Origin of the sequence: Novosphingobium mathurense, from assembly GCF_900168325.1 — a bacterium.
Taxonomy (GTDB): domain Bacteria; phylum Pseudomonadota; class Alphaproteobacteria; order Sphingomonadales; family Sphingomonadaceae; genus Novosphingobium; species Novosphingobium mathurense.
Genome location: NZ_FVZE01000002.1, coordinates 448404 through 504720, shown reverse-complemented (window position 1 = coordinate 504720; position 56317 = coordinate 448404). Strand labels below are relative to the sequence as shown.

Below are 56317 nucleotides of genomic sequence, written 5' to 3'. Positions count from 1 at the left end.
CATTTCGGCGACCATCGAGCGCGCCATCGCCCGGGCATCGTCCGGCTTGGGCCAGAAACGGTCGCGGCCGACCTTGTCCGCCAGATAATCGACGATGGCGAGGCTGTCCCACACGACGGCCTCGCCGTCCCACAGGATCGGCACCTTGCCGTGCGAAGGCGCAAGTTCGCCCTCGTTCTTGCGCTGGTCCCAGTCGTCCCCGTAGATCGGGACCGTCAGCTCCTCGAAATGAAGGCCGGATTGTTTGCAGGCCAGCCAGCCGCGCAGCGACCAGCTCGAATAGTTCTTGTTGCCGATGATCAGCTTCACAGGCGGCGGTCCCTCTCGCTTGAAGGCCGGACCTAGAAGTTAAGGCGTGCCGTGTCGAGGGCGAACCGGGACGCAAGGCCCCTTCCCGCCGCCGAAGCGCGCGATCAGAACAGCAGCGTCAGCCAGTAGAACAGGGCGCCGACGATCGCGCTGGCGGGAATGGTGATGAACCATGCCACGATCACCCGGCTCGCCACGCTCCAGCGCACCGCGCTGGCACGCCGCGCCGCGCCTGTGCCGACGACCGAACCGGTGATGGCATGGGTGGTGGAGACCGGAATGCCCAGCGCGCTGGCGCCGAAGACGACGATCGAGCCGGCCGAAGAGGCGCAAAAGCCGGAGTGGTGGTTGAGCTTGGTCAGCTTGGAGCCCATCGTCTTGATGATCTTCCAGCCGCCCGAAAGCGTGCCCAGCGCAATCGCGGTGTAGCACGAGAGGACGACCCATTCGGGAACGTGGAAGTCGCCCGAAAGGTGGCCCGTCGAGTAGAGCAGCACGGCGATGATGCCCATGGTCTTCTGGGCGTCGTTGCCGCCGTGGCTGATCGAGTAGGCCGCCGAGGACAGCAGGTGCAGCCCCTTGAACACGCTGTTCGATCCACGCGGGGATGCGCCCTTGAACAGCCAGCTCGTCACCAGCATCAGTGCCATGGCGATGACGAAGCCGATCATCGGCGACAGGAAGATGGCGACGACCGTCTTGGTCGTGCCCGCGCTTTCGACGACGCCCGGCCCCGCCGCGGCGATGCCGGCGCCCAGCAGGCCGCCGATCAGCGCGTGGCTGGAGCTGGAGGGAATGCCCTTGAGCCAGGTCACCACGTTCCAGAACATCGCCCCGACGAGCGCCCCGAAGACGACCGCAGGCGTCACCGCATCCTTGTCGATGATGCCCTTGCCCACCGTTTCGGCGACATGGAGGCCGACGAAGAAATAGGCCGCGAAGTTGCCCAATGCAGCGAACAGGACCGCGACGACCGGCGAAAGCAGGCGCGTTGCCACGACCGTGGCGATCGCGTTGGCGGCATCGTGCAGCCCGTTGAGGAAGTCGAAGGCCAGCGCCAGCGCGACGAGGCCGATCAGCAGCGGCAGGGCGAGACTATGATCCATGGGGGCAGGAAATCGGCGTCAGGCGTGATCGATGACGAGACCGTCGATCTCGTTTGCGAGGTCTTCGAAACGGTCGACCACGCGCTCGAGACGCTTGAACATCTCCTGGCGGACGAAGAAGTGCAGCGGATCCTTGCCCGTGCTCTGCTTGAACAGGCGCTTGAGACCGGCGGCGTGGATCTCGTCGGCATGGCCTTCCATGCGCACCAGTCGCTCGGTCAGCTCGTGCAGGCGATGGCCGTTGTCGGCAACCTTGCGTAGCAGCGGCATGGCCTCGGCGGTCAGACGCGCCGAATCGACGATGATCGCGGCCATGTCGCGCATTTCCGGCTCGAAGTCGGTAATATCGTAAAGGTCGCAGGCGCCGGCCACCTGCTGCATCTCGTCGATGGCATCGTCCATCGTCGTGATCAGGCTGGTGATCGAGGAACGGTCGAACGGGGTGAGGAAGGTACGACGCACCGTGTGGAGCACTTCGCGGGTGATCTCGTCGGCGTCGTGCTCGCGCTCCTCGATCTCGCGGATGTGCTGGTTGCGGCCGGCGCCGCCCTGGGCAAGGCGCGCAAGAGCGTCGGCGCCGGCCACCAGCGTGGCGGCCTGCTGCTCGAACAGCTCGAAGAAGTTCCCCTGCTGCGGAAGCAGCTTCTGGAACCAGGCAAACATGGCATTGACCCCTGTCTTGTCGGCAACCGCGTCGAACAGCCGGCTGCCTTGGGTAGCGGCCCGAAACTCCCGGGCGCCGAAACTGCGGATGAGTGCGGCGAGGTCTTCCTCGTCCACGGCATTGGCGGCATCGGTCAACGAGAACCAGCGCCGGTCACGCTGGTGCTGCTCGTCCCAGGTCGAGAGTTCTTCCGTCACCGCGAAAGGAAACACGTCGACGTCGGCCCATACCGAGGCGCCCGAATTGCGGCGCTTGCGATAGCGATAGGACCCCAGCGGCGTCGGACAGACCGCACCGATCACTCCAGCCTCTTCCTCTGCCTCGCGGGCAGCGGCGGCATGCGGCTGGAGGTTCTTCATGAGGTTGCCCTTGGGCATCACCCACCGACGCGTCTCGCGCGAGGTGATCAACAGGATCTCGATCGGTGCATCCACCGCGGGTCCCTGTGTACGATAAGGCAGAACGGCAATCTGGCGCAGTGGCAAGACTATCCTCCTTCCTCAACACGCACTGGCGGGCCCCCTAGGGGACTCTTGAGTGTCACGCAATCGTCATATTCCGGGATTTCCCCGGAGTCGCCCAGCGGCACGGCATACCGGGCCTGCGGGAATATCGCACAAGATCGCCCGCCGAACCCGATAATTCGATGAATGTCAGTAACGTAGTCTTCGCAAGGGCCCGATTCAGATTTCGGAATCGGCCAGCACCGCAGCGCGCAATTCGGCGATGCCCATGCCCTTTTCGGAAGAGGTAATGTGCACTTCCGGGAAGGCCGCAGGGTGCTTGCGCGCCTCGGCCACGGTCTCGGCGTGGACCTTTTCCAGCTCGGTGGCCTTGATCTTGTCGGCCTTGGTCAGGACGATTCGGTAACCGACCGCGGCCTCGTCGAGCATCTTCATCATCTCGGCGTCGACCGCCTTCACGCCATGGCGCGAATCGACGAGCAGCAGCGTGCGCTTGAGCACCACCCGGCCGCGCAGGAAGTCGCGCACGAGGCGTCGCCACTTCTCCACCACGGCCGGCGGGGCCTTGGCGAAGCCATAGCCCGGCATGTCGACGAGACGGAACTGCAGCGGCTCGCCGACCTCGAAGAAGTTCAGCTCCTGAGTACGCCCCGGCGTCACCGAGGTGCGCGCAATCGCCTTGCGCCCGGTCAGCGCGTTGAGCAGCGAGGACTTGCCGACATTGGAGCGGCCACAGAAAGCGATCTCCGGCACGTCCGGATCGGGCAGAAACTTGAGCGCGGGCGCGCTCTTCAGGAACGTTACCGGTCCTGCAAAGAGCTTGCGCGCGCGCTCGGTCAGTTCTTCGAATTCCTCGCTCACGGGGTCTGTCCGATCAGGCCTTCACGCGCTTCTTGTCGCCCGCGTCCTTCTCGGCCTGGGCCTTGAGCTGCGGATGACGGCTGTAGAGGAACTTCTGCTGCGCGATGGTCAGAAGGTTGGAGGTAATCCAGTAGACCAGAAGGCCCGAAGCGAAGGGTGCCATGACGAACATCATGAACCACGGCATGATCATGAAGATCTGCTGCTGGGTCGGGTCCATCTGCGCCGGGTTCAGCTTGAACTGCAGGAACATGGTGATGCCCAGCAGCAGCGCCAGCACGCCGATGGCCAGGAAGCCCGGCGGGTCGAACGGCAGCAGGCCGAACAGGTTGAGGATGTGCAGCGGATCGGGCGCGGAAAGGTCCTTGATCCACAGCACGAAGGGCTGGTGGCGCATCTCGATGGCCAGGATCAGGGTCTTGTAAAGCGCGAAGAACACCGGGATCTGAAGGAACATGGGGAGGCAGCCCGCAAGCGGGTTCACGCCTTCCTCCTTGTACAGCTTCATCACTTCCTGCTGCTGCTTCTGCTTGTCGTCCTTGTAGCGTTCCTGCAGCGCCTTCATCTTCGGCTGGATTGCGCGCATCGCGGCCATCGAGGCGAACTGGCGCTGGGCGATGGGGAACATGATGCCGCGCACGATCAGCGTGAGCAGGATGATGGCGACGCCGAAGTTGCCGACAAGGCTGAACAGCTTCACCAGCAGCCAGAAGATCGGCTTTTCGAACCACCGGAACCAGCCCCAGTCGATGGCGAGGCCGAAGTTGGTGATGCCCTGCTTCTCATAGGCGTCGAGCACGTTGTGCTCCTTGGCGCCGGCGAAAAGCTTGGTGGTGCGCGAGAGGCGCTGGCCGGGCTGCACGACGCTCTGGTCATAGATCAGGTCGGCGCGGAACAGGTTGTTTCCGAGCGAACGGAACGTGCCTTCTGCCTTGGAACCGACCGGGGCCAGGGTCGACATCCAGTAGACGTCGGTGAAGCCGATCCAGTCGGTGCTGCCCGCTTCCTTGACCGTGCCCTTGTCGGACACGTCGCTGTAGTTCGTCGAGAAGCTCACCGAACCATCGAACGCGCCGATCGGGCCGGAGTGGACGTTCCAGGTGTCGAGGCTGGCGGTCTGGTCGGTGCGGTTGACGAGGCCGAACGGCTGCACGGTGATGGGCGCGGAGCCGGTGTTGTCGACCGTCTGCTCGGCCGTGATCATGTAGTTCCTGTCGATCGCGAAGCGGATCGAATAGGTCTGGCCGCTGCCGTCGTTCCAGCTCAGCGTGACCGGACTGGACGGCGTGAGCTTCGCGCCCTGCTGCGCGGTCCACACGGTCTTGGCATTGGGCGTGGCGACGCCGCTGCCGACCCAGCCGAACTGGGCGAACTGCTGCGCGGGGGTGCCGGCGGGAGAGAAGATGCGGACCGGGCCCGAATCCTTCTTCACCGTCTCGCGGTGGCGATTGATGACGAGGTCGTCGACGATCGCACCGGTAAGGTTGATCGAGCCCGAAAGGCCCGGAGCCTCGATCGGCAGGCGACCACCTCCGGCCAGCGCGGACTTCAGGTCCTGCCTTTCGAGCGCGACGTCGGCCGCATCGCGCAGACCACCCTCGCGAGTCGGCTTGATCGAGCTCGACGGACTGGATGCCTTTTCGGCGCCACCGGCCTGCTCGACCTTCGTCGGCGTCTTGGCCTGCGGGTAGAAATAGCCGACCCCGGCTTCCCACCCGAAGAGGACAAGCGCGGTCAGCAGGACCGCGAGGATGATATTACGCTGATTTTCCACGAAGACGTTTTCCTGTCGAGTTCCCGCCAGTGGCGACGCGAGACGCGCCGCCTGTATTGCATCGTTCAGTCCGGGACGGGATCATAGCCGTGCCCACCCCACGGTTGGCAGCGCAATAGACGCTTGAACGCGAGCCAGCCACCCTTAATCGCACCATGTTTTTTCACCGCCTCGATCGCGTATTGCGAGCAGGACGGCGAGTAGCGGCAGGTGGGCGGCATGATCCGCGAAGGTCCCCACTGCCAGGCCCGGGCCACGGCAATGAGAATGAAGCCGGGAACCGCTGCGATAAAGGCCAGTGCCCTTTTCACGGCGTGCCTGCGCCCCCGGGCCTGGCGGCACTCCTGCTGCCGCCACGACCTTTGCCGCCACCCTTGCGCCCCCTCGCACTGCGAGGCGGATCGCCCTTGCCTTCCCGTGCGCGGCCGAGAGCCGCCACCAGTTCCTCACGCAAGCGCGCAAAATCGCGCTCCACGCCGTTATCGCGACCGATCAGGACATGGTCGGTATCGGCAAGGCCATGCTCGGGCAGCAACTCGCGCAACAGCGCCCGAAAGCGCCGCTTCATGCGGTTGCGCACCACCGCGTTGCCGATCTTCTTGGTAACGGTGATCCCGGCACGCTGCCCCTTGCCGCCATTGGCATTGGCAAGCAGGACGAAACCCGGCCGCGCTACCCGGATGCCGCGATTGGCGGCGAGGAAGTCCGCGCGGCGGGACATCGTGGTGTAGGCGGCGCTCATGCCAGGGCTCTATCGCAATCCGGGGCGCTGCGGAACCGCGTCTGTCGATTCGCGAATCCCTGCCAGCTGCAAACGGCATCGGCCCGCGCCTCCGTCCGGTTCCCCGTCTAGCGGGAAGCCGGATGGAGGCGCGGGCCGGTGCGTGTCCAGCCGTGAGGCTGGATCAGATCAGGCCGAGAGCTTCTTGCGGCCGCGGGCGCGGCGAGCGCGAAGCACCTTGCGGCCGCCGACGGTCGCCATGCGGGCGCGGAAGCCGTGACGGCGGGCGCGGACAAGGCGGCTGGGCTGGAAAGTGCGCTTCATGTCAGTCCTCGAAATTCAACAAGCGGCCCCGAAAGGCCCGAACAAAATCCGATCGCCCATGCAGACGACCGCAAAACAGAAGCGCGCCGTTACTGGAGCCCCGGAACAGAGTCAAGGCAAAGGCGCGTGGCGGGCACATCGATTTCATCGTCCGGACCTGCCCGATGCACCCGGCCCGCATGGCAGTCCGGGCTGTGCATGACAATAGAGGGTCAAGCATGGTAAGTTATTAACTAACAGTTAGTCGGCTCGGCGACCAACTGCTCCATTCGGTCCGGGGGGATACGAATTCGCAAGTATCTTGCCCTCGCTTCCCGCGGCCCCTGAACTGTGGGTGAAACAGTGCCGATGCAACGGAAAGAAGACATAGGCGTATTGGTGGGCTGGTCTTCTCAGGACCTGGGCACCAACTTGGTCGTCGACCTCCAGACGTTTGAGAAAACGAACTGGAAAGCGGGCGAAGAACCTGATCATACACGGATTTTCCTGACCAAGAGCCAGGCCGCGGTGCTGGCCAACTACCTGCTGAAAGCCTCCGGCTCGCTCACCCCCGCCAAGCGCAAGGGGTTCCTGCACTCGTTGTTCGACTAGCCACCGATCGGTCGAATGGGCGGCGCTTTCAGGGAGACCGAACGACTCAGGCTCCGGCCCGGTCCAGCGTAACCCACAGGCCCATTTCACTCGCGCCGAACCAGCGGGCCGATTCGAACGGGACCGAATTGGTCATGGCATAAAAGGCCCGGGCCTCGATCGGGCTCATGCCCATCTGCTCGTAATAGACGATGTAGCGCCGATTCTCCGGCGCATTGGCAGCATAGTCATCCGGTTCCAGACCGGTATCGTCCATCCAGGAATGGACTGCGAATTCGGCTCCGGCGTCGGCATATCGCCGCGCTCCCGCCAGAAACAGCTCGACACCGCCCGACCGGACGGAGCCGCCCGCCGGCACATGGGTGGCGATTCCCTTATCGCGGATCATCCGCCCCAATCGCAGGTTGGCAAGGTCGTCCTCGGTACCGGGGCATTCGATCATTTCGATCATGCCGATGCCCGGATAGTCCTTTAGCATGGCGGCGAACTGGGCGGGGCTGCGGGCATCGGTGACATCGACAAGCGCGGCATGGCCGTGGTCCAGAACGCGGAACGGGCCATAGGCGGCGATCCCCTGCGGGATCGCGGCAACCTCCCCCTGCAGTATGCGCTCGCCGCCGTCGCCGGCATGATCGGCATCCACATCGACGACCTCATAGGTGATCTCTTGTGCCGACAGGGGGGACAAGACAGTCAGAGCCACCAGGGCGAGGATCGCAGCGGTCGAGCGCATGCGCGCGAAGATGCGTCCCCGCCACTTACCCAAGCCCTGAGCAATTCAGTTAAAAGCGTGTAAGGGATAAATTCGGTAGCTGCGCCCGCCCCCGGCTTCTGCAAGGATCGCGTCGTCCAAAACACGGATTTGCAAGGAAAAAGGGCAAAGGGGTGGTCTCACTCGTCGCGACGGTCGCCTACCTCGGGCTGGAGGCGCGCGCTGTCGAAGTGCAGTGCCAGGTCGCACCGGGAATGCCCGGCTTCCATCTCGTCGGCCTGCCCGACAAGGCGGTGGGCGAAAGCCGCCAGCGGGTGAACGCCGCGCTCACCTCGATGGGCCTCGCGCTTCCGCCCAAGCGCATCACGATCAATCTCTCTCCTGCGGACCTGCCCAAGGAAGGCTCGCACTACGACCTGCCGATCGCACTTTCGCTGCTGTCGGCGATGGGCGTGGTCGATGCCGAACAACTGGCCGACTTCGTGGCCGTGGGCGAACTCGCGCTCGATGGCAGGGTGATTCCCTCGCCCGGGGTGCTGCTTGCCGCGCTCCACGCCAGCGAGACGGAAAAAGGACTGATCTGTCCGGCCGCGCAAGGCAGCGAGGCCAGTTGGGTGAGCGGCGGCAGCAACGGCGTGCCGGTGCTGGCAGCGCCGGATCTCGTCAGCCTGCTCAATCACCTCAAGGGCACGCAAGTCCTGCGCCCGCCCGAACCGGGCCGCGCCGACCCGGTACCCCGCGGGCCGGACCTCAGGCAGGTAAAGGGCCAGGAAACCGCCAAGCGCGCGCTCGAGATCGCAGCGGCCGGGTCGCATAACCTGCTGATGGCAGGCCCGCCGGGTGCGGGAAAGTCGCTGCTTGCCTCGTGCCTGCCCGGCATTCTGCCGGAGCTAACCGCCGCCGAAGCGCTGGAAGTCTCGATGGTCGCCTCGGTCGCCGGGACGCTGGAGGACGGCCGCATTTCCCGCGCCCGCCCCTATCGCGCCCCTCACCACTCCGCCTCCATCGCCGCGCTGACCGGCGGCGGGCTGAAAGTCAGGCCCGGAGAGATCTCGATGGCCCACCTTGGCGTGCTGTTCCTCGACGAACTTCCGGAGTTCCAGCGCGCCGTCCTCGATTCGCTGCGCCAGCCGCTGGAAACCGGCGAAGTCACCGTCGCGCGCGCGAATGCCCATGTCACATTTCCCGCGCGGGTCCAGCTTGTCGCCGCGATGAACCCGTGCCGCTGCGGCCACCTGGGCGATCCGGCGCTGGCCTGTTCGCGCGCACCGAAGTGCGCTGCGGATTACCAGAGCAAGGTTTCCGGCCCCCTGCTCGATCGTATCGACCTGCATGTCGATGTCGATCCGGTCCGCGCCGTCGACCTCGCCCTGCCCCCGCCGCAGGAAGGTTCGGCCGAAGTCGCCGGGCGCGTCGGCCGCGCCCGCGCCATCCAGTCGGCTCGCCTCGAAGGCACGCCCGCGCGCACCAATGCCGAACTCGACGGAGACCTGCTCGAACGGCACGCGACGCCGGACGATGACGGGCGACGGCTTCTGATGCAGGCCGCCGAGGCCATGCGCCTGTCGGCCCGCGGCTATACCCGCGTCCTGCGCGTTGCCCGGACGATCGCCGACCTTGCCGGATCGAAGCAGATCGGCAGGATCCACGTGGCGGAAGCCCTCAGCTATCGCCGGCAGCCGCCGCGCGCCTGAATTACCGGGCTACGATATTCCCTAAAGCCCCGCCGACATGACGGCGCAGCCTCATTCATGCGCAATCGGCGACGTCCAGCTGGCGCAGGACCTCGGCCACGACCCGAGGATCGCTTGCGAAGCCCAGGTGGGTACAGCGCACCGAGACCGCCCGGTCGCGCTCGTCGGCCCAACCGCAGGCCGAGCGGGGATGGATCACACCGTCGCGCGGGCTCCACAGGGCAATCGTCGGCACCGGCGGCTTGATCGCGAAATCGACTTCGATCGGAGGCTTGTCCACCGCGTGGCCGGTAACGACCTGATAGGCACGCCAGGCATTGTTGTTGCGCGGGTCGCCCGAGAAAGGCGTCCCCATCGTGATCACCTTGGCGACGTTTTCAGGCTGGCGCTGCGCGATTTCGCGCGCAAACAGGCCACCCAGGCTCCAGCCGACCAGCGCCACCGGGCTGCGGTGCTGCCGGGCGAGTGCACCGACCCGGCGCATGAGATAGGCGAAATTGTGCTGGTTGGGCCCGAAGTTGATACCCAGTCCCCATTCGTGAACCGAATGCCCGGCCTCCGCCAGCGCATCGGCCATCGGCCTCATCCGGTTCGGATGCGCTCCGAAACCGGGAAGCAGCATGACCGGTTGGGGATGCGCGGACTTCGCCACCGCGATAGGCTTCGGCCGCCCGCGCCTGAGCGAGGCCAGCTCTGCCAAAAACAGGCGAAGCGAGGGCGCGCGGGCGCCTTCCGGGCGCGGCTGGCGAGCGAGCGCGGCGCGGCGGACCAGCGCCTCGCGCAGCCCCTCAAGTCCATTCTCTGCCCGCCCGTCGTTCATGCCTTACCTGTTTTCCTTAGCACCTGTGCTGCTTGACCGATTGTTCAGGATACGCAGTCGCCCAGCCGCGTCGTCGTCATGTGCATCGCCATCTTGGCCATGCGATCGCCCATGCCCGGCAGCGACTGTTCCATATCGAGTTTCACGTCGGAGCCTTGGGGGCTGACAGTGCCGACCATCGTCGCCTTCGCGGTTGCGCCGGAATTGTCCTTGCACTCCATGCGGGCATTGAGCGTGCCGCCGCTGACCTCAAATTGCGAGTAGCTGCACTGGCTGTCGCCCGGCAGGGAATCGAGCATGTCCTTGTAGCCCTTGTCCGCCTCCGCCTGGGTCAGGCAATAAGTCCGGGGCGGGATGTTCGCCATCATCTGCTTCATCTGGCCCGCGTGCTCATCGCTCATGCCGGGCATCTCGAACTTGGTGAACTCTACCGTCTGGCGGTACTGGCCGGGCTGCGGCGGCTCCAGCTTCGCGGCTTGCGCCTGCGCCGCGGAAGCCTGCTCCTGCGGGTTCTTCGGCGCTTCCTCGTTCGAACCGCACCCCGCAAGCGCGAGGACCGCAAAGACCGCGCCGGCAATGGCAAACACTCGAGTCATTTCCCGTCCTCCCGTTGGACCGAACTGCCAAGGGGGTAACATCGCGCTGCCCGGGCTGCCAATGATTCACGCTCGGTCATTGCGACCTCACCATATATACCCCATATGTTCCGCCATGGCCGAACTCGTCATCCGCCGCGGGCTCGAGGAACCCGATACCTCGGGCAGCTTCGTTCCCCACAAGCCGCAGCGACCCGAAAAGTCTCTACCGGGCAAGAAGTTCCGGATCGTCTCCGATTACGAACCGGCAGGCGACCAGCCGACCGCCATCGCGGAACTGGTGCAATCGGCACAGGAAGGCGAGCGCACGCAAGTGCTGCTCGGCGTGACCGGTTCAGGCAAGACCTTCACGATGGCCAAGGTTATCGAGCACCTGCAGCGTCCGGCGCTCATCCTCGCGCCCAACAAGATCCTGGCCGCCCAGCTCTATTCCGAGTTCAAGGACTTCTTTCCGGATAACGCGGTCGAGTACTTCGTCTCCTACTACGACTACTACCAGCCCGAGGCCTACGTGCCCCGGTCGGACACCTACATCGAGAAGGAAAGCTCGGTGAACGAGGCAATCGACCGGATGCGCCACTCGGCCACCCGCGCGCTGCTCGAACGCGATGACGTCATCATCGTCGCTTCGGTCTCGTGCCTCTACGGCATCGGCTCGGTCGAGACCTACTCGGCGATGATCTTCGACCTCAAGGTCGGCGAAACGCAGGACCAGCGCGAAATCATCCGCAAGCTCGTTGCCCTGCAGTACAAGCGCAACGACGCCGCCTTTACCCGCGGCACCTTCCGTGTGCGCGGCGACAATCTGGAAATCTTCCCCTCGCACTACGAGGACATGGCCTGGCGCATCTCGTTCTTCGGGGACGAGATCGAGGAAATCTCCGAGTTCGATCCCCTGACCGGCAAAAAGGGCGCGGCGCTGGAGAAGGTGCGGGTCTACGCCAATTCGCACTACGTCACCCCGGGTCCGACGATGAAGCAGGCGAGCGAGGCGATCCGCTTCGAGCTGACCGAGCGGCTCAAGGAACTGGAAGCCGAAGGCAAGCTGCTCGAGGCCCAGCGGCTGGAGCAGCGCACCAACTTCGATCTGGAGATGATCGCCGCGACCGGGTCGTGCAACGGCATCGAGAACTACTCGCGCTTCCTCACCGGGCGCATGCCCGGCGAACCGCCGCCGACGCTGTTCGAGTATCTGCCCGACAATGCCCTGCTGTTCGTCGATGAAAGCCACCAGACGGTGCCGCAGATCGGCGCGATGGCGCGTGGCGACCACCGTCGCAAGCTGACCCTTGCCGAATACGGATTCCGCCTGCCCTCCTGCATCGACAACCGCCCGCTGCGGTTCAACGAATGGGACGCGATGCGCCCGCAGACCTTCGCGGTTTCGGCCACGCCCGGCGGCTGGGAAATGGAGCAGACCGGCGGCGTCTTTGCCGAACAGGTGATCCGCCCGACCGGCCTCATCGATCCGCCCGTGACGATCCGCCCGGTCGAGGACCAGGTGCAGGACTGCATCAACGAATGCAAGGAAACCGCCGCCAAGGGCTATCGCACCCTCGTCACCACACTGACCAAGCGCATGGCGGAGGACCTGACCGAGTTCATGCACGAGGCGGGCGTGCGGGTGCGTTACATGCACTCCGACGTGGAGACGCTGGAACGCATCGAACTGATCCGCGATCTTCGCATGGGCGTCTATGACGTGCTGGTGGGCATCAACCTGCTGCGCGAGGGCCTCGACATTCCCGAATGCGGCCTGGTGTGCATCCTCGATGCCGACAAGGAAGGCTTCCTGCGCAGCGAGACCTCGCTGATCCAGACCATCGGGCGCGCCGCGCGCAACGTCGATGGCCGCGTGATCCTCTATGCCGACCGCATGACCGGATCGATGGAGCGCGCGATCGCCGAAACCGACCGCCGCCGCGAGAAGCAACAGGAGTTCAACGAGGCCAACGGGATCACTCCGCAGACGATCAAGCGCCGTATCGCCGACATCGTCGCCGACACCGCCAGCCGCGACGGCGTGGTCGTCGATCTCGAGGATGGCGAGCGCAACGAACTCGTCGGGCACAACCTGCGCGCCTATATCGAGGAACTGGAACAGCGCATGCGCGCCGCCGCAGCGGACCTCGAGTTCGAAGAGGCCGGCCGTCTGCGCGACGAGATCCGCCGGCTCGAGGCCAGCGAACTCGGCCTGCCGGATGCCGAGAAGAAGGCCCCGCTGGTCGGCCGCTCAAACGAAGGCAAGCCCGGGACGCGCAAGATGCGCTACGGCAAGACGCAAAGGAAGTTCGGCCGCTAGGCGCAGCCAGAGCCGGAAAGTCAGCCGATCACGCCAACTTGCGGGGCCTTTCGCCAGGCCCGCGGATTATTTGCCGTCGACAGGAAACAAGTCGCGGGCGATAGTGTTCCTAGGTCACACGACGCCGCGCGCGACCACGAGTTAACTGACACCAGGCCCCGTCCGTCCGCGCGGTCGGGGTCTTTGGGTGGTGTACCGGCTGACCGGAGAGAGCGCGAAGACCTTGATGCACCGACTGGCCAGTTTCGACGTCACGGCGAACATACCCGACGAGAACCGGCGGATCGTCGCCCAGATCGGCTTCGGCGTCGTCTGCGCCCTGGCGATGATCGCCCTGCGCGCTGCCATCAGCATGTGGGCGCCGACGTCCGGGCCCTTCGCCCTCGTCTATCCCACGATCCTGATCGCCACGCTCTATGGCCACTGGCAGGCCGGCGGGGTCGCCTACCTGATCAGCTTCTTCTGGGCCTGGTGGATTGTGCTGCCCAAGGCCCATTCATTCCGGTTCGAAATCGCCACCGACCCTCCGCGCGTGGTCATCAACGCCCTCGCCGTCCTGATCGTGCTGGTGCTGGCGGAAATATTCCGCCGCGCGGTTCACCAGGTCACTCGCGCACGTGACGCCGAACTGGAACGGCGCCAGGTACTCATGCGCGAACTGGAACACCGCACCAAGAACAACTTCGCCCTCGTTGCCAGCCTGCTTTCGCTACAGCGTCGGCGGCACGACAACCCCGAAATCGTCGAAGCGCTCGATCAGGCGATCGGCCGCGTCGACACGTTCGCCCGCGCCTACGAGAACCTCAAGCTCACCGAAGCGGAGGGCTCCTACGTGCCGATGCGCCAATATGTCGGCGATGTCGTTTCCCGGGTATCGGCCGGGGCCTTTCACGACGAGGTCACTATCGAGGTCAGGGCCAGCGACTGCGAACTGCCGCAGCAGACCGCCGTCGCCATCTGCCTGTTCATCAACGAAGCGCTGACCAACAGCGCCAAGTACGCCTTTCCCGACGGCGCTGCCGGCAAGGTCAGCGTGATCTTCACCGGCAACGAGGACAACTGGGACCTCAAGGTCGTCGACGACGGGGTCGGTTCGGCCGAAGAGGCCCGCCAGCACAAGACTGCGGGAACAACCGGCATGGGGCTTGGCCTGATGGAAGCCTTCGCCCGCCAGGCCGAAGCGGAATATTCCGTAGGCGGAGCGACGCAAGGACGCACGGTTCACTTGCGGCGGCGCAGCGGGGAATAGCCTCAGCGCCCCCTTGCGAGCGACGACCCGGACGATAGAGTGCCCGCTCTTGGTGCCCAAGGCACTGCAATCGAGGTCCTATCCCCCCATGAGACTTCTCGCCCTGGCCGCTTCGGCCCTGGTCTTTACCGCCGCTTCCACGCTCTCCCCCGCCGTCGTCCAAGCCCAAGACAAGGCCGCCGACGCCAAAGCCGACGACAAGTCGACCGACGATCGCCTGGAGCCTTTCCCCGAGGCCAGATCGGTCAAGCAATCGGCCGTCATCGGCGGCAAGACCGTGAACTACACGGCCACGGTCGGCTCTCTTGCGGTCAAGGACGACAAGGGCAAGGTGATCGGCGAAGTCGTCTATACCGCCTATACCCTGCCCGGACGCGCAACCGACCGGCCAGTGACTTTCGCCTTCAACGGCGGCCCCGGCGCGGCATCGGTCTATCTCAACCTCGGCGCGATCGGCCCCAAGCGCGTGCCGTTCGGCGCACAGGGGGATGCCCCGTCGGACCCGGCAGTCCTGCGCGACAATCCCAACTCCTGGCTCGACTTCACCGATCTCGTCTTCATCGATCCCATCGGCACCGGCTTCTCGCGCTCGCGGTTAGACGAGGAACAGACGAAGAAGGCATTTTACTCTGCCGATGCCGACATCCATTACCTCAGCCGCATCGTCTATGACTGGCTCGTCGCCAACGACCGCCTGACCAGTCGCAAGTACCTGACCGGCGAAAGCTATGGCGGCTATCGCGTCCCGCGCCTTGCCTATTACCTGCAGACGCAGATGGGCGTGGGCATTTCGGGCATGACGCTGGTCTCGCCCTATCTGGACCCACCCGCGATCGGCGAGGACGACGCGCTTTCGCCCCTGCCCTGGATGATCGCCTACCCCTCCATGGCGGCAGGCCATTTCGAACGACAGGGCCTGCACCTCGACGATGCCACGATGGGTCCGGTCGAAACCTACATGCGCACGCAGTTCGTACAGGATTTCCTCGCCGGTCCGCGCGACAAGGCTGCAACCGACCGGCTTTCGGCCAAGGTCGCGGAACTGACCGGGCTCGATCCGGCGATGGTCCGGCGCATGAACGGGCGCGTCGACATTGCCACTTACTTGCGCGAAATCCGCCGCGATCAGGGCCTCATCGGATCGGTCTACGATTCCAACTACACCGCTTACGATCCCTTCCCGGCCAGCGCTTCGCCCGAGTACAACGACCCGTTGCTCACCACGCTGATCGCGCCGACGACTTCGGCCATGGTGGACTTCGTCACCCGGCAGGTCGGCTGGAAGGTCGACGCGCGCTACAACGCGCTGTCCTACGACGTGAACGAGAAATGGGACCGCGACGATACCGACAGCCCGGTTTCAGACTTGCGGCGTGCCATCTCCATCGACCCGAAGATGACGGTCGACATCGTCCACGGTTGGGACGACCTGTCCTGCCCCTACTTCGCCTCGCGCCTGATCGTTTCGCAAATGCCCGACTTCGGCGTCGAGAACCGGGTGCGCCTGCACATGTATCCCGGCGGGCACATGTTCTATTCGCGCTCGGACAGCGGGGCGATGATGCGTCAGGATGTCATGGCCAGCTACCGGGCAAGGAACTGAGCGCGCAGCGTCAGGTTCTCGAAGCCATCGATTCAGCGCGACGGGGCAGCGCACGAAGCGTATGATCGCCCGATCCAGTCGGGAGATAAACCGTGCGCCTGCCCCTGCTTGCAGCGGCGGCCCTTGTCGCCGCTTCGCTGACCGCCCCCGCCGCTGACGCCGCAGATGGTAATGTCGGCCCGCCAGCCGAACGTATCACCGTGACGCTGAGCAACTTCACCTTCGATCCATCGGTGATCGAACTGCACCACGGGCGCGCCTACGTCCTGCACATCGTCAATGGCGCCAGGGGAGGCCACAACTTCCAGGCCAATGCCTTCTTCGCCGACGCCGCTCTTGCCCCGGGCGACCGGGACAAGGTGACGGGCGGCAAGATCGAGCTGAAAGGCGGCGAGGCGGTCGATCTCAGGCTGACTGCCCCGCAGGCACCGGCGACTTATCCGCTCAAGTGCACGCATTTCCTCCATGCCGAGTTCGGCATGAAGGGCAAGATCGTCGTCGACTGACGCGATTCAGAGTTTGCCGAACTTGGCTTCGTAGGCAGCGCTGTCTCCGCTGGAGAGCAGCTTGGCCTGCTCCACCCAGTTGTCGCGACGCGGACGACCGGCAAAGGAGCCGAGCTTGGTGTCCAGCTCGTCGAGATCGGCATCGGTCCAGCCAGCGATCTGCTCGTAGCGGGTCACACCGAGCGAAGTCAGCAACGTCGCCATCTTCGGCCCCAAGCCCTTGATCTTGCGCAGGTCGTCCGCCTCTCCGGCTGCAGGTGCGGGGCTGGGCGCAGGCGTTTCGGCCGCGGCGGGAGCGGCTTCCGGGGCAGGCTGAGCTGCTGCCGGCTTCTTCACCGCATCCACTTCGTCCTGCGCTGCGACCGCGATCACTTCGCCGATCCCGGCCATCGTCCCTGCCATGGCGGGCGGATCGATGTGGGCGGCAGGCGGCGCGTCGATCAGCGCCTGGTTGCGCTTGGCGGGAGCCGCCCCTTCGTCAAGAACGTCGGGCCTGCGATCGCGCTGGCCCTGCTTCGAGCCATGCACGAAAAGCCAATAGGCAACGACAATGCCGATCAGCAGAGCGGCGATAAAGATCAGCCAATTGGCTTCGATCATCTGCACCAAGATCTATCCCTTCCGGTTCCACAATAGCCAGCCGATGCCGAAGCCGACGCAGTAGGTCAGCAGCACCGAGACGGCCATTTCAAGCCAAAGCGGCATCCGCGCATCCTTTCTGCCACAATCCCGTGGCTTCGCGGAACTGCCCATGACCAAAGACGGGCGCGCGCTCAACAGACAAGTTCATATCAACCCGGGCCCGGCGTATCGATCGGCGTCGGCTTGACCGGCGCCGAAGTGATGACCGAGAATTCGATGCGGCGGTTGGCTGGATCGAGCGGATCGAGCCCGGGGATCGGATCGCGCGCGCCGACGCCGGTCGCCCGCAAGCCGTCGGCCGGGATGCCACGACCCACGAGAGCCCAGCGCACGGCTTCCGCCCGCGCCTTGGACAACGCGACATTGGCCTCGCTGTTGCCGCCGCCATCGGTATGACCGGTGACCGCGATGATGCTGCCGACGCAGGGTCGCAGGGCATGGGCGACTTCATCGAGCAACCGCTCGCTGGCCGGATCGATGCGCGCGCTGGCCTCGGAAAAGCGGATCGTGCGGGTTTGCAGGATCGTCTGGACGTCGTCCTGGCAATGCAAAGTGGTGACGGCCGGGACGCCGTCGCTATCGCGCGCCCAGCTTACACCGCCAATACCCGGCACTTCCGCAACCGCCAATGCCACCCGCGTGCGCGTGGCCGCGTCGAGCCTGCGCCCTCCGGACAGGATCGGATGACGCGTGTACCAGCCGTACCGATCGCGGAATGCCAGCGCGATGCCCTGCCCGCCTGCCGCATCGCGGGCCGCCACTGCCTTGCGCTCCAGTCCTTCGATGAAGACCGGACCGTAAAGGCGAGACGCGGCAAACGACAGGGCCAGGCACAGGGCAGCTCCGGCTGCGGCAATCGAGGCTCGGCGCGGGTTCATGCCCTGAAGCCTAGGGCGCAAACCCGGCGCTGTCAGCCTCCTTCGCGCGAATTGCCCCCAAGCGAATCGGCAACATCGACAAGCTTGACGAACTCCTGCCGCCAGTAGTCGTCCTGGCTACCGGCAAGCTGGCGGATCTGCGCAGGCGTGAAGCCGCCCAGCAGATCGTCCCCGCGCAGCGACTGGCCGAAGGCGGCCACAGCGGCGGCAAAGGCGAAGTCCCCGCTCGGCCGCACGGCCGACGCCATCAGGCGCGCCGGCACCGCGCGTTCGATCAGCTTTGAAACTTTCCCGTCGGGCAACTTGTAGCGCAGCTTGACGAAGGCCAGCTCGCCGGCCTGCCGCGCCGCCGCGGGCAGCGGATCATCGTAGCGGCGCGGCGCGATCCAGCCCTTCGCACCGGCAGGCACGATCTCGTAGATCGCCGTCACCTGGTGACCGGCGCCGATGTCACCGGCATCGACCTTGTCGTTGTCGAAGTCCTGTTCGCGCAAAGCCCGGTTCTCATAGCCAAGCAGGCGATACTGGCTGACTTGCACGGGGTTGAACTCGACCTGGATCTTCACGTCCTTGGCGATGGTGAACAGGGTCGAACTCATCTGCTCGCCCAGCACTTTCTTCGCTTCCAGTGCGCTGTCGATGTAGGCGTAGTTGCCGTTTCCGTGGTCGGCGATCTGCTCCATCAGCGCTTCGTTGTAATTGCCCTGTCCGAAACCGAGCGTGGTCAGCGTGATGCCATTGTCGCGCTCCTTCTCGATCATCGCGATCAGGTCGTCGTGGTTGGTAACGCCGACGTTGAAATCGCCATCGGTGCCGATGAGGATGCGGTTGACGCCGCCTTCGATGAAGTTGTCGCGGGCGATGTTGTAGGCCAGCTGGAGCCCGGCTGCCCCGGCCGTCGAACCACCCGCCTGCAACCGGTCGAGCGCGTCGCGGATCTTGCGCATGTCGTTGGTTGGCTCGAGCACCAGCCCGGCCGCACCGGCATAAACAACGATCGAAACCTTGTCCTGCTTGCCCAGTTCGCCGGCGAGCCCGGCCAGCGCCGACTTGAGCAAGGGCAGCTTGTCGGGCGCATTCATCGAGCCGGACACGTCGACAAGGAAGACCAGGTTCGCAGGCGGCCGTCCGTTGCGGGGCAGGTCATAGCCGCGCAGGCCCACGCGCAGGAGCCGTGTCGCCGGATTCCAAGGCGTGACCGCAAGATCGGTCGTCACCGAGAAGGGTACGTCCCGGGCTGCGGGGCGTGCATAGTCGTAACGGAAATAGTTGATCATTTCCTCGGTGCGCACGGCCCGCGCCGGCGGAAGCTGGCCTTGCGCCAGGAAGCGGCGGGCATTGGCATAGGCCCCGGTGTCGACATCGACCGAGAAGGTCGAGACGGGTTCCTCGCGCGCGAGATGAACGGGCGAAACTTCCTTGCCCTCGTACTGCTCGCGCCCGGGATCGGTCGCCACCTGTACCGGTGGAACGAGCATCCGCGAGGTCGTGGGTGGCGGAGGAGGTGCCGGCGGGGGAGGTGCCGCCATCGCGATCGCTGGAGGTGGGGCAACTTGCGCCTCGGCCTGCACCGAGTCCGCCGACTTGCGCAGCCCGGTCGTGACAATGAGCGCTTCGATCTGAGCCGTCACGGCAGGTGGCGGCTGGGTCGCGAGCTCGCGCGGCCTTGCTGCATCGGCCTGCGCGGCGCCTTGCCCGCTCGCCAGATCGCCGGTTTCACTCGCGCAGCCGGCGACAAGAAAGAGAACCGTCGAAATACTCGTCCCCGCGATCCATGAACGCGAGCCTGCACTTTGCTTCGGCATGGCCTTCCCTCCTCTCGGATTCTTTCCCGAGATCAAGAAGGGCCCAGCGCGGGTTAATCGCGACTGAATGTTATTGGTGCGCGACGAACCGATTACAGGGACTTAATCGGATTCAGGCCGGCTTGGTCTTCTGGAACAGCTTGCGATCCTCCGGACCGAAGGCCTTCTTCCAGATGACGTAGAGGTACGAGCCGAGGATCGCCGGGATGCCGAACAGCAGTTCCGCCCATTCCGGCAGGTACTGGGTCGCAAGGAAGCCGATGACGACCGCCGGGGCGGCCGCCCAGACCAGCGCCCAGCGCCAGTTGTTGATCTTCTCGCCAAGATGCTTTGCCAGCATGAGCGACTTGACGACCGAGGCGAACCCAAGCGCCAGCATCAGTGCAATCGCCGCGGCCGCCGCCTGGAACAGCGAATTGTAGCCGTAGTGCTGCATCAGCATGATGCCCGCGAGCGTCAGGGCCGCCTGCAGGCCGATGGTGACGACCGAGACCACGAGGTTCTTGACCCGGGCGACGTAGATCAGCGCCGCCTCGCTGACGACCGCGGTTGCCGCGACGACTTCCGCAGCCAGCAGGAAGGCCAGAGCGCCGGTACCGCCGACGAACTCGCGCCCGACCAGACCCATGACGCCTTCACCCGGAATGCCGAGGGCAAGCGCAATGCCGGCCTGTGCGGCGGTGATCCAGAAGCCCACCTGGCAGACCTGCCGGGCAATCGCCCCGTAGTCCTTTTCCTTCAGGTTGCGGGTGATGACCGGCCCCAGCACCGGCTCGAAGCTGGTCTTGAGCTTCTGCGGCAGGCTCGCGACCTGCTGGGCAGCGTAATAGACGCCGACCGCGGCGGGCGGTGCAAGGAAACCGAGCATGAAGATATCGACGCGGCGCGTACCCCACTCGATGGTGTCGGCCAGCGCAATCGGCATCGAGCGTACCGCGAGACGACGCATCTGCCCGACCTTGGGCCGCCAGTGATACGGCAGGCCGTATTCGCGGATGAAGGGAATGAAGGCGGTGATCGCCGCTGCGAAGATCGAGGCGATATAGGCCAGCGAAAGGCCGCTTTCGGGCGCAATCCAGATCATTGCGCCGGCCATGATCGAGATCGTCCAGGGCTCGACGATGGCGCGCGACCATACCGTCGGGCTGATCCGCAGGCGATAGGCCAGCGCCGCCAGCCAGATCTCGGTCAGGGTCAGCGGCGGGATGGCAATCACCATCAGCCGGTCGATCTCGGTGTACTTGCCGCCCGGGAACGTCAGCGCGGGCACGAACCAGAGGATCAGTGCCCCGGCGCACGAGGCGAGAATCGCCAGGATCATGCCATCGGCCACGACATTGGCGGGATGGACCTCGCCTTCGGTATCGGAGAGACGCTGCGCCAGGCCGCGCTTCTCGCCCATCGTGCAGATCATCGCGCAAAGTTCGATCACCACCAGTGCGGAGGCGAAGCGACCCAGCGCCGCCGGACCGTAGACCGCAGCACGGCCGGCGATGAAAAGAAACGGTATGCGCGCGGCGAGGCGCAGGAAGAACCCGAAGAAGTTCGTCCGCCCGCCCTTGGCCAGCGCTGCAATGTCATCCCGGTCGCCGGAACCGGGCGCGCCCTGGGCGCTGCCGGAAGTCTCGCTCAAGTACTGGCTTCCTGCTCTGCGCGCAGCGGCCGTGCGAGCATGTCTTCAACCACTGTAGCGGCAGGTGCATCGCCCTTCAGCAAGCTGCACACGGCCTGCACGATCGGCATGTCGATCCCCTCGCGCGCGGCCAGTTCGGCCAGGACCGGAGCGGTGGCCGCGCCTTCGGCAACGCTGTTCTTGCCCGATAGGGCTGCAGCCGCCGACTGTCCCTGCCCGATCGCAAGACCGAGCGAGAAGTTGCGGCTGGAGGTGGAATTGCAGGTCAGCACCAGATCGCCGAGGCCGCAAAGGCCGGCCAGCGTCTCTGCCCGCGCGCCGCGCGCTGTGCCGAAACGCAGCATCTCGGCATAGCCGCGCGCGATCAGCGCCGCGCGGGCATTCTGGCCGAGGTTGAGCCCCTCGACGACGCCGCACGCAATGGCGAGCACGTTCTTCACCGCGCCGCCGATCTCGGCGCCGATAACGTCGTCGGAATAATAGGGCCGCAGGGTGTGGCGCACGATCAGCGGCGCAAGGCGGTCCCATTGCGCTTCCCCGCCCGCGCAGGCGAGCGTCACCGCGGTCGGCAACCCGGCGGCGACCTCATGCGCGAACGTGGGGCCCGACAGCACGGCCAACTGCGCATCCGGCGCAGCCACGGCGGCCACATCGGACATCAGCCGCCCGGTCCCGGCCTCGATCCCCTTCGCACACAGGACGAGGTCATGTTCGCCCTTGGGCAATTGGGCAATGACGGAGGCGAGGAACTGCGCGGGCACGACCAGCAACAATGCCGACAGCCCCGCCATCTCGCCCAGGTCGCCGGTGGCGCGGATCGTCGGAGCCAGACTCGCGCTCGGCAGGAACACGCTGTTGCGGTGCTGCGCGTTGATGTCCGCCACGACTTCGCTCTCGCGCGCCCAGAGCAGCACGTCGCTGCCGTCGCTCGCCAGCGACTGCGCCAGGGCCGTGCCCCAGGCGCCTGCGCCGATGACCCCAACCTTGCACGTCATGCCTTCACTCCCGCACCGCGAACGGCTTCTGCATTGGGATCGAGCGGCCAGCGCGGGCGCGCGGCCGTATCCAGCGGATCCGACTGCCCCAGCGCAAGACGCTCGACACCCGCCCAGGCGATCATCGCCGCATTGTCCGTGCACAGGCCCAGCGGCGGCGCGACGAATGGCAGGCCATGATCTTCTGCAAGGGCTTCCAGCGCACCGCGGATCGCCTTGTTCGCAGCGACCCCACCGGCAACGACCAGCGCGTTCATCTCGCCCACGCCCTTGAGCGCGCGCCGCGTGCGGTCGATCAGGCAGTCGATCGCGGCCTGCTGGAACGAGGCGGCGATATCCGCATCGGTATAGTCCGGGTCCGCCGCAGCATCGAGCGCGTGCTTGGCGCGCATCACCGCACTCTTGAGTCCCGCGAAGGAGAAGTGCGGCTCGGCAGATCCCACCAGCGGGCGCGGCAGGGGCACTTTCTTCGCATCGCCCTGCGCGGCCAGCCGCTCGACCGCAGGACCACCCGGATAGCCCAGGCCCAGTAGCTTGGCGGTCTTGTCGAAAGCCTCGCCCAGTGCATCGTCGATGGTCGTGGCCAGGCGGCGGAACCGCCCGACGCCTTCCACCGCCAGGATCTGGCAATGGCCGCCCGAAACCAGCAGCAGCAGATAGGGATAGGCCAGGGCCTCGTCGGCAAGGCGCGGCGAAAGGGCATGGCCTTCCAGGTGGTTGATGGCAATGAGCGGTTTGTCGGTCGCCATGGCCAGCGCCTTGGCGGTGACAAGGCCGACCATCACGCCGCCGATCAGGCCGGGTCCGGCAGTGGCGGCAATCGCATCGACATCTTCCAGCTTCATGCCGGCATCGGCCAGCGTGGCTTCGATGAGCGGGGCAAGGCGTTCGGCATGGGCGCGCGCGGCGATCTCGGGCACGACACCCCCATAGGGGCGGTGCACCTCGTCCTGCGACGCGATGCGCTGCGCAAGAATGACGCGCCCGTCGGTCACGAGCGCGGCAGCCGTTTCATCGCAGGAAGATTCTATCCCGAGAACTGTCCTCATCGCGACTTTCCCTGAACGACAATGCCGGGTAGCACAACCCGCCGATGGCACACGATAAACAAGACATGAAACTCCGCCTCGGCACACGCCGTTCACCGCTCGCCATGGCCCAGGCCGAGGAAGCGCGCGATCGGCTGGCCGCAGCCCATGGAATCGATCCCGCGCATATAGAGATCGTCGCGGTTACCGCCAGCGGGGATCGCATCCAGGACCGCGCCCTCGCCGATATCGGCGGCAAGGCGCTCTGGACCAAGGAACTCGACGCCTGGCTCGCCGCCGGAGAGATCGATTTCGCAGTGCATTCGGCCAAGGACGTGGAGACGATCCGGCCCGACACCTTTGCGATCTGCGCGGTGCTGCCGCGCGCGGACGTGCGCGACGTCCTGATCGGGGCGGACAGCATCCATGCCCTGCCGCCCGGCGCCGTGGTCGGCACCAGCGCCCCGCGCCGCGCCGCGCAGCTCCTTCACGCCCGCCCGGACTGCTCGGTCATCACCTTCCGCGGCAATGTCGCCACGCGGCTTGCCAAGCTGGCCGCGGGGGAAGCCGATGCGACGTTCCTCGCCGCTGCCGGGCTCGAACGCCTGGGCCAGACCGGAACCGGCCACCCGCTGGCCGAGGATGAATGGCTCCCGGCGCCGGGACAGGCCGCCATCCTGATCGAATGCCGCGCCGACGATGTGCGCACCCTCCAGATCCTCTCGGCCATCGACGACGCGCCCAGCCGCGCCGCAGTGATGGCCGAGCGCGCGCTGCTCGCCTCGCTCGGCGGCAACTGCCACAGTCCGATCGCCGTGCTGACCCGGCTCGAAGGAGACCGGATCGTGCTGCGCGGCGCGCTGTTCAGCCCCGACGGCGCCGAGAAGGTGGAAGGCGAGATCCGGTTCGCCAAAGACGACCTCGACGCCCCCGCCAGATTGGGCGCGGACCTTCTTTCCCGCGCGGTTCCGGCCATCGCCGCCCATTTCGACGGACCGGCCTGAGCGGGGCGATGACCCCTCTCGTCATCATTCGGCCCGAACCGGGCGCCGGCGCCACCGAAGTTGCAGCCCATGCCCTGGGCCTCGATGCGCGCTGCTATCCCCTCTTCGCGGTCCGCCCGCTGGCATGGGAGCCGGTTCCCGCATCGGAAATCGACGCGATCCTGCTCGGCAGCGCCAATGCCCTGCGCCATGGCGGCGCGGCGCTGGAAGCTTACCGCGGGCATCCCGCCTATGCGGTGGGCGAAAAGACGGCCGCTGCGGCCAGAGCCGCCGGCCTTGACGTGGTGGCCACCGGCAAGGGCGGCCTGCAGCGCGTCCTCGCCAACCTGGCACCGGCGCACCGCCGGCTGCTCAGGCTCGCCGGACGCGAACGGGTCGCGCTTTCGCTGCCCCCCGGCGTGACGATGATCACGCGCGAGGTATATGCCAGTGAAGCCCTGCCCCTCCCGGCTGACCTGAAGCATCTTCTGAGCGCGCCCTGCGTCGTCCTGCTTCATTCCGGCGAGGCGGCCGCGCACTTCGCGCAATCGGTCGAAGCATCGGGAATCGATCGCAGACACGTTTCGCTTGCCGCCATCGGCCCCCGCGTGGCCGCGCGTGCCGGCGATGGCTGGGCCGCGCTGCGCAGCGCCGATGAACCGAGCGATGCCGCCTTACTGGTCTTGGCCTCGCAGATGTGCCAAGACACTGCAAACAGGGTCCCATAACCGAAAAAGGCTCGATGCAGGACAATTCAGCGATATCCTCTGCAACCCAGACCCGCCCGCGCTCGCGCAGCGGGGTGATCTTCGTGGCTTTGCTCGCCTTCCTGCTGGGCGCCCTGCTGGTCGCCTGGGCAGGATCGCGCGGCTATCTCGACAAGCTGCAGCCGGTCGAGGCACCGACCGAAGAGCCGGCTGCGATTGCCGAGCCGGATACCGAAAGCCCCGTCCCCGAGACCCCTGAGCAGCCTTCGCAGCCCACTGCCAAGCAGCTTGCCACAATCGGATCGATCGAGGGGCGCTTGGCGCTGCTGGAGGACCGGCTTTCCCGCATCGATTTCCAGACCGACGCCGCTTCGGGCAATGCCGCAAGGGCCGAGGGCCTGCTGATCGCCTTTGCCGCGCGCCGAATGGTCGACCGTGGCGAGCCGCTCAGCTACGTCGCCGACCAGCTGCGCCTGCGTTTCGCCAATGCCCAGCCGCGCGCGGTGCAGACGGTGATCGATTTCTCGAAGAACCCCGTCACAATCGACGAATTGCGCGCGCGCCTCGAGGCGCTTTCGCCTGAACTGAGCGCGACCGGTGGCGACATGAGCCTATGGGACCGTGCCCGCACCGAACTGGCCGGGATGTTCAAGGTCCACCGCGATTCGGCAGCACTGATGAGCCCGTCGGCACGCATCGAACGCGCCAGCGTCATGCTCACCGCCAAGCGCATCGGCAGCGCAGTCTCCGAAGTGGAACGCCTGCCGGGCGCGGAAGCCGCCGACCGCTGGATCGCCGACGCCCGCCGTTACGAGGAAGTCCAGCGCGCGCTCGACCTGCTGGAAACCACGGCCATGCTCGAACCGCGCCGGCTGCAGGATGCCGAAGGCCACAAGGTCGATCAGCCCAGTCCGCTGGCAACGCCGGCCGCGCCGGGCCCCGTGCCCGGCATCGACGAAGCGGATCAACCGATGGAATTGCCGGTCAACTGAGCCCGGCGCGACGGCCGGGCCTGCGTCCTTATCCCTGCAGCAGCGCGGGCAGCTTGCCCGACATGCCGCGCGCCTCGTCCATGAAGAAGCGCTTGAGCGTGGGCATGCGCTGCACCGCGCCCATGCCGAGGCGGCGCGCTGCGCTGGGAAGGCGGCCCGGAATGCCGAACAGACGGGTCAGCCCGTCAGTCACCGACATGACCATGAAGGCATCGAGGCTGCGCCACTTTTCGTAGCGGGCCAAGAGCTGCGCATCGCCCGGCTCGAGGCCGAGGCGCATCCCTTCGGTCAGCACTTCGACAAGTGCGCCGACATCGCGCAGCCCCAGGTTGAGGCCCTGCCCGGCGATCGGATGCATGCCATGCGCGGCGTCACCGATCACCGCGAGACGATCGTCGATCACGTGCCCTGCATGGTGGAAACGCAGCGGATAGGACATGCGCGGCGCGGAAAGCGAAATCGCGCCCAGCACGCCATGCATGCGCGAGGCGACTTCGTTGACGAACATCACATCGGGCATGGCGGCGATCCCGGCAGCGTCCTTTTCGGCAACGGTCCAGACCAGCGCACTGCGATGGCGGCCCTCCCCGTCGTCGAGCAGCGGCAGCAGCGCAAAGGGACCGGCGGGATAGAAGATCTCCCACGCGGTATTGTCGTGCGGCTTGTCATGAAACAGCCCGGTCACGAAAGCGCGGTGCTTGTAGTCCCACTTGGCGAGCGCAAATCCGGCTTCGTCGCGGGTGGGCGACTGGCGGCCCTCCGCCGCGACGAGCAGGCTGGCCTTGAGCACGCGGCCGTCGGATAGCTCGACTTCGACCCCGTGAGGCCCGCGATCGCGCCGCACCGCCTCGGTCTTTACATGCCAAGCGATGTTGGGTTCCTGCCGCGCCGCGTCGAACAGCGCGATGCGCAAGTCGCGGTTGGCGAACATGCGGCCCAGCGAACCTTCGTCGGGCTTGGGCGTGAAATCGATCCGGCCCGGCTTCATGCCGTCGGTGACCGCGATGGAATCGATCGGGCAGCCCAGCGCATCGAGGCTGTCGGCAATGCCGATGTTGCGAAACAGGTTCCAGCTCGCAGTCGAGATCGCCGAGGCGCGGCCATCGGCGCCGACCGCGGTCAGGTCCGCGGGATCGGCCCGGTCGATGACGTGGCTGGTGATGCCCGAGCGGGCGGCCGCCAGTGCCAGCGTCATGCCGACAAGGCCGCCGCCAAGGATGATCAGGTCGCGGCTCTCCCCCGGTTCGGGGATCGCCGCCTGCTGCGTGGTCGTCTTCGATTCGCTCATCGCGAGCAGCTATCGGCCTCTGAAGCGTCGATGTCGAGACACCTGCCGTCCCACGTACCCGCCGGTTCGACCAGACCGATCTGCGCGGCGAGCGTCGGAGCGATGTCGACCGTCTCCACGGGCTGCGGCTGCTCCATGGTCACCATGCCCCGGCGCCAGAACAGCATCGGCACGCGGCGGTCGTAGTCCCAGGGGCTGCCGTGCGTGGCGGTATAACCCGGGCGCGGCTCGGTGCCCGGCACGACGGCGCGTCCGGTCATCATCAGGACCTCGCCCGAGTGATCGGGATTGTAGGAAGCCGCAACGCGCTCGATCATCGACCAGTCCTGCGGGTTGCCGCTGGGGACCTTGACCGCCTTGAGCTCGTCGGCGGTATAGACCGCCGCGATCTGCGGATTGGCCTTGAGCCGCGCGACCAGCGCCGCGATCACCTTCTGGCGCTGCTTCTTGCTCAGGCCGTCGGCCAGCCAGATGTCGCCCGAACCGCCTGCACCGTAAAGAAGCGGGCCCGACTTCGCGGTGATCCCGGTGTCCTGCGACACCGCCTGCGACAGCGCCTTGCCGGTCAGCGAAGGATCGAGGCGCGCTGCATCGGGCACGCCCTGCTCGCGCAGGCGCTCGGGCGCGTCGATACCGCCGTGGTCGGCCGAAAGCACGACCAGGTAATCGATCCCGCGCGCATCGAGCGCATCGAGCAGGGTGCCGATGGACTGGTCGAGCTGCGCCATCTGGATGCACATCTCGACGCCCTCGGTGCCATAGGCATGGCCGACCTTGTCGGTCGCCGAATAGCTGACAGAAAGAACGTCGGTCACGTCGTCCTTGCCAAGGCCCATCTCGTCGACAAGGCGCACGGCCATGTCGGTGGTCGCCGCGTCCATCCGGGGGCTGAGGCTGAAGCCTTTGAAATCGCCCGACTTGAGCGGGAAGCGATAGGTGCCGATCGAAAACCCACCGAGCGGCAATGCGCGATCCACCGCGCCGCACCAGCCGGGCACCGGCAGGTCCCCGCCCCCTGCCCCTACCGTCTGCGCCAGCGCGGCATTCTCGGCCTCGGCGGCAGGGGACAGCTTGCGGTCGGCATAGCTGGTAAAGCCCTTGCCCTTGAACCAGTAGGCGGCATCGGCGGTGTGCCCGCTCATCATCACGACGGCGCGGTCCTTGGCCGAAACCGCGACATTGAGCGCGGCCGGGTTACGCTGCTTCATCAGGTCGCCCAGCGTCGGCGCCTTGAGGTGATCGGGGGAGACGACAGGATCGTCCGAAGTGCTCTGCGGATTGTTTTCGTCTTCGGCGCAATAGACCTGCTTGTCCTCGCGGCCGATGCCCGGGACATACCAGTTATTGGCGATGATGCCGGTCCGCGCCGGGTGAACGCCGGTCAGCAGCGTCGAATGCCCGGGGCACGTCTCGGTAGCGGCATGCGACTGGAATCCGGAAGGGAATACCGCGCCTTTCAGCAGACGGCCGAGGCCGTGGCTGTAATGCTCACGATACTGGGCAAACAGGTCGGCGGAAAACTGGTCGACCGCGATGGCCACGATCAGCTTCGGCTTTTCCTGCGCTGCCTCGGCTGCAGGCGCCTGCGGGGACGGCGCTTCTTCGGCGAATGCGGGCGCTGAAAGAGCTGCGAAACCGGCAAGAACGAGCGGTGCGAGGCAAAGGCGCGAGGCGAAGGGCATATGGGGGGAGGTTCCTTGAAAAGTCAGCGCAATGCAGGCAATGCAACTTTGGCCGGAGCGAATATGTTTCGCAAGGCCGCGGGATGCACGGGAGCTTCATGGATACGCGCCGCTATCGCCTGTTTGTGGCAGTCATGTGTCACCTGCTGGCCCTGTTCCTGCTACCGGCAACGGTATCGGCGGCGCCGAACCATATCGCTGCGCAGCTGGTAGTCGGGCCGCCTGCCCCGGGCGGCGGGCAGGTCACCCTCGCGATAGACATGAAGCCTGAAAAGGGCTGGCACGGCTACTGGACCAATCCGGGCGACGCCGGCCTTGGCATGCAGCTCGACTGGGCCCTGCCCTCCGGCGCGAAAGTCGGCCAGCCGCAGTACCCGGTGCCGCATACACTGATCGTCTCCGGGCTGATGAACCATGTCTACGAAAGCGACTATGCGGTTCTCGTTCCGCTGACCCTGCCTGCCAACGCGCGGCCGGGCAGCCGCCTGTCGGTGCGCGTCAAGGCGCAGTGGCTGGCCTGCACCGACCAGATCTGCGTGCCCGAACGCGCCGACCTTGGCACCGAAGTGGTTGTCGGCGGCCCCGGACAGGATCCGGCGCGCTTTGCCGAATGGACCCGCCGCCTGCCCGCCCCGCTCGACGCACCGGTCAACATGGCGCTTTCCGACAAGGCCCTGCGTCTGGCAATCCCGCTTCCGGCCTCGGTCGACCTTGGCGAACCGCACGTGTTCATCGCGCAGGACAAGGTGGTCGACTACGCCGCGCCGCAAGTCTTCGCGCGCAAGGGCGACCTGCTGCTGGTGACGATCCCGCGCGTCGGCTTCGACCCGCAGAGACCGACAACGATCGAAGGCGTGCTCAAGTTCGACCGGGCCGGCAATGGCATTTCCTTCACCGCAAGGCCGGGTGCAGTGCCAACGGGCGGGGAAACGATCGCGACTGGCGATGCACCGGTGCTGCCCGCCCTGCCCTGGCTGCTGCTGGCCGCGCTGGCGGGCGGCTTGCTGCTCAACGTCATGCCCTGCGTCTTCCCGATCCTCAGCCTCAAGGCGCTCAGCCTCGCCCGTGCCGGAGAGAGCGAGGCCCATGCGCGAATCGAAGGGCTGGCCTATGCCGCCGGCGTCATCGTCGCCTGCCTGGCCCTTGGCGGCGTTCTCGTGGTGCTGCGCGCGGCGGGCGAGGAAGTGGGCTGGGCCTTCCAGTTGCAGGAACCGCTGGTCGTCGTCGGCCTGCTGCTGCTGGCAAGTGCGATCACCGCCAACCTGCTCGGCCTGTTCGAATTCGCCGTTCCCGGGTTCGTGGCCGGCGGCAGCCCGCGCAGCTATACGCAGGGCGCCTTTGCCACCGGCCTGCTCGCCGCCTTCGTTGCGACGCCCTGCACCGGGCCGTTCATGGCAAGCGCGATGGGCGCGGCGCTGCTGCTGCCGGTCGTGCCTGCGCTGGCGCTCTTCGCAACGCTGGGCCTCGGCATCGCCCTGCCCTTCATCGCCGTCGCCTTCATCCCGGCCTTGCGCCGCCGCCTGCCCAAGCCGGGGGCATGGATGCGCCGCTTCCGCCTGATCATGGCCGTGCCGATGGGCCTCACCGCGCTGGCCCTCGCCTGGCTGGCATGGAAGATCGGCGGCGAATGGTTCCTGCTCGGCACGCTGCTGTTCACGGGCATCGTCCTTGCCGCCCTCGCCGGCGCGGGCATGGCCCAGCGCCGGGGACGCAGCGCTACGCCAGCGGCACTGCTCGCGGCCTTCGCTGCCATCGCGGGCCTTGCCATCCTGCCCCAGCCGGGACCGAACGCCGCGCATGTCGACAGCATCCTGAAGACTGCGCCGTTCAGCGAGGAAGCGCTGGCGCAGGCCCGCGCTTCGGGCAATCCGGTCTTCGTCTACATGACGGCGGACTGGTGCCTGACCTGCAAGGTCAACGAGGAAGTCGCGATCGAGCGCGAGGACACCCGGGCCGCCTTCGAAAAGGCAGGCGTGGTGGTAATGCGCGGCGACTGGACCCGGCGCGATCCGGAAATCACCCGCTACCTCACCGCCCAGGGGGCTGCCGGCGTTCCGCTCTATGTCTGGTACGCACCGGGCCGCGCACCCGAAAAGCTGCCCCAGGTGCTGACCCCTGCACTGCTTGCGGAGAAAGCGGGCCGCTGATCCTGCCGCGTTTGCGGCAGCTCCCGCTCCTCGGCGAGATATTGACGCGGATTCATCTTTGCCAGCGGTGAGTCCCCTAGCCGCCCAACGCAAAACCGTTAGCCGCGTTATCGTTATCAGGAGACGAATTGGAACCGCGATTCGGGACGCCGCCGGATGGGATCACCCGCAGTCAACAGTTTGCAGGATCATGGCCAGCAGGCCGGCTCGTTCTGGATCGAGGCCGTCGACGATGTCCTGATCGTCGCGGTGACCGACCGTGCCGGGCGCATCCTCTATGCAAACGACCGGTTCTGCGAGATCAGCGGCTACGGTCACGACGAACTCGTCGGCGCCAACCACCGCATCCTCAACAGCGGCCATCATGACCGCGGCTTCTTCAAGACCATGTTCAAAACGATCTGCGCCGGCGAGATCTGGCGTGGGGAAATCTGCAACCGGGCAAAGGACGGCTCGCTCTACTGGGTCTCGACGACGATCTTCCCCGAACTCGACGAGGCGGGGGAGGTCTGCCGCTTCGTTTCCTGTCGCTTCGACATCACCGAACAGAAGAACGCCGAGCAGCGCATGCGCGAGATGGCCGTCACCGATGCGCTCACCGGGTTGCAGAACCGCCTCGGCTTCCAGCATCGCTTCGCCCAGCTCCTGAGCGAGGCGCAACTGCACCGGCACGGGTTGGCGCTGCTGATGCTCGACATCGACAACTTCAAGGACATCAACGACGTCAGCGGGCACGATGCCGGTGACCAGTTCCTCAAGACCATGGCCTATCGCCTGCGCACCGTGCTGGGCAGCGAGGCGCTGATCGCAAGGCCCGGCGGCGACGAGGTCGCCATTGTCCTGAAGCGCACGCCCGACAGCGCGCCGCTGGCGGACATTGTCGAACAGTTGCAGGAAGCGGTCTGGGCTCCCGTCCAGATCGGACCGGCTTTCCTGCTTGCGACGGCAAGCATCGGCCTTTCGGTGTATCCAAAGGACGGCCAGTGCACGGCCGAGTTGATCAATTGCGCCGACGTCGCGCTCTATTCGGCCAAGCGCGTGGGCCGGAACCGCTGTGTCCGCTTCAAGCCGGAAATGCTGGAGCGCACGCGGCGCCGCGTTCTGATCCAGGAACAGGCGCACGCAGGCCTTACTGCCGGACAGTTCGAACTGTTCTACCAGCCCATCGTCGGCCTGCATGAAAGCGGCCTGCCATCGTTCGAGGCCCTGCTGCGCTGGCATCATCCGGTGCTCGGCCTGATCGCACCCGGCGTCTTCGAGGAGGTTTTCGAATCGCGCCAGCTCTGCGCGGAAATCGGCACGTTCGTGCAGGAAGCGGTGATCATGCAGACCCGCGCCTGGATCGATGCAGGCATTCCGTTCGCGCAAGTGAAATACAACACGACGACCGCCGACTTCGACGCCCCGCACTTCGCGGCACGCCTCCTGACCCTGCTCGACCGGCATGGCGTCGGTGCCGAACGCATCGGCATCGAGGTGACGGAAGGCATGTTCCTGGGACAGCAATCGGAGACCGTCCGGCGCGAACTTCATGCGCTGTCGAACGCAGGCGTCGAAATCGCCTTCGACGATTTCGGCACCGGCTTTGCCTCGCTCACGCATCTGAAGGAACTGCCGATAAGCCGCTTGAAGATCGACCGCAGCTTCATCACCAACCTGACCAGCGACACCCGAGACCAGAAGATCGTCCACGGCATGATCGCTCTCGCGCACAGCCTGGGCATTTCGGTAACCGCGGAAGGTGTCGAGACGTCGGATCAGATGGAACTGCTCACGGTCATGGGATGCGATCGCGTCCAGGGCCATTTCCATTGCGAGGCCATTCCCGCGGCCCAGGTTCCGGCGGTGCTCAACCGCCTCAATCCGCCATCCAACGTGCGGGTTGCCGCCTGAGCGGCAGGCAGGGGCGATGTGTGGCGCCCTGCTGCCTGCCGCTCATCAGCCGTCAGATCGCGGGCCATCGCCCGAAGCGCGCGCGGCTTGGCTGCAAGGCTACGCATTCGGCGCTGTCGATATGATCAGTCGTGAAGCTTCTCCCGGCTGAATGTCCTGTCCTTGCGCATGTCATGGATGCGCCCGTCGCGCCCCTCGATGACCGGACTGCTGTCGACCGGCTCATGGACGAGATCGTCGAACAGGGCGCGATAGTGAATCATGGCCTGACGCAGGTCCTCGGTGCCCGCCTCGCCGCGCGAATGACGCTCGGCGATGGCATGGCCGGCGCGATAGTTCTGCACCACGTCGCCATGGTCGACGGAGAGGTCGGCCGATCGCTGTTCGAAATCGACGACCGGATAGCCGCGCTCCTCCATGACTTCGCCGAGCAGAACGTCAGCGCGGGTCACGGCATCGGCCGGGGAATCCACAAAGCGGGCCTGCACCTTGCGCCATGCTTCGACGTAACGGGCCCGGCTTTCTTCGGAGAGCGGACGGATGTCGAACGAGGCCACGCGCTTTTCGCGTTCGTGCAGGATGGTTTCGCCGCGATGCGCATTGCCGGCTTCGCGAACGGTGCGGTCGTACTCACCGCCGAAGCGGTCGCGCAGATGATCGCTATGGCGTTTGCGCATGTACATGAGGGCCGCGCCGACAATCACGGCAAGGACGATCAGCCCTATCGCCAGCCCGAGCGGGGTAATGGTTATCACGTTGCATCTCCCAAGGCTTCTTCGGTTCAACACAAAGGAGGCGCATCGAGCGCGCTCCGTCCCCGCGTATGTTGAAGCGGCCGGGAGAGGGTGTAGTTGCATCGCCGCGAACGCCTCGTCGCAAATGAGGCGGCAAATGCGGCAAACGGTTGCCGTGCAGGCGGCAAGCCTGCGTTCCGGTCCCTTCGAACGTGCAGTTCTGCACGCTCTTCAGGCCGGAATCAGATGATCTCCGCCATGCCCTCCAGCGCCTCCCGCAGCTTGGCCAGCGCCTGCGCCTTGAGCTGGTGGACGCGCGGGATCGAGACATCGAGCACTTGCGCGATTTCGGAGAGGTTCAGTTCCTCGACGAAATAGAGCGAGACGATCAGCTTTAGCCTCTCGGGCAGTTCGGCGATCGCGGCGATGACCGCCTCGCGCATCTCCTCGTCCTCGAGGATGGAAAGGCTGTCGGGAGTCTCGTCGGCAAAGGCCATGTTCTGGTCGGAATAGATTTCGTCGATCGGCTCGAAGTGTAGCGGCTGGCTGGAATCGCGCAGGGCGTGCAGTTCGGCTTCGTCGATGCCCATGGCCTCGGCCAATTCCTGCGGCAATGGATCGCGGCCCAGCACCCCGCGGAGTTCGGTCTGCTTTTCGGCCAGCAGGCGACGCCTTTCGCTGGCCCCGCGCGACATGGGAATCGTACGGCGGATCAGGTCCACCATCGCCCCGCGCACGCGCATCTTGGCATAGGCGGCAAAGCCGTCCTCGCCCGGCCCCTGGTGACGCTGGGCGCATTCGGTCAGGGCGACGAGACCCGCCTGCATCAGGTCTTCGAGTTCGATGCCCGGTCGCCCGGTGCCGTTCACATGCCAGGCAAGCCGCCTGACCATGGGGAGGAACCGGCGAACCCGGTCAGCCACGTCGCCCTGATAGGCGCCACTGACACGTCGGGACTGCGCAGTGTTGACCTTGTAGGTCGGCGCGGGCGCGAATGCATTGGGATCGTGCTTCATGCTGCCATGCTTTCAGCTGGATCGTTGTGGTCTGGTCGCGGCAGGCCGGGGGCCTGTCGCTGCGGAGGTGCGCTGCCGATGACGTCGACCACCTCGATCGGTTGGGTCGCCGGCAGTTCGGCAATGCTGAGAACGAGACACGAGGGCGCGCGCAGGCGCAGCAGCGCGGCGAGGGTGCGGCGGGCGCGGGGCTGGACGACCAGCGTGAGCGGGATCGCACCGTTCCCGCGGGCCTCCGAAAGCTCGGAGACGCGCTCGCCGATCATGCGGGCAAGGTCGGGTTCGATCACCGGCTGTCCGGTGACCGGATCCTGCATGCCCTGCACGATGGCGGATTCCAGCCCGGCGTCGAGCGTCAGGACCGGCAGGCGCTCGTGCGGCGGGCAGATGCGACCGACGATCAGGGCGCCCAAATCCGCGCGCAGGAGTTCCACCAGCCGGTCGTGATCGACCGTCTGCTGCACCGCGCGGCTGAGGCTCTGCAGGATCGGCACCGGATGCGAGATCGGGATGTGATCCTCCAGCAAAGAGCGCAGCAGGCGGGTGATCGCGGCCAGCGTGAGCGGCTGGGGATGGATCGTTTCGACGAGGCCCGAGGCATGTTCCTTGAGCGATTCCAGCAGGTCCTTGACCTGATCCGGGCCGAGCATGTCCTGCGGACGCTCCGACAGGAGCTGGTTGAGGTGCGTGGCGATCACGGTGCCGGCATCGACGGTGAGGAAGCCCTCGGCCGTGGCATGGTCGCGCTGGGCCGGATCGATCCACAAGGCGGGGCAGCCGAAGCTGGGATCGCGCGTTGCCTCGCCCTTGAGCGTGTGGGTGGGCCGCACTTCACCGGCATCGATCGCCAGCACCTTGTCGGCACGGATCATCGCACCGCCCAGGTTCACGCCGCCCAGCAGGATGCGATATTCGTGCGGCGGCATGTCGAGCGCATCGCGCACCCGGAACTGCGGCACGATGAAGCCGAAGGCCTGGCTCAGCTGCTTGCGCACCCCGGTAACGCGCTGGACAAGCGGCGAACCCCTGCGGTCGTCGACCAGCTGGACGAGACCATAGCCAAGTTCGATGGTGACGAGCGTGTGGTCGGAGACTTCCTCCAGCTCGATCTTCGCCGGATCGACCGGTTCGGGCATCGGCTCGGCCACCACGACCGGGCGGTCGCGCCGCTTCTTGAGCGTATGCCACAGCCAGAAGGCGAGACCCGAGGCCGGCAGGAAGATCGACTGCGGCATCGCCGGGATCATGCCCATCGCGCCGAGCACGACGGCAACCGGCAACCATGTGCCGGGATCGGCAAACTGGCCGCCGATCTGGCCGGCAAGGTCGCGGGTGTCGGAAACGCGGGTAACGATGACCGCGGCGGCAATCGACAGCAGCAGCGAGGGAACCTGCGCGACCAGCGCGTCGCCGATGGCCAGCGTGATATAGGTCTGCGCGGCTTCTCCGGCGGACAGGCCGTGGCTGATCATGCCAAGGCAGAAACCGGCGATGATGTTGACGCCAAGGATCAGCAGCGCCGCGATCGCGTCGCCCTTCACGAATTTCGACGAACCGTCCATCGAGCCGTAGAAGTCCGCCTCGGTGGAGACTTCGCGGCGGCGGGCCTTGGCCTCGTCGGCAGTGAGCAGGCCGGCGGCAAGGTCGGCGTCGATCGCCATCTGCTTGCCGGGCAAGGCGTCGAGGGTAAAGCGTGCCGAAACTTCCGACACACGGCCCGCGCCCTTGGTCACCACGACCATGTTGATGATCATCAGGATCAGGAAGACGAAGATGCCGACCGCGAAGTTGCCGCCAATGAGGAAGGCACCGAAGGATTCGATGACCTTGCCCGCGGCTGCCTCGCCCTCGTGCCCGTGAACCAGCACGACGCGCGTCGAGGCGACGTTGAGCGCCAGGCGCAGCAGCGTCGCGAACAGCAGGACCGACGGGAACGAGGAGAAGTCCAGCGGCTTGTCCGCGTTCATCGCCGCCATCAGGATCGCGACCGAAAGCGCGATGTTCATGACGAAGGAAATGTCGAGGACGATGGCCGGGACCGGCACGATCATCAGCACGATAAGCGTGAGGATGCCGCCCGGCAGGGCCAGCGATCCGGGGTCCGAAACGCGTTTGAACAGATTCACAGCCCGAACCTCGCAAGCTTGGCGTAGGCGTTACGGACATGGGCCGGGGCGGCATCCGCCCCCGAGCCCGAACCGAAAGTGCCCTGAAGGGTCGCGGACATGGAGTGCGACGCCATCTGCGGCGCCTCGCCCAGTCCCGCATGAAATTCGCGGGCGATCGGCCCGAGATGCGATTGTTGCGCGGCCGGTGCCGCGGCAAGCTGCGCATTGGTCGATATCGCCGCCCACTGCGACGGCGCTTCGCCGTTCATCGCCTGCGAGACCTTGCCACGGATGAGATCCATGACACCGCCGACGCTGCGCGGTGCTCCCCCGTCGAAGAAGATTCCGCGATTGGCCGCTGCCGCTTTGGGCAGGATCGACGCGGCGCTCTGCGAAGGATTGGTGCCCAAGGCCGACAGGAACTGGCTGGCGCCGGAAATGCCGAGGAAGTGGGCGAGATAGAGTTCGGACGAGTCCGGCTCGCGGCCCAGAACACCGGTCAGTTCGGCGCGGTTGTCGCTGGCGAGCTCGGCGGCCATCATCGCCGACGTATCGGGATCGTAGCGCAGCGACATGATCTGTGCGCGCATCGCGGGATCGGTGATCCGGCCACCGTCAATCGCCGAGCCGACCCAGTCGAGGCCGTGGCGTTCGGCATGCCGGTCGAGCGTCTCGACCCAGGTACCCTGGGTGAACTGGTAGAGGCCGGCAGCGCTGGAGGTCGCCGCCCTGGCGCCCGGATCCATGCTGGATTCGAGCTTGGCCTGGGCCATCAGGTACTTGAAGTCGACGCCAGTGGCGGCAGCGGCACGCGCAATGGCGGCCTGCACGCGAGTGCCACCGCCATTCGGGCTTCCTACCCCACCGATTCCTGATGCATCGCTCAATTCCGGCTCCCGGTCGAAAATCTAACCGGGAGTGTTTCAGCAAGAACCGTGCCAAACGGATCCTGCCGGGGAACGCAAACCTCAGTTGCGGCCCACTGCCTGCGCATAGCGCGGAGCGGCGCTATAGACCTGCGGGCTGCCGACAATCGCATTGAGACGCGTCGTGACATTGGCGGCAATGATATTGCGGACCTGGCGGTTCACCTCGTTAAGGCGCTTGGCCGTGTCGATCATGCTGCGGCACTCATCGTCGAGCTCGATGCCATCGGCATTGCCGAGCGTCCCACAGAGGCGGTCCTTGACATTGGTCGCACCGACGATCCCGTCGAGATCGAGGCCGGCAAGCGCCTGCCGCTCTTCTTCCAGCACGGCAAGCATCTGCCGCAGGGTGTCACGAAGCTCGGTCTGGGTAATCACTTGCCGCTCCTCAGCAGCACACCGGCTGCAATCATGGCGTCCGCGATTTCGGCGGGAACGAGGGGATAGGTCCCCGATTCCACCGCCTTGCGGATCTGCTTTACTCGTTCTGCATTGACCGGGGGCGCGCTCGGGTCGAGCGCCTCGGTCGTTTCGACGGCAGCACCGGCAGTAATGGCCGCCTGCTTGTCCGCCGGCACAGTCTTGTTGGCTGCCGCGACGCTGTTCGCGCCGGGCAGGGAGTCATTGCCCGCCGTGCGGGCCAGCCTGGCACTGATCGCGGTAATTGCGCGTGCAGGTCCCACTTCGATAGGTGGCATAGTGCCGCTCCTTGAAAGTTCCTGCAGCTTAGGACGGCGGGGCTAAGGTTCTTTTAATGCCCTGGTGCAAAAAATTTCGAATTGAGCCGCAAGTAACTAAGGGCAAACCGAAAGATTTTCTTCAGGGCAAGGGAATGGATACCACGCCCGGGCGTTCGATGCGGCCGCGCATCGGTTCGGCGCGGGTGCGCGTGCCGGTTGCCGGACGCACCCGGATCCAGTCGCCCACCGCACCGGAATCGAGGGCCTCACCCGGTTGCGACACCGAGAATCCGTCACCGGAAATCGAAATGGCGACTGCATCGCCGCGGTTGATTGCATTGGCCACGGGGGCAGAAGCGACCGGCGCAGCCTGACGCACCGGCACGAAAATCCGCCAGCCGTTGGCATCGCCGCACTGGACGACGACGCTGTCATGCATCGTCGTGCGCCAGGACAGCGCCAACCCGCTACGGCAAGGCTGCAGGCGCAATCGCCGGTCGACACCCGTCAAGGCGCCGCCGACCGCACCGGTCGGCGCTCCGGTAAATCCGGCGACCTGCCGGTCGATTGCGTCGAGATCGGCAAAGCCGGCAAGGGCGGAAGCTGCCGCAGCGGCAGCGAGGGCAAGGCCAGTCGTCATCTTCAGGGTATCCTGTAGCTCTAACTTTGGCCTGACACCTGCAATTTCCGTGCCACTTCCGGCGCATTTCCTTGCGTATCGTTCGTCGAGAGGCTGACCTGTGCGGCCACCGCGCCCTCGCCGTCCACCAGCGGCGCGTCGTAGGCGATGACGACCCGTGACGGTCCGAGCCCGGGTTCGACGACAATGCGAGCGGCATGGCCGGCCCGTCCGGCATCCTCGAGCAGGCGTGTCGCATCGGCCATCGCGCGAGCCTGCGCTTCGGGAGCATCGCCGTAATGCGCTGTAATCGTGAGCTGCTGGCGCGGATCGACGGCCTGCTGCTCCAGCCATTGCGATAGCGGCGGCGCGCCCGGCGCATCGACATAGACGGCCAACGGTTCGGACTGCGGCGAAACCGCCGCCCCGCCGCCAGCCTGCTCCGCGATTTTTCCAGCCTTGGCAAAGGCCTCGGGCGGCTGCCGGCTGACCGCCGCGGCCGTTACCATGAACAGGATCAGGGAAAGGTCGGCCAGCGCGGTTTGCCAACCGACCGAAGCGCGCCCGCTCACGCCCTTGAACTGCGCGAGGCGATGGAGGTCACAGCCTTTTCCATCGCCGCGGGGCGTGCATGTGCCGGCAATGCGGAGATGAGCTGGCCTTCGAGCCAGTCGAGGACCTTTTGGCGCTCGCGCTCTTCTTTCGCGCCCACGCGCGCGACCACGCGCGCAAGCGGAGCGAAGACGATATTGCCCAGCAGCAGCCCGTAGAGGGTGGTCAGCACGGCCATCGAGATTGCGGTGGTGAAGTCCCCCGCCCCTTCCGGGCCGCCGGGCAGCTGGCTGAGCGAGACGAGCGTGCCGGCGAGGCCGAAGACCGGAGAGAGGTCTGCCGCCTGGTTGAACGTGCGCACGGCACGGCGATTGCGCACCACTCGGCGGCGCTTGTGGGCGACATGGGCCGCCTGCAGCGCGCCGATGGAGCGGGTGCCGATCAGGGAATCGGTCGCCTCGTCGAATTCCGCATCACCGAAATGATGGGGAGCCGTGCGGATGACGCCGTCGGTCTGCATTTCCCGCACGTGCCCGGCCAGTTCGGCCCGGGCGCGGGCAGCATCGAAGCGCTTCGCGAACAGGCCGCCCAGCGAGGCCACCGCGGTCCGGCTGTCCCGGATGCCGCACCGCATGACCGTTGCCGCGACCGTACCGCCCACGACGATAAGGGCACTGGTGGCATCGAACAGATTGTCGACCTGCATGAAGCTGCTTCTCCTTCGTGCAGCATAGAACGGACGGCAATGCCGGAATTTCAGGGGGTTGGCGGAGGGTTTTTGCCGCCACCCGGCAAGGGATTGCCGCCCTGCCCTGCCGCCCCCGGCAAGCCTGCGGCGAAAGCCCGGAAATCCAGGGGTCTTGGGAAAACTGGCACGGTCCTTGCGAATTACCTCGGCAGACTAAACCTGGAGCCAGGACAAATGCCGCAGGACCTGTTCGGAATTCACGCCAAGGCGCTCGAGCTTCGCTCCGAGCGTATGGGCGTGATCGCCTCGAACATCGCGAATGCCGGGACCCCGGGCTACAAGGCGCGCGACATCGATTTCGCCGCAGCACTGAAGTCCGCAAGCAACGGCGCCGATATCGAGAGCGCTGCCCAGAGCGCCACGCAGTACCGCATTCCGGTAATGCCCTCGCTCGACGGAAATACCGTGGAGCTGCAGAACGAGCAGCTCGCCTTTTCGGAAAACGCCGTCGGCTATGCCACGACGCTCGAGTTCATCCGCTCGCGCGTCGACAACGTCAAACGCGCACTGAGAGGTGAATAAGATGGCCGGTCAGCCCTTCACCATCTTCGACGTCGCACAGCGCGGCATGTCCGCCCAGCTCGTGCGCATGAACGCAGCCGCATCCAACCTCGCCAACGCCGGCACCGTGTCGGGCAGCGAAGCGGATGCCTACAAGCCGATCCGCGCCGTCTTCGCCGAGGACCTCGATCGCGCCAGCGGCCTTGCCACCGTCCAGGTGCAAGGCGTGGTCCGCGAACAGGCCGCGGCGGTGCGCGAACACAATCCCGACCACCCGCTCGCCGATGCAAACGGCGATGTCTGGGCCGCTCCCGTCGATGAGAACGCCGAGATGGTCGAGATGCTCGAGGCCTCCCGCCAGTACCAGAACATGGTCGAGGCTCTCACCACCGCAAAGCAACTCATGCTCGAAACGATGAGGCTCAAATGACCGTGACTTCCGTAAACTCGACAAGCGCGTCGACTAGCACCTCGTCGAACTCGAAGTCGCCGCTCGCTGCGCTCAACTCGGGGGACTTCCTCAAGCTGATGCTCGCGCAGATGCAGCAGCAGGACCCGACCAACCCGGTCGACCAGAAGGACATGCTGGCGCAGATGGCGCAGTTCACGCAGCTCTCCAGCACGACCGAGATGTCCGACACCCTGAGCACGATTTCCTCGAAGCTCGACACGCTCGTCACGGCCCAGACCTCGACCAACGAGGCCCTGACCTCGCTTGCCCAGAAAGTAGCCGATTCGCAGGCGGCCGACAGCTCGACCGCCGCCTGACACTGCATTCCAGGAGACTAACGCCATGTCTTTCTACACTTCGCTTACCGGCCTCAAGAACGCCCAGACCGACCTCAACGTCATCTCGAACAACATCGCCAACGCGGAAACCGGCGGCTTCAAGAAAAGCGACACCGCCTTTGCCGACATCGTCACCAACTCGGTCTTCTCCGACTCCTCGACGACCGTGGGCATCGGCGCGCGCGTCGCGGCGGTGAAGCAGAACTTCTCACTCGGCCCGATCGACCAGACCGGCAACGCGCTCGACGTCGTGATCAACGGCGACGGCTTCTTCACCGTCGTTTCGCCGACTTCGGGACAGACCGAATATACCCGCGCCGGTGCCTTCTCCATCGACGGACAGGGCTTCATCAAGAACGCGCAGGGCTCGCGCCTCCAGGTCTTCCCGGTCGACGCGACCGGCGCCGTCACCTCGACCACGACCCTCCAGGATGCACAGCTGCCGCAGACCAATGCCGCCGGCTCGATCTTCGCAGGCGTGTCCATCGGCGACAGGGGCCAGGTCGTCGCCACTTATGCCGACGGCTCCAACACCACGGTAGGCGTCGTTGCGCTGGCCTCGTTCCTTGCCCCCAACGGCCTGAAGCAGATGGGCAACGCCAGCTGGACCTCGACCGGCAATTCCGGCGCCGCCAGCTACGGCGAACCCAAGACGGGTCTCTACGGCTCCATGCTCTCGGGCTCGCTGGAACGCTCGAACGTGGACATCGCCGAGGAACTGGTTTCGCTGATCACCGCGCAGCGCAACTTCCAGGCCAATGCCAAGGCCATCGATACCGCCTCGCAGATCTCGCAGACCGTCATCAACCTGCGGACCTGAGGCACCTGAGACGCTGACGAGGACCTGATCCGATGGACCGGCTGATCTATACCGCTGTTTCCGGCATGAATGCCTCGATGACGCGCGAGCGCGTGATCGCGAGCAACATGGCCAATGCCCAGACTATCGGCTTTCGCAAGGAGATCATCCAGGCGACGCCGATGACGCTGGAAGGCCCGCAGCTGGAAGCACGCGCGATGACCAGCACCGAAGTGCGCGGCGCGTCGATGAAGGAAGGCGCGGTCACCTCGACCGGCAATCCCCTCGACGTCGCGCTCGACGGCGATGCCATGCTGGCGGTCCAGGCCTATGACGGCGGCGAGGCCTATACCCGCCGTGGCGACCTTTCCGTTTCGGTCACCGGCGTGATCGAGAACGGCGAGGGCCTGCCGGTTCTGGGCGACAACGGTCCCGTCACCGTCCCGCCCGGCTCGATCGTCACGATCGCCCCGGACGGCGGCGTGCTGGTAAAGGACCCGGCCACTCCGGAAGCCCCGCCCGTCCGCCTCGATCGCCTCAAACTGGTCAGCACCACCGGATCGAAAATCGAAAAAGACCTTGCCGGCCAGTTCCGCGTAAGCGGCGGCGGCGCCTTACCGGTCGACGAGAACGCGCGGCTGACCCCGCAAGCGCTCGAACAGTCCAACGTCAACGCATCGGAAGTGCTCGTCGAGATGATCTCGGCCCAGCGCCTTTTCGAAATGCGCACCAAACTCATCGAGACTGCCAAGCAGCTCGACGAGGGCGGCGCGCGGCTCATGCGCATCGAATCCTGAGGAGTAAGAATCCATGCCTAGCTCAGCACTCCAGGTCGCCCGCACCGGTCTCGAAGCACAAGACCAGCGCATGCGCGTGATCGCCAACAACCTCGCCAACGTCGCGACCACCGCGTTCAAGCGCGACCGCGCCAACTTCGCGACTCTCGCCTACCAGGACGCCCGCGTGGCAGGTGCGGACTCGTCGACGGAAACGACTTACGCCACCGGCCTGAACCTGGGCACCGGCGTCGCCGTGCAGTCGACCACGCGCATGGAAACGCAGGGCTCGCTGGAAGCGACCGGCAACAACCTCGACCTCGCGCTCGACGGCGACGGCTACTTCCAGGTTCAGCTTCCGGGCGGCCAGCTGGGCTATACCCGCGCCGGCAACTTCACCCGCTCCGCCGAGGGCCTGATCGTGACCTCGCAGGGCTATCCCCTGCAGCCGCCGATCACCGTCCCGGAAAACGCGACCTCGCTGACGATCTCGACCGACGGCACCGTCTCGGCGCAAGTCGCAGGCCAGTCGGATCCGACCCAGCTCGGCCAGATCACGACCGCCAGCTTCACCAATCCGGGCGGCCTGCAGGCCGCCTCGGACAACTTCATGATGGAGACCGCGGCAAGTGGCCCGGCCCAGATCGGCATCGCCGGCGAGAACGGCCGCGGCCACATCCGCCAGGCCATGCTGGAAGCCTCGAACGTCAACATCGTCGAGGAACTGGTCGACATGATCGAGACCCAGCGCGCCTATGAGATCAACTCGAAGATGATCTCGTCGGTCGACGACATGCTCAAGAACGCCAACCAGACTCTGTGATCGCCATGACGCGCAAGTCCATCCTTTCGGTCATCGCCACCGGCACGGCGCTCGCGGTGACAGGCGCCGCCCCGGCCCTCGCCAAGAAGCACGAACCATCTGGCTTCGAGGCGACCCTGCCGGTGGCCGCTCCGGTCGAAGCGGCTGCCCCGACGGGCGGCATCTTCAACGTCTCGGCCGGCTATGCTCCGCTCTACGAAGGCAACCGCGCCCGCCGCGTTGGCGATCCGCTGACGATCGTGCTCATCGAGACGACCAGCGCGTCCAAGGCCGTGAGTTCCAAGAGCCAGAAGGGCGGCGGCGCCTCGATCACCCCGCCGACTGCCGGCCTGCTGTCATTTTTGAACCCCAATGCCCTTAAAGCCAGCAGCAATTCGTCGTTCAACGGTCAGGGAAATGCGGCCCAGACGAGCTCGCTCGCCTCGACGCTTTCCGTCACGATCGCCGAAGTGCGGCCGAATGGCACCGCGCTGGTCAAAGGGGAAAAGCAGATGTTGCTCAGCCAGGGTGATGAATGGGTCCGGTTTTCCGGGATCGTTCGCCTGGCCGACGTCGACACGGAAAACTCGATCCTTTCGACCCGCGTTGCAGACGCGAAGATCGAATATTCGGGCAAGGGCTCGCTCCAGCGCGCCAGCCGCCAGGGCTGGCTGGGCAAGTTCTTCAACATGATTTCGCCGTTCTGAGGAGGCCGAGATGATCCGCAAAATCCTGCTCGTCCTCGCCGCCGCAATGACTGCGCTGACCCCGGGCGTCGCCAGCGCAGAGCGCGTGCGCGACCTCGGCCAGTTCCAGGGCGTGCGCTCCAACCAGCTGACCGGCTACGGCATCGTCGTCGGCCTGCCCGGCACCGGCGACGACAACCTCGAATACCTGACCCAGGCGATGAAGGGCGTTTCGGGCCGCATGGGCCTGACCCTGCCGCCGGGAGTTTCGCCGGGCCTCAAGAACGCAGCCGCGGTGATGATCACCGCCGACCTGCCTGCCTTCGCCAAGCCGGGCCAGCGCATCGACGTGACCGTCTCGACGATCGGCAAGGCCAAGTCGCTGCGCGGCGGCGCACTGATCATGACCCCGCTCTATGGTGCGGACGGCCAGATCTACGCCATGGCCCAGGGCAACCTGGCGGTCGGCGGGCTCGGCATCTCGGGCAAGGACGGCTCGAACGTTACCGTCAACATCCCGACCGTGGGCCGCATCGCCGACGGCGCCAGCGTGGAACGCGCGGTCGCCACCGGCTTCGACAGCGATCCCCTGCTGCGCTGGAACCTGTTCAACGCGGACTTCCTGACCGCCTCGCGCGTGCGCGACGCGATCAACCGCCGCATGCCCGGCACCGCCTCGGTTGAGGACGGCGTCACCCTCGCCCTGCGCCTGCCGCCCCAGTCCGACACCCGCGCCAGCGTCATGGCCGCGATCGAGATGATCGAGATCGAACCGGCCGAAACCGCCGCGCGCGTCATCGTCAACAGCCGCACCGGCACCGTCGTGATCAACAACGCCGTGCGCCTCTCGCCTGCCGCGATCAGCCACGGCAAGCTGACCGTGCGCGTCGACGAGGACCCGACCGTCGTCCAGCCGGCTCCGTTCAGCCGCGGCCAGACCGCCGTCGAGCAGAACAGCACGATCACGACCGACGAGGAAAAGCGCTCGGTCGCGATGTTCAAGCCGGGTGCTTCGCTGTCCTCGGTGGTCGATGCCCTCAACATGCTGGGCGTCACTCCGTCCGACCTCGTGGCGATCCTCGAGGCGCTCAAGCAGGCCGGCGCGCTCAAGGCGGAGATGGTGGTGATATGAGTGTCATCCTCCCATCCACGCCGGGTCTGAACGTCAAGGCGCAGAGCAGCGACCGCGAGAAGCTGCACGCCACCGCCAAGCAGTTCGAAGCGATCTTCGTGCGCCAGATGCTGGCCGCCGCCCGCAAGACCGACTTCGGCGGCGAGGACGTGTTCGGCAGCCAGGCGATGGATACCTTCCGGCAGCTTCAGGACGAACACTTCGCCGACGTCGCGGCCGATACCGGCACGCTCGGCATGGCCTCGATCATCGAAGCGCAGATGGCGCGCTTCCTTCCTGCCGAAACCGCACCTGCCGGCGAAAACGCGACGCAAGCAAAGGCGCAAGGGTAAGCCATGGCCTCAGACCTTCTCTCGATTGCCAAGTCCGGTGCCGCGGCCGCCCGCACCGCTCTGGACCTGACCGCGCAGAACATCGCCAACGCGTCGTCGGAAGGATATGTCCGGCGCACGGTCAGCGTGGCCGAACTGGGTGCGAACTCGGTCGGTTCGGCTCCGGCGCAGGTCAATCTGGCAGGTGTGCGGGTCAATGGCGTGGTGCGCAATGCCGACATCTTCCGCCAGGCAGAAGTGCGCCGCACCGGCGCCGACGCTTCGCGCGCCGCCGCGGAGGTCCAGGGCCTGGAAAATATCGAGAGCGCCGTCGAGCAGACCGGCGTGTACGATTCCATCGTCGCCTTCGAAGGCAGCCTGCAGCAACTCGCTTCGGATCCCACCGACGGTTCGCTGCGCGCCGCTGTTCTGGAACAGGCGCGCACGATGTCCGAGACGTTCAACGTCGCATCGTCGAGCCTCGACGCGGCTGCCAAGGGCCTGCAGTTCGAGGCCGGCAGCGGCGTCGACGAAGTCAATCGCATCGCTGGCGAACTCGCCCGCGTGAACTTGCGCCTGGCGCGCGCCTCGGATGCGTCGAGCGACCAGACCACCCTGCTCGACCAGCGCGACTCGCTGCTCGAGCAGATGAGCAAGTACGCCAACGTCGACACCACCTATAATGCCGACAAGACCGTCACCGTCACCATCGGCGGCACTGCCGGTCAGACGATGGTCTCCGGCGGCGCTGCCTCGACGCTGGCCATGGCGACCGCTGCGGACGGCACGATCTCCTTTACGCTCGATGGCAATGCCGCCGCGATCAGTTCGGGTTCGCTCGCCGGCAAGAGCCAGGCGCTGACCCAGCTTTCCAGCACGCGCGGCCAGCTCGATGCTGTCGCCGGCAAGATCATCAACGTCGTCAACACCGCGCAGGCGAACGGTGTCGACCTCAACGGCAATACCGGCCAGCCGATCTTTTCGGGCACGGGCGCGGGCGACATCGCCATGATCGCCAGCAACGGCAGCGCCATTGCGACGGCTTCGTCTGGCGCCGGTGCAAACAGCCGCGATCCCGCCAACCTCGTGCAGATGCGCAAAGACCTCGCAAGCGCCGATCCGGCGAGCGACATGGACACGTTGCTTTTCACGATCTCCAGTTCCGTCGCCGGCCGCAAGGTCACCAGCGACGCGCTCAATTCCATCGCCAGCACTGCCAAGGTCGCACTCCAGGCGCAGACCGGCGTAAACCTCGACGAAGAAGCAGTCAGCCTCGTGCGCTACCAGCAGGCCTTCCAGGCCAACGGTCGCGTCATGCAGGTGGCGAGCGACATCTTCTCTTCCATCCTGAACATCAGGTGAGACTGACATGGCGATCGTATCCACCAGCACCAGCGCCTTCTTCGAGCGGTCCCGCAGCAATCTGCAGGACTTGCGCGCCCAGACCGAAACGCTGCAGGCACAGCTTTCCAGCGGCAAGAAGCTCGCGCGCTCGTCCGACGATCCGGTCGCCGCGTCGCGCCTGCGCTCTTTGTCCCGCCTCGAATCGCTGTCGAACATCGACAAGTCGAACTCACAGCGGGTGAACGCCGACCTGACGCTGGCGGATGCCGCGATCAAGGACATGTCGACGGCCCTCGTCCGAGCGCAGGAACTCGCCACACAGGCCGCCAGCGGAACGAGCAACGACGCCCAGCGCGCCGCGATCGGTCGCGAACTGGACTCGATCTACTCGACCCTGATGAACCTCGCCAATGCTCGCGATTCGAACGGCCATGCCCTGTTCGGCGGCGAAAGCGCAGGCGATGCCTATTCGGTCGATGGCGCCGGCAATCCCGTCTACGTCGGCACCGCCAGCTCAGGCAGCCTGTCGCTTGGCGAAGGCCAGACAGTCTCGCGCTCGCTGACCGGTCCGGAATTCCTCAGCTTCACGGTGAACGGCACGCCGACCGACCTGCTGTCGGTGGTCAAGGATCTCGGTGCGGCCCTGCAAGGCGCGGCGGCCGACCCGGCCGGTGCCGCCCGCGACGGACTGGATGCGCTCAAGGCCGGGCTGGATGCGATGACGACCGGGCAGACCGTCGTCGGCACGCGCATGGCCTGGATCGAACTGACGTCAGATCGCCGCACCAACCTTTCGCAGCTTCGCTCGACCGAAGAGACTGAAATCGGCTCGACCGACATCGCCTCCACCGCAGCCTCGCTGCAGGAAGCGCTGCTGGTACTGGAAGCCAGCCAGGCCAGCTTCACCAAGCTCGCCAACCTTTCGCTGTTCAACAAGTTGGGCTGACGCTTTTCCCGGTCCCGGGGGACGGGACCGGGCGCATACTTTCCAGGGGGACTTTTAACCATGTTTGCAATCGTCGGCGTCGTGATCTTGCTGGTCATGGTATTCGGCGGCTTCGCCCTAACCGGCGGCGCGCTGGGTCCGGTCATGCACGCGATCCCGCACGAGATGCTGATTATCGGCGGCGCCGCTGTGGGCGCCATCGTGACCGGCAACTCGATGCACCAGCTCAAGGCGCTCGGCAGCGGCATGGCCAAGGTCTTCAAGGGGCCCAAGCATAACAAGCAGGACCACATCGACGCGATCATCCTGACCACGCGCCTGATGAAGATCCTGCGCACCGAAGGCCCGGTAGCGCTCGAAAGCCACGTCAACGAGCCCAAGTCGTCCTCGCTCTTCGCCGAGTTCCCGCGGCTGCTGGCCAACGACGCACTCGTCCACCTGATCTGCGACACCCTGACGCTGATCGTGGTCTCCTCGGGCACGCTGGAAGTCCATGCGGTCGAAGACGTCATGGACAACGCCATGAAGACGCACTTCCACGAGTTGCACGAACCGCAGCACGCGCTGCAGACCCTCGCTGACTCGCTGCCCGCACTGGGCATCGTCGCCGCCGTTCTCGGCGTGGTGAAGACCATGGGCTCGATCGACGAGCCGCCCTCGGTGCTTGGCGGCATGATCGGCTCCGCGCTTGTCGGCACCTTCATGGGCGTGTTGCTCGCCTACGGCATCGTTGCGCCGATGGCCGGACGCCTCAAGCAGGTGATCGAGGAAGACGAACAGATCTTCCACGCGGTCAAGCAGGTGGTCATCGCCAGCCTTCACGGGTGGCCGCAGCCGCTGGTCGTGGAATCGGCCCGCTCGGGTCTCGGCCACTCCTTCCGACCCGGCCTGTCCGAACTTCTCGACGCGATGAGGGGACGCTGACGTGGCCACCAAGCGAGGCAAGAACGAGCTGCCGCCGCCGATCATCGTCAAGAAGATCACGGTGGTGGAAGGCGGTCACCACGGCGGCGCCTGGAAAGTCGCCTACGCCGACTTCGTGACCGCGATGATGGCCTTCTTCCTCCTGCTCTGGATCCTGGGCGCCACGACCGAGAAGCAGCGCAAGGGCATTGCCGATTATTTCACGCCAACCCTGGTCAAGACCAAGGAATCCTCGGCCGGTTCGAACAACGGCCTGCTTGGCGGTTCCTCGCTGACCGATGTCGACAACTATCCGCATGCCATGGGCCAGACCGGTACCAAGGCGATGACCATCCCCCGCGATGCAACGGGCGGACCAAAGGAAGGCGGCAGCAAGATCAAACGCTCGACGCGCGCCAAGCAGTCGGTCGAGGAAAAGTTGCGGTCGACCGAACGGCTGCGCAAGCTGGCCAAGCAGGTCCGCCTCGTCGACACTTCGATCGGCGTGCGCATCGACCTCGTCGACGATGCCGACTTCTCGATGTTCCGCCTCGGCACAACCGTGCTGACGCCGGACGCGGTCGAGCTGATCTCGGCGATTGCGGACGCGGTGGGCTCTGACGGCGGCCAGTTGACGCTGCGCGGCCATACTGACGCCCTGCCCTACAGGTCGGGCACTTACGGCAACAACTGGTCACTCTCGGCCGGGCGCGCCGAAGCCACCCGCCAGGCACTGATGCGCGACGGCATCGCCGAAGACCGCTTCAAGCGAATCGAGGGCGTCGCCGACAAGGAATTGCTCATACCGGACAATCCGCAGGACCCCCGCAACCGCCGCATTTCGATCACTCTCCTGGACTGAGCCCCGCGCTCAGTCTCGGGCGGGACGCGAATCGGGCCAAACCCCCGATCTCCAATCGTCGGCCCGTGAGGTGAAGGACCCATGCCTTCACCTCCGCGTTCCCGCCTCCCATCCACCTATCAACGTCTCACCCTTACATAATCAGAGAATGCGCAAGAGACGGACCGCCACCCGGCGGTCCGGAACGCCAAGCCATCGCACCCCCTCGGGCAACCAGTCTCCAAACTCCGTAGCCCGGATCTCCAATCGCCTTTTCGGCCCGTTCACGCCTGAGTCGGATTGCCGCATTCCCCATGTGCGCCAATCCAGCCCACGCGCGAGCGGGCCTTTCCTTGCGCCTGGCAGACAGGTGCAATCGCGTGGGGAGAGGTTGATCGGATGGCAGTCCCCGGGTCCGCGCGCATTTCATCGCGCGCGCCGGACTTCCAGCCTTGCCCGAAGATACGGGCGCTTGCACCATAGCGCCCAAGGCTACGACAAACCCATCCAGAACGGCAGGCGAAGGTGACGTGGGATGTGTGTGACCTGACGGCATCGCCTCTGCCATGCCGCGCCCATCCCGCGCGTCACGAAACCGCAAAAGCCTGACGTCATCGCATCAGGGCATCGACCTTAGGGGAACATGGGGAACGGGCGGACAGTGCCGCCAGGACCGTCAGCCAAGCGCAGCGCATCCAGAAGCCGTCGAAAGATGATCCCATGCGCATCAATCATGGCACAGGGCATTCACGTAGAGTGCATGCGGCAGCGCGAAGTGTGCCTGCACGGGGTCGCTCCCCTCCGATTCGCCGTCAACCCTGTCGCGAATCGCCCGGCGGGGAAGAGATCGTCACTTTCGGTAACGGCACGAATCACTTCAGCCCGCGCACAGCGCGGGCAAGGAGAGAGCCCCGACGGACTGGGGAGAACCGTCGGGGCTCTAGCCTGCTGAATGCAGGCTATTGGTTACTTGCCGCTGATTAGCGGAGCAGCGAGAGCACGCTCTGCTGGCTCTGGTTCGCCTGGGCGAGCATCGCGGTCGAAGCCTGCGAAAGGATCTGCGACTTCGCCATCGCGGTGGTTTCCGAGGAATAGTCGGCGTCTTCGATACGCGAACGTGCGTCCGAAAGGTTCGTCACGTTGGCAGTCATCGTGTTGACGGCCGATTCGAGGCGGTTCTGCGAAGCACCAAGGTTGGCGCGAACAGTCGAGACTTCGTCCAGCGCGGTGTCGAGGCTGGCAAGGTCACCGGCGGCGAGCGCGGTCGGGTCGACGGCCAGGGCCGCGGTCATGCCGGTGCCGCCCTTCACGTTGCTGAAGGTCATGTCGATCGTATCCGTGGCATTGGCGCCAACCTGGATCTTGACCACGCCAGCGGTGCCGGCAGTGCCGTCGAACAGCTTGTTGCCGTTGAACTCGGAGTTGTCGAGAACGTCGGTGATCTGCGACTGAAGCTGCGTAACTTCGGTCTTCATACGCGTGCGGTCATCGGCCGAGTAGGTGCCGTTCGAAGCCTGAACGGTCAGCTCGCGGACGCGCTGCAGCATGTTGGTGACTTCCGACAGGCCGCCTTCAGCGGTCTGCGCCATCGAGATACCGTCGTTGGCGTTACGGATGCCCTGGCTCATGCCCTTGATCTGCGAGGTCATCGAGGTCGAAATGGCGAGACCCGCGGCGTCGTCCTTGGCGGAGTTGATGCGCTTGCCGGTCGACAGGCGTTCCATCGAGGTGCTGAGCATCTTGCTTGCCGAGTTCGAGGCATTGGTGGCCCGAATCGCGCTGATGTTGGTATTGATAACAGACATTTAGGTAGCTCCCGTTGAATGTCCCGAGTTCCGGATCAGCTTCGCCGGCCCATCCGGCTCCGCTGCCAAAGGGAAGACCGGCAAGCTGGCGGCAAAATTAAGCCGCCCCGGCAAAAAAAGGTTACCGGCCCACCTATAAACCCGCAGAATCACGTCAAACTTCGCCGAATCCCGAGTGTAAAATTTTCCGAATTTTTAACTGAATCGCCCGCATAAACGGCCGTGGAGATTGGTTAATACTACGGGGGACATCGAGACATGGGCGGGTTGAATTTCGACTCGAAATTCAGCCGGCGGCACGCGCCGCTGGCAGATCGTGGAACGGCAATTGCCACTTCACTCCTCGATCTTAGTGCAATCGATTTACGTGACGCTGCGGACGAGACTCCTTCCCGCCCGCGCACACGCTCGGTTCAACTTTCACGCGGCACCGCGCCGGCATTCGGCCGCAAGGGCGCATCGCAGATCGCGATGACCTACGTCGATCCGGTCAGCGAAGCCTCGCTTGCCATGCTGCTCGCAGCCATGGCTGGCGCAGACGAGCCGATCGCAGCGGATCCGGAAAGCCTTTCGGTCTTCGCTCTCGCCGACCGTCTGGCCAACAGCGACATTCCGGTGCTGATCAACGGCCCGACCGGAACCGGCAAGGAAGTCCTGAGCCGCTTCATTCACGCCCGCAGCTCGCGCCGCGACGGCCCGTTCATCGCGGTCAACTGCGCCGCGATGCCCGAGACGATGCTCGAGGCGATGCTGTTCGGCCACCAGAAGGGCGCCTTCACCGGCGCGACCCAAGCGAGCGAAGGCTTCATCCGCGCGGCGGACGGCGGCACCCTGCTGCTGGACGAAATCGCCGAGATGCCGCTTCAGCTCCAGGCCAAGCTGCTGCGCGCCCTGCAGGAACAGGAAGTCGTGCCGATCGGCTCGACCAAGGCGATCAAGGTCGACGTACGCATCATTGCCTGCGCCAACCGCGACCTGCCGACCGAAGTGGCTGAAGGCCGGTTCCGCGCCGACCTTTACTACCGCCTCAACGTGTTCCCGTTGACGCTGCGCCCACTGCGCGAGCGCGCCGACGACATCGCCCCGCTCGCCTTCGCGATGGCGCTGCGCCACGCGCCGGACCCGACCAGGGTGCCCTGCCCGAACGAAGCTGCGATCGCGATGCTCAAGCTGCACTCCTGGCCCGGCAACGTCCGCGAGCTGGAGAACGTCATCCGCCGCGCGCTGCTCCTGGCCCACGGCAACGACGTGATCACGCCCGATCACATCGTGTTCGACAGCCCGGCCCGACTGATCCAGTCGCCCGTCACGGCCACCGGTTTCGGCGTCACTGTTGCCGAACCGCAGGTTGAAGAGGCGGAGACGCCGCGCAAGCTCTCCTCGATCGTGCAGATCTCGGAGGCCCGCGCCATCGTCGAGACGCTCGAGGCATGCGGCGGCAGCCGGGTGCGTGCAGCCCGCGAACTCGGCATCTCCGAACGGACCCTGCGCTATCGCCTCGCCTCGATGCGTGACGCCGGGATCGAAATCGGCAGAGCGGTCGCAGGAGGCCGTCGATGAGCGGCATCTCCGGCATCGGGGGCGGCGCTGGAGGAATTCAACAGATCATGGCCATGCGCCAGCAGATCATCCAGCGCAATGAGTTGCTCCAGCAAATTCATGCGCCGAAAGGCCCGGATCAGGCAGGCGGCGTGGCAGGCGTCGGTGGCGCAGCCCCGACCGAAGTCCAGGCCCCGGCCCAGGGTTTCGCCGATACGCTCAAGACGGCACTCGACAACGTCAATGCCGTCCAGGCCAAATCGGACACGATGACCGACGCCTACCAGCGCGGTGAAGTGACCGACGTCGCCAGTGTCATGCTTGCCCGGCAGGAAGCCGGAGTCGCATTCGAAGCGACCATGCAGGTTCGCAACAAGCTGTTGTCCGCCTACCAGGACATCATGCGGATGGGGGTGTAATGTCTCATGCCCGAGCTCGTTCCAGCCACGCCTGACGGCGTCCCGGCGGCCTCGCTGCCCGCCACGCAGTCGATGTTCGCACCGCTTACCGATCCGGCGGGCGGCAGCGTTCTCACGCGCCTTGGCACTTTCACGGCCCAGCCGGCAGTCCGCAAGGTCCTGCCGGTGTTCGTCGGCCTGTCTGCCATCGGCGGGGCCCTCCTCGCGTGGGGCGCGCTCGCGCCTTCTCCGCAGCGCGTGCTCTACTCGCAACTCGCCGACAGCGAGCGTGCAAGTGTTGCCGCTGCGCTCGACCAGGCCTCGATCGACTACTCGATCGACAACAGCACCGGCGCCCTCTCGGTTTCCGAAGGCGACTTCTACAAGGCACGCATGCTGGTGGCCTCCGACGGCGCATTGGCGACCCCGGAATCGGGCGTGCAGATGCTCGACAACATGCCGATGGGCGCCAGCCGCACGCTGGAGGGCGAGCGCCTGCGCGCCGCCCGTGAAGCCGACCTGCAGCAGACGATTGCCCAGATCGACGGCGTGGAAGCGGTCCGCGTCCATCTGGCCCAGGGTGAAAAGTCCGTCTTCGTGCGCGAGAACGTGCCGCCGACCGCATCGGTCATGGTCCGCCTCGCGCGCGGCCGCTCGCTGACCGAAAGCCAGGTTTCGGCCATCCTCAATCTCGTCGCCGGCTCAGTGCCGGGCCTCTCGCCCGACTCCGTGCGCGTCGTCGACCAGCATGGCCAGCTCCTGTCGGAGACCGGCGGCGTCGACAGCGACCGGCTCGACCTGCAGGCGCGGATGGAATCCAAGCTGCGCGAACAGGTCTCGCAACTGCTGCGTCCGATGCTCGGCGAAGGCAATTTCACCTCGGAGATCCAGGTCGACCTCGACATGGACGAAGTGACCTCGGCCCGCGAAAGCTATGACAAGGACGGCGTCGTCCGCACCGAGACCGAAGCGCAGTCGCAGTCGACCGCCGCCACTCCGGCTGCAGGCGTCCCGGGCGTCCTGTCCAACACGCCGCCGCCGGTGACGCAGGCCCAGCCGGGCGCGCCGCAGGGCACGGCCCCGCAGCCCGGAGCGACCCCGCCGACCAACGGCGAATCCCGTTCTTCGCGCACCTACGAACTGGGCCGCGAAGTCTCGGTAGCCAACACCACCCCGGGCGGCATCAAGCGCCTCTCGGTCGCGGTCGCGATCAGCGCCGATGCCATGAAGGGCGCCAAGGCCAAGGACATTCAGGAGATCGAGGCGCTGGTCAGTGCCGCTGTCGGCGCCAACACGCAGCGCGGCGACCAGGTCAAGGTCATTGCGCGCAGCTTCGAACCGATCGGCGATGCCGCCGCCTTGCCGTTCTACGAAATGCCATGGTTCCCGATGGTCGTGCGCTACGGCTCGGCCGTCCTCGCCGTCCTGATGGTCCTGCTGCTGGGCGTACGCCCGATGGTGAAGGCGGTGCGCGGCGACAAGCCCAAGCCTGCCAAGAAGGCCAAGAAAGGCAAGAAGGGCGAGGCCGGGGACGAAGACGAACTGGACGAGGACGGCGAACCCGTGCTCGACGGGAGCGGCCAGCCGGTCCTGCAGCGCAGCGCCGTGCGCGGTGCCCTTCCCGCCGGCGGCAGCGCCGACGACATCGACATCGAAATCACCCGTTCGGACCTGCTCGCCAGGCAACTCAACCTGGCCCAGAAGCTGGTGGCCGAACGGCCTGACAGCGCCGTGGCCGCCTTGCGCCAGATGCTCAACGAACCGCTCGATGAGCAGGCCGAGAAGAAGGAATTCGCGCAGTGAGCGAAGTCGTCCCCCTGTTCCCGGCAGACAACGCCGCGGTCATGGTCATGCTGCTCGACAACGACAATGCCTCGCGCATCCTGTCCGAACTCGAGCCCGATGAACTGCGCCGCCTGGGCGAAAAGATGTGCGCCCTGGGCGAGATCAGCCCGGACGTCATTGCCGAAGCGATCGCCGGCTTCGTCGAGAAGACCGAGAAGCTCGGCCTCGTCGCGCACGACCGTGTCGACAAGGTCCGCTCGATGATGAGCAACGCCATCGGCGAAGTGAAGACCGAAAGCGTGATGCGCCAGATCCTGCCGGACGAGCCCAAGACCTCGCCGCTCGAACTGGCCCGCTGGCTGACGTCCGAAGCGCTGGTGCCGCTGGTCAAGGGCGAACACCCGCAGGCGATTGCCGTCCTGCTGGTCCAGCTCGACCCGGTCGTCGCTGCCGAAGTGCTGCACGCCCTGCCGACCGATGAACAGTCGCAGATCGTCCACCGCATCGCCACGCTCGGCCCGGTTTCGCCGCAGGCCATCGCGATGCTCGAAGAACTGCTGACCCGCCGCATCACCGAGAACCACGGTCATCGCCCGCTGGCGATGGGC

At 65.9% G+C, this 56317-nt stretch carries 57 protein-coding genes (2 of these 57 only partly in view); 28 read left to right on the top strand and 29 right to left on the bottom strand.

The genetic code is table 11. The features are described 5' to 3' along the window. From B5483_RS09240 to rpmH, 8 genes are all read right to left on the bottom strand, one after another. Positions 1–309, bottom strand: partial view of a glutathione S-transferase family protein gene (locus B5483_RS09240; protein WP_054945529.1) — the 5' portion only. Its footprint begins 354 nt before the window's first position; the window shows 309 of its 663 coding nt (coding positions 1–309); its start codon is at positions 307–309; its stop codon lies beyond the left edge, outside the window. Positions 310–413: 104 nt separating this feature from the next. After that, positions 414–1415, bottom strand: a complete 1002-nt coding sequence (locus B5483_RS09235; RefSeq protein ID WP_054945528.1) for an inorganic phosphate transporter — start codon at positions 1413–1415, stop codon at positions 414–416. 18 nt (positions 1416–1433) lie between these two features. Further along, positions 1434–2558, bottom strand: coding sequence for a DUF47 family protein (locus B5483_RS09230; RefSeq protein WP_079730355.1), 1125 nt, complete (start codon positions 2556–2558; stop codon positions 1434–1436). Positions 2559–2762: 204 nt separating this feature from the next. Then, complete coding sequence (yihA, locus tag B5483_RS09225; protein WP_054945527.1) at positions 2763–3404, bottom strand: ribosome biogenesis GTP-binding protein YihA/YsxC; 642 nt, start codon at positions 3402–3404, stop codon at positions 2763–2765. Positions 3405–3417: 13 nt separating this feature from the next. After that, the gene (gene yidC / locus B5483_RS09220) at positions 3418–5178 is read right to left on the bottom strand and encodes a membrane protein insertase YidC (RefSeq protein ID WP_079730123.1); all 1761 of its coding nucleotides are present in this window, start codon (positions 5176–5178) and stop codon (positions 3418–3420) included. A gap of 65 nt (positions 5179–5243) precedes the next feature. Then, on the bottom strand, positions 5244–5489 hold the full coding sequence (yidD, locus tag B5483_RS09215; protein WP_083835240.1) for a membrane protein insertion efficiency factor YidD: 246 nt from the start codon (positions 5487–5489) through the stop codon (positions 5244–5246). Further along, positions 5486–5920 carry a ribonuclease P protein component gene (gene rnpA / locus B5483_RS09210; RefSeq protein ID WP_054945525.1) on the bottom strand — a complete coding sequence of 145 codons (435 nt, stop codon included), beginning with the start codon at positions 5918–5920 and terminating at the stop codon, positions 5486–5488. Before rnpA ends, yidD begins: the two co-directional genes overlap by 4 nt. A 168-nt stretch (positions 5921–6088) precedes the next feature. Continuing rightward, positions 6089–6223: a 50S ribosomal protein L34 gene (gene rpmH, locus B5483_RS09205; RefSeq protein ID WP_007012267.1), complete on the bottom strand. Its 135-nt coding sequence runs from the start codon at positions 6221–6223 to the stop codon at positions 6089–6091. 330 nt (positions 6224–6553) lie between these two features. Here rpmH and B5483_RS09195 point away from each other — a divergent pair, with 330 nt between their 5' ends. Beyond that, entirely contained in the window at positions 6554–6814 is a 261-nt protein-coding gene (locus B5483_RS09195) for a hypothetical protein (protein WP_079730121.1), read from the top strand. A gap of 46 nt (positions 6815–6860) precedes the next feature. Here B5483_RS09195 and B5483_RS09190 read toward each other — a convergent pair whose 3' ends face one another. Further along, positions 6861–7547 carry an alpha/beta hydrolase gene (locus tag B5483_RS09190; RefSeq protein WP_054945559.1) on the bottom strand — a complete coding sequence of 229 codons (687 nt, stop codon included), beginning with the start codon at positions 7545–7547 and terminating at the stop codon, positions 6861–6863. A gap of 152 nt (positions 7548–7699) precedes the next feature. Here B5483_RS09190 and B5483_RS09185 point away from each other — a divergent pair, with 152 nt between their 5' ends. After that, positions 7700–9220 carry a YifB family Mg chelatase-like AAA ATPase gene (locus tag B5483_RS09185; protein WP_079730120.1) on the top strand — a complete coding sequence of 507 codons (1521 nt, stop codon included), beginning with the start codon at positions 7700–7702 and terminating at the stop codon, positions 9218–9220. Positions 9221–9275: 55 nt separating this feature from the next. Here the strand turns inward: B5483_RS09185 and B5483_RS09180 are convergent, their stop codons facing one another. Both B5483_RS09180 and B5483_RS09175 read right to left on the bottom strand, forming a co-directional pair. Then, positions 9276–10040 (bottom strand): esterase/lipase family protein, encoded by a 765-nt coding sequence (locus B5483_RS09180; RefSeq protein ID WP_054945522.1) that lies wholly within the window; start codon positions 10038–10040, stop codon positions 9276–9278. A gap of 44 nt (positions 10041–10084) precedes the next feature. Continuing rightward, positions 10085–10636 carry a DUF3617 domain-containing protein gene (locus tag B5483_RS09175; RefSeq protein WP_079730119.1) on the bottom strand — a complete coding sequence of 184 codons (552 nt, stop codon included), beginning with the start codon at positions 10634–10636 and terminating at the stop codon, positions 10085–10087. A 115-nt stretch (positions 10637–10751) separates the two neighbouring features. Here B5483_RS09175 and uvrB point away from each other — a divergent pair, with 115 nt between their 5' ends. The 4 genes from uvrB to B5483_RS09155 all read left to right on the top strand — a co-directional run bounded on the left by uvrB (position 10752) and on the right by B5483_RS09155 (position 16296). Further along, positions 10752–12938, top strand: coding sequence for an excinuclease ABC subunit UvrB (gene uvrB, locus B5483_RS09170; RefSeq protein WP_079730118.1), 2187 nt, complete (start codon positions 10752–10754; stop codon positions 12936–12938). A gap of 190 nt (positions 12939–13128) precedes the next feature. After that, on the top strand, positions 13129–14187 hold the full coding sequence (locus B5483_RS09165; RefSeq protein ID WP_245828899.1) for a sensor histidine kinase: 1059 nt from the start codon (positions 13129–13131) through the stop codon (positions 14185–14187). 88 nt (positions 14188–14275) lie between these two features. Further along, complete coding sequence (locus tag B5483_RS09160; protein ID WP_079730117.1) at positions 14276–15790, top strand: S10 family peptidase; 1515 nt, start codon at positions 14276–14278, stop codon at positions 15788–15790. Positions 15791–15882: 92 nt separating this feature from the next. Next, positions 15883–16296 (top strand): plastocyanin/azurin family copper-binding protein, encoded by a 414-nt coding sequence (locus B5483_RS09155; protein ID WP_079730116.1) that lies wholly within the window; start codon positions 15883–15885, stop codon positions 16294–16296. 6 nt (positions 16297–16302) lie between these two features. Here B5483_RS09155 and B5483_RS09150 read toward each other — a convergent pair whose 3' ends face one another. The 6 genes from B5483_RS09150 to tsaD all read right to left on the bottom strand — a co-directional run bounded on the left by B5483_RS09150 (position 16303) and on the right by tsaD (position 23298). Further along, on the bottom strand, positions 16303–16896 hold the full coding sequence (locus tag B5483_RS09150; RefSeq protein WP_176167988.1) for a hypothetical protein: 594 nt from the start codon (positions 16894–16896) through the stop codon (positions 16303–16305). 191 nt (positions 16897–17087) lie between these two features. Continuing rightward, positions 17088–17816 carry an OmpA family protein gene (locus B5483_RS09145; protein WP_054945517.1) on the bottom strand — a complete coding sequence of 243 codons (729 nt, stop codon included), beginning with the start codon at positions 17814–17816 and terminating at the stop codon, positions 17088–17090. Positions 17817–17848: 32 nt separating this feature from the next. Continuing rightward, on the bottom strand, positions 17849–19621 hold the full coding sequence (locus B5483_RS09140) for a vWA domain-containing protein (RefSeq protein ID WP_079730114.1): 1773 nt from the start codon (positions 19619–19621) through the stop codon (positions 17849–17851). A 112-nt stretch (positions 19622–19733) separates the two neighbouring features. Further along, on the bottom strand, positions 19734–21254 hold the full coding sequence (locus B5483_RS09135) for a lipopolysaccharide biosynthesis protein (protein WP_079730113.1): 1521 nt from the start codon (positions 21252–21254) through the stop codon (positions 19734–19736). Beyond that, a complete protein-coding gene (locus B5483_RS09130) occupies positions 21251–22249 on the bottom strand; it encodes an NAD(P)H-dependent glycerol-3-phosphate dehydrogenase (RefSeq protein WP_054945514.1) in 999 nt (332 codons plus the stop codon). The genes B5483_RS09135 and B5483_RS09130 overlap by 4 nt, the downstream gene beginning before the upstream one ends. Then, on the bottom strand, positions 22246–23298 hold the full coding sequence (gene tsaD / locus B5483_RS09125) for a tRNA (adenosine(37)-N6)-threonylcarbamoyltransferase complex transferase subunit TsaD (RefSeq protein WP_054945513.1): 1053 nt from the start codon (positions 23296–23298) through the stop codon (positions 22246–22248). Before tsaD ends, B5483_RS09130 begins: the two co-directional genes overlap by 4 nt. A gap of 44 nt (positions 23299–23342) precedes the next feature. Here tsaD and hemC point away from each other — a divergent pair, with 44 nt between their 5' ends. Genes hemC through B5483_RS09110 form a run of 3 tightly spaced genes read left to right on the top strand, consistent with a single transcriptional unit; the run spans position 23343 to position 25959 of the window. Further along, positions 23343–24281, top strand: a complete 939-nt coding sequence (hemC, locus tag B5483_RS09120; protein ID WP_079730112.1) for a hydroxymethylbilane synthase — start codon at positions 23343–23345, stop codon at positions 24279–24281. Positions 24282–24289: 8 nt separating this feature from the next. Further along, the gene (locus tag B5483_RS09115) at positions 24290–24988 is read left to right on the top strand and encodes a uroporphyrinogen-III synthase (RefSeq protein ID WP_079730111.1); all 699 of its coding nucleotides are present in this window, start codon (positions 24290–24292) and stop codon (positions 24986–24988) included. A gap of 14 nt (positions 24989–25002) precedes the next feature. Beyond that, positions 25003–25959, top strand: coding sequence for an MICOS complex subunit MIC60 (locus B5483_RS09110; RefSeq protein ID WP_054945510.1), 957 nt, complete (start codon positions 25003–25005; stop codon positions 25957–25959). 28 nt (positions 25960–25987) lie between these two features. Here B5483_RS09110 and B5483_RS09105 read toward each other — a convergent pair whose 3' ends face one another. Together B5483_RS09105 and B5483_RS09100 are read right to left on the bottom strand one after the other, a co-directional pair. Next, complete coding sequence (locus B5483_RS09105) at positions 25988–27247, bottom strand: UbiH/UbiF/VisC/COQ6 family ubiquinone biosynthesis hydroxylase (RefSeq protein WP_079730110.1); 1260 nt, start codon at positions 27245–27247, stop codon at positions 25988–25990. Continuing rightward, on the bottom strand, positions 27244–28929 hold the full coding sequence (locus B5483_RS09100) for an alkaline phosphatase family protein (protein WP_079730109.1): 1686 nt from the start codon (positions 28927–28929) through the stop codon (positions 27244–27246). The genes B5483_RS09105 and B5483_RS09100 overlap by 4 nt, the downstream gene beginning before the upstream one ends. A 98-nt stretch (positions 28930–29027) precedes the next feature. On the opposite strand from B5483_RS09100, the gene B5483_RS09095 reads away from it, so the two are divergent. Further along, positions 29028–31076, top strand: a complete 2049-nt coding sequence (locus B5483_RS09095; RefSeq protein ID WP_079730108.1) for a protein-disulfide reductase DsbD family protein — start codon at positions 29028–29030, stop codon at positions 31074–31076. A gap of 156 nt (positions 31077–31232) precedes the next feature. After that, positions 31233–32969, top strand: a complete 1737-nt coding sequence (locus B5483_RS09090; RefSeq protein WP_079730107.1) for a putative bifunctional diguanylate cyclase/phosphodiesterase — start codon at positions 31233–31235, stop codon at positions 32967–32969. Positions 32970–33094: 125 nt separating this feature from the next. On the opposite strand, the gene B5483_RS09085 is transcribed toward B5483_RS09090, so the two are convergent. The 9 genes from B5483_RS09085 to B5483_RS09045 form a co-directional block, all read right to left on the bottom strand. Next, positions 33095–33724 (bottom strand): hypothetical protein, encoded by a 630-nt coding sequence (locus B5483_RS09085; RefSeq protein ID WP_245828898.1) that lies wholly within the window; start codon positions 33722–33724, stop codon positions 33095–33097. A 221-nt stretch (positions 33725–33945) separates the two neighbouring features. Continuing rightward, on the bottom strand, positions 33946–34719 hold the full coding sequence (locus B5483_RS09080) for a sigma-70 family RNA polymerase sigma factor (RefSeq protein ID WP_054945504.1): 774 nt from the start codon (positions 34717–34719) through the stop codon (positions 33946–33948). Continuing rightward, positions 34716–36845, bottom strand: coding sequence for a flagellar biosynthesis protein FlhA (locus B5483_RS09075; protein ID WP_054945503.1), 2130 nt, complete (start codon positions 36843–36845; stop codon positions 34716–34718). The genes B5483_RS09080 and B5483_RS09075 overlap by 4 nt, the downstream gene beginning before the upstream one ends. Continuing rightward, positions 36842–37714: a lytic transglycosylase domain-containing protein gene (locus B5483_RS09070; RefSeq protein ID WP_245828897.1), complete on the bottom strand. Its 873-nt coding sequence runs from the start codon at positions 37712–37714 to the stop codon at positions 36842–36844. The genes B5483_RS09075 and B5483_RS09070 overlap by 4 nt, the downstream gene beginning before the upstream one ends. Positions 37715–37795: 81 nt before the next feature. Next, entirely contained in the window at positions 37796–38131 is a 336-nt protein-coding gene (locus tag B5483_RS09065) for a flagellar protein FlgN (protein ID WP_231634580.1), read from the bottom strand. After that, positions 38128–38451, bottom strand: a complete 324-nt coding sequence (gene flgM, locus B5483_RS09060) for a flagellar biosynthesis anti-sigma factor FlgM (RefSeq protein ID WP_054945501.1) — start codon at positions 38449–38451, stop codon at positions 38128–38130. Before flgM ends, B5483_RS09065 begins: the two co-directional genes overlap by 4 nt. A gap of 121 nt (positions 38452–38572) precedes the next feature. Continuing rightward, the gene (locus tag B5483_RS09055) at positions 38573–39073 is read right to left on the bottom strand and encodes a flagella basal body P-ring formation protein FlgA (protein ID WP_054945500.1); all 501 of its coding nucleotides are present in this window, start codon (positions 39071–39073) and stop codon (positions 38573–38575) included. Positions 39074–39093: 20 nt separating this feature from the next. Further along, positions 39094–39624, bottom strand: a complete 531-nt coding sequence (locus B5483_RS09050) for a hypothetical protein (RefSeq protein ID WP_079730104.1) — start codon at positions 39622–39624, stop codon at positions 39094–39096. After that, positions 39621–40310, bottom strand: a complete 690-nt coding sequence (locus B5483_RS09045; protein WP_054945498.1) for a MotA/TolQ/ExbB proton channel family protein — start codon at positions 40308–40310, stop codon at positions 39621–39623. The genes B5483_RS09050 and B5483_RS09045 overlap by 4 nt, the downstream gene beginning before the upstream one ends. Before the next feature lie 216 nt (positions 40311–40526). On the opposite strand from B5483_RS09045, the gene flgB reads away from it, so the two are divergent. From flgB to B5483_RS08980, 13 genes are read left to right on the top strand one after another with little or no spacing between them, the layout of a single operon-like run. Further along, complete coding sequence (gene flgB, locus B5483_RS09040; RefSeq protein WP_007012298.1) at positions 40527–40874, top strand: flagellar basal body rod protein FlgB; 348 nt, start codon at positions 40527–40529, stop codon at positions 40872–40874. A gap of 1 nt (position 40875) precedes the next feature. Beyond that, positions 40876–41283, top strand: a complete 408-nt coding sequence (flgC, locus tag B5483_RS09035; protein ID WP_054945497.1) for a flagellar basal body rod protein FlgC — start codon at positions 40876–40878, stop codon at positions 41281–41283. Beyond that, entirely contained in the window at positions 41280–41621 is a 342-nt protein-coding gene (locus tag B5483_RS09030; protein WP_054945496.1) for a flagellar hook capping FlgD N-terminal domain-containing protein, read from the top strand. Before flgC ends, B5483_RS09030 begins: the two co-directional genes overlap by 4 nt. A gap of 25 nt (positions 41622–41646) precedes the next feature. Beyond that, on the top strand, positions 41647–42462 hold the full coding sequence (locus tag B5483_RS09025; protein WP_054945495.1) for a flagellar hook-basal body complex protein: 816 nt from the start codon (positions 41647–41649) through the stop codon (positions 42460–42462). Between the two features lie 32 nt (positions 42463–42494). Beyond that, on the top strand, positions 42495–43238 hold the full coding sequence (locus tag B5483_RS09020; protein ID WP_054945494.1) for a flagellar basal body rod protein FlgF: 744 nt from the start codon (positions 42495–42497) through the stop codon (positions 43236–43238). Between the two features lie 13 nt (positions 43239–43251). After that, a complete protein-coding gene (flgG, locus tag B5483_RS09015) occupies positions 43252–44040 on the top strand; it encodes a flagellar basal-body rod protein FlgG (protein ID WP_054945493.1) in 789 nt (262 codons plus the stop codon). 5 nt (positions 44041–44045) lie between these two features. After that, positions 44046–44726, top strand: a complete 681-nt coding sequence (locus tag B5483_RS09010; protein WP_079730352.1) for a flagellar basal body L-ring protein FlgH — start codon at positions 44046–44048, stop codon at positions 44724–44726. A 10-nt stretch (positions 44727–44736) separates the two neighbouring features. Next, positions 44737–45837, top strand: coding sequence for a flagellar basal body P-ring protein FlgI (locus tag B5483_RS09005; RefSeq protein ID WP_054945492.1), 1101 nt, complete (start codon positions 44737–44739; stop codon positions 45835–45837). Then, a complete protein-coding gene (locus B5483_RS09000; protein WP_054945491.1) occupies positions 45834–46169 on the top strand; it encodes a rod-binding protein in 336 nt (111 codons plus the stop codon). Before B5483_RS09005 ends, B5483_RS09000 begins: the two co-directional genes overlap by 4 nt. 3 nt (positions 46170–46172) lie before the next feature. Next, the gene (gene flgK / locus B5483_RS08995; protein WP_079730103.1) at positions 46173–47510 is read left to right on the top strand and encodes a flagellar hook-associated protein FlgK; all 1338 of its coding nucleotides are present in this window, start codon (positions 46173–46175) and stop codon (positions 47508–47510) included. A 7-nt stretch (positions 47511–47517) separates the two neighbouring features. After that, positions 47518–48438, top strand: coding sequence for a flagellin N-terminal helical domain-containing protein (locus tag B5483_RS08990; protein WP_079730102.1), 921 nt, complete (start codon positions 47518–47520; stop codon positions 48436–48438). 60 nt (positions 48439–48498) lie between these two features. Continuing rightward, positions 48499–49362: a flagellar motor stator protein MotA gene (gene motA, locus B5483_RS08985; RefSeq protein WP_054945488.1), complete on the top strand. Its 864-nt coding sequence runs from the start codon at positions 48499–48501 to the stop codon at positions 49360–49362. A gap of 1 nt (position 49363) precedes the next feature. After that, on the top strand, positions 49364–50203 hold the full coding sequence (locus tag B5483_RS08980; RefSeq protein WP_054945487.1) for a flagellar motor protein MotB: 840 nt from the start codon (positions 49364–49366) through the stop codon (positions 50201–50203). A 959-nt stretch (positions 50204–51162) separates the two neighbouring features. Here the strand turns inward: B5483_RS08980 and B5483_RS08975 are convergent. Then, a complete protein-coding gene (locus B5483_RS08975) occupies positions 51163–51987 on the bottom strand; it encodes a flagellin N-terminal helical domain-containing protein (protein ID WP_054945486.1) in 825 nt (274 codons plus the stop codon). A gap of 258 nt (positions 51988–52245) precedes the next feature. Here B5483_RS08975 and B5483_RS08970 point away from each other — a divergent pair, with 258 nt between their 5' ends. The 4 genes in view from B5483_RS08970 to fliG are tightly spaced (at most 6 nt apart) and all read left to right on the top strand, a layout consistent with a single transcriptional unit that may run on beyond the window. Then, positions 52246–53547 carry a sigma-54 interaction domain-containing protein gene (locus tag B5483_RS08970; protein WP_079730101.1) on the top strand — a complete coding sequence of 434 codons (1302 nt, stop codon included), beginning with the start codon at positions 52246–52248 and terminating at the stop codon, positions 53545–53547. Then, positions 53544–53945: a flagellar hook-basal body complex protein FliE gene (gene fliE / locus B5483_RS08965; RefSeq protein ID WP_054945484.1), complete on the top strand. Its 402-nt coding sequence runs from the start codon at positions 53544–53546 to the stop codon at positions 53943–53945. The genes B5483_RS08970 and fliE overlap by 4 nt, the downstream gene beginning before the upstream one ends. A 6-nt stretch (positions 53946–53951) precedes the next feature. Continuing rightward, on the top strand, positions 53952–55727 hold the full coding sequence (gene fliF, locus B5483_RS08960) for a flagellar basal-body MS-ring/collar protein FliF (RefSeq protein ID WP_079730100.1): 1776 nt from the start codon (positions 53952–53954) through the stop codon (positions 55725–55727). Continuing rightward, positions 55724–56317: the 5' portion of a flagellar motor switch protein FliG gene (gene fliG / locus B5483_RS08955; protein WP_054945482.1), read on the top strand. The gene runs 414 nt beyond the window's last position; only the first 594 of its 1008 coding nucleotides appear in the window; the start codon lies at positions 55724–55726; the stop codon falls past the right edge of the window. The genes fliF and fliG overlap by 4 nt, the downstream gene beginning before the upstream one ends.

Excerpts from the sequence above, each read along its gene's own strand:
- B5483_RS09235 (WP_054945528.1), bottom strand. The coding sequence starts at position 1,415 with ATGGATCATAGTCTCGCCCTGCCGCTGCTGATCGGCCTCGTCGCGCTG.
- rnpA (WP_054945525.1), bottom strand. The coding sequence starts at position 5,920 with ATGAGCGCCGCCTACACCACGATGTCCCGCCGCGCGGACTTCCTCGCC.
- rpmH (WP_007012267.1), bottom strand. The coding sequence starts at position 6,223 with ATGAAGCGCACTTTCCAGCCCAGCCGCCTTGTCCGCGCCCGCCGTCAC.
- B5483_RS09190 (WP_054945559.1), bottom strand. The coding sequence starts at position 7,547 with ATGCGCTCGACCGCTGCGATCCTCGCCCTGGTGGCTCTGACTGTCTTG.
- B5483_RS09180 (WP_054945522.1), bottom strand. The coding sequence starts at position 10,040 with ATGAACGACGGGCGGGCAGAGAATGGACTTGAGGGGCTGCGCGAGGCG.
- B5483_RS09175 (WP_079730119.1), bottom strand. The coding sequence starts at position 10,636 with ATGACTCGAGTGTTTGCCATTGCCGGCGCGGTCTTTGCGGTCCTCGCG.
- uvrB (WP_079730118.1), top strand. The coding sequence starts at position 10,752 with ATGGCCGAACTCGTCATCCGCCGCGGGCTCGAGGAACCCGATACCTCG.
- B5483_RS09160 (WP_079730117.1), top strand. The coding sequence starts at position 14,276 with ATGAGACTTCTCGCCCTGGCCGCTTCGGCCCTGGTCTTTACCGCCGCT.
- B5483_RS09150 (WP_176167988.1), bottom strand. The coding sequence starts at position 16,896 with ATGATCGAAGCCAATTGGCTGATCTTTATCGCCGCTCTGCTGATCGGC.
- B5483_RS09145 (WP_054945517.1), bottom strand. The coding sequence starts at position 17,816 with ATGAACCCGCGCCGAGCCTCGATTGCCGCAGCCGGAGCTGCCCTGTGC.
- B5483_RS09140 (WP_079730114.1), bottom strand. The coding sequence starts at position 19,621 with ATGCCGAAGCAAAGTGCAGGCTCGCGTTCATGGATCGCGGGGACGAGT.
- B5483_RS09130 (WP_054945514.1), bottom strand. The coding sequence starts at position 22,249 with ATGACGTGCAAGGTTGGGGTCATCGGCGCAGGCGCCTGGGGCACGGCC.
- tsaD (WP_054945513.1), bottom strand. The coding sequence starts at position 23,298 with ATGAGGACAGTTCTCGGGATAGAATCTTCCTGCGATGAAACGGCTGCC.
- hemC (WP_079730112.1), top strand. The coding sequence starts at position 23,343 with ATGGCACACGATAAACAAGACATGAAACTCCGCCTCGGCACACGCCGT.
- B5483_RS09115 (WP_079730111.1), top strand. The coding sequence starts at position 24,290 with ATGACCCCTCTCGTCATCATTCGGCCCGAACCGGGCGCCGGCGCCACC.
- B5483_RS09110 (WP_054945510.1), top strand. The coding sequence starts at position 25,003 with ATGCAGGACAATTCAGCGATATCCTCTGCAACCCAGACCCGCCCGCGC.
- B5483_RS09105 (WP_079730110.1), bottom strand. The coding sequence starts at position 27,247 with ATGAGCGAATCGAAGACGACCACGCAGCAGGCGGCGATCCCCGAACCG.
- B5483_RS09100 (WP_079730109.1), bottom strand. The coding sequence starts at position 28,929 with ATGCCCTTCGCCTCGCGCCTTTGCCTCGCACCGCTCGTTCTTGCCGGT.
- B5483_RS09095 (WP_079730108.1), top strand. The coding sequence starts at position 29,028 with ATGGATACGCGCCGCTATCGCCTGTTTGTGGCAGTCATGTGTCACCTG.
- B5483_RS09090 (WP_079730107.1), top strand. The coding sequence starts at position 31,233 with ATGGGATCACCCGCAGTCAACAGTTTGCAGGATCATGGCCAGCAGGCC.
- B5483_RS09080 (WP_054945504.1), bottom strand. The coding sequence starts at position 34,719 with ATGAAGCACGATCCCAATGCATTCGCGCCCGCGCCGACCTACAAGGTC.
- flgM (WP_054945501.1), bottom strand. The coding sequence starts at position 38,451 with ATGCCACCTATCGAAGTGGGACCTGCACGCGCAATTACCGCGATCAGT.
- B5483_RS09055 (WP_054945500.1), bottom strand. The coding sequence starts at position 39,073 with ATGACGACTGGCCTTGCCCTCGCTGCCGCTGCGGCAGCTTCCGCCCTT.
- B5483_RS09045 (WP_054945498.1), bottom strand. The coding sequence starts at position 40,310 with ATGCAGGTCGACAATCTGTTCGATGCCACCAGTGCCCTTATCGTCGTG.
- flgB (WP_007012298.1), top strand. The coding sequence starts at position 40,527 with ATGCCGCAGGACCTGTTCGGAATTCACGCCAAGGCGCTCGAGCTTCGC.
- flgC (WP_054945497.1), top strand. The coding sequence starts at position 40,876 with ATGGCCGGTCAGCCCTTCACCATCTTCGACGTCGCACAGCGCGGCATG.
- B5483_RS09030 (WP_054945496.1), top strand. The coding sequence starts at position 41,280 with ATGACCGTGACTTCCGTAAACTCGACAAGCGCGTCGACTAGCACCTCG.
- B5483_RS09025 (WP_054945495.1), top strand. The coding sequence starts at position 41,647 with ATGTCTTTCTACACTTCGCTTACCGGCCTCAAGAACGCCCAGACCGAC.
- B5483_RS09020 (WP_054945494.1), top strand. The coding sequence starts at position 42,495 with ATGGACCGGCTGATCTATACCGCTGTTTCCGGCATGAATGCCTCGATG.
- flgG (WP_054945493.1), top strand. The coding sequence starts at position 43,252 with ATGCCTAGCTCAGCACTCCAGGTCGCCCGCACCGGTCTCGAAGCACAA.
- B5483_RS09010 (WP_079730352.1), top strand. The coding sequence starts at position 44,046 with ATGACGCGCAAGTCCATCCTTTCGGTCATCGCCACCGGCACGGCGCTC.
- B5483_RS09005 (WP_054945492.1), top strand. The coding sequence starts at position 44,737 with ATGATCCGCAAAATCCTGCTCGTCCTCGCCGCCGCAATGACTGCGCTG.
- B5483_RS09000 (WP_054945491.1), top strand. The coding sequence starts at position 45,834 with ATGAGTGTCATCCTCCCATCCACGCCGGGTCTGAACGTCAAGGCGCAG.
- flgK (WP_079730103.1), top strand. The coding sequence starts at position 46,173 with ATGGCCTCAGACCTTCTCTCGATTGCCAAGTCCGGTGCCGCGGCCGCC.
- B5483_RS08990 (WP_079730102.1), top strand. The coding sequence starts at position 47,518 with ATGGCGATCGTATCCACCAGCACCAGCGCCTTCTTCGAGCGGTCCCGC.
- motA (WP_054945488.1), top strand. The coding sequence starts at position 48,499 with ATGTTTGCAATCGTCGGCGTCGTGATCTTGCTGGTCATGGTATTCGGC.
- B5483_RS08975 (WP_054945486.1), bottom strand. The coding sequence starts at position 51,987 with ATGTCTGTTATCAATACCAACATCAGCGCGATTCGGGCCACCAATGCC.
- B5483_RS08970 (WP_079730101.1), top strand. The coding sequence starts at position 52,246 with ATGGGCGGGTTGAATTTCGACTCGAAATTCAGCCGGCGGCACGCGCCG.
- fliE (WP_054945484.1), top strand. The coding sequence starts at position 53,544 with ATGAGCGGCATCTCCGGCATCGGGGGCGGCGCTGGAGGAATTCAACAG.
- fliF (WP_079730100.1), top strand. The coding sequence starts at position 53,952 with ATGCCCGAGCTCGTTCCAGCCACGCCTGACGGCGTCCCGGCGGCCTCG.